Origin of the sequence: Pseudomonas sp. St290 (genome assembly GCF_018325805.1) — a bacterium.
Taxonomy (GTDB): domain Bacteria; phylum Pseudomonadota; class Gammaproteobacteria; order Pseudomonadales; family Pseudomonadaceae; genus Aquipseudomonas; species Aquipseudomonas bijieensis.
In genome coordinates, this window is the sequence record NZ_AP014703.1 from 114,277 (window position 1) to 171,947 (window position 57,671).

Below are 57,671 nucleotides of genomic sequence, written 5' to 3' on the forward strand. Positions count from 1 at the left end.
CGCCATGGCGCGGGGCCCAAGCCTGGTCAACCACCTCAAGAGCGTAAAGCGCAGCCTGCGCAGCTTGCGGTTGTCGCCCAAGTCGGTGAAGGCGCTGGACGACTGAATCCCGAACCCTGAGGTTGAGGGGTTTCTGTGGCGAGGGAGCTTGCTCCCGCTCGGCTGCGCAGCAGTCGCAAACCAACCCATCCGGTGTATCTGGATAAATCGTGGGGGCCGCTTCGCAGCCCAGCGGGAGCAAGCTCCCTCGCCACAGGGATCATTTGCCCGAATTCATCGTTCTGTAACCCTCGCGCCGCCAAACCGTCATCGCGCGCCGTCATCGTAAAGCTCCCGTATACGTCTTGGGAGTCTCGACATGACCCAGTCCTACGAAGAACGCAGCGCCGTCAAAACCCGTCGTCAGCAGGAAGACCAGCGCCGCATGGCGTTCCGTCGTGCAATCGAAGACCGCTATGAGCAGCGCCAACTTCTGGCCGAAATCAGCGAATTTCCTGACGCCACAGAGTTCAATTACTGGCAGGCAACGCCGGCGGCTTCCCGTCGAAACGCTCAACCAGGCCAATGATCTGAGCACGCTCGCCGCGAACGAATGCCAGGAAGGCGTGAGCCACCGGTGACAGGCGCTTGGCCTTGGCCTGCACCAGGCACCAACTGCGGTACAGCGGCAACTCCTCCACCGGCAGCTCGATGAGTGCGCCGGACGACAATTCCCGGCTCGCGGCGTGGCGCGTCAACAGCGCCACGCCCAGTCCGGCCACCACGCACTCGCGCTGAGCCTCCGCCGACGCCACCTCCAGTGTCTGGGTGAAGTGCACCCGTTTCTCCTTGAAGTACTCCTCGCAGGCCAGCCGCGTACCTGAGCCCGGTTCGCGCAATAGCAGTGTATAGGGTTCCAGGTCCTGCAAACGCAGCGGGCCCATGTGGCACAACGGATGATCGGGCGGCGCCACGGCGACGATGGGATTGTTGAGAAATGGCAGGAACTCCAGGCCCATGTCCTGGGGCACCATGGACATGATCACCAGGTCATCACGGTTGTCCGAAAGCCGGCGGATGACTTGGCCGCGATTGACCACGGTGAGGTTGAGATTGACCTCCGGGTGCTGGCGCTTGAACGCGGCGAACAGGTGCGGGACGAAGTACTTGGCGCTGGACTCCACTGCCAGCTTGAGCTGGCCTTGCAGCGAGCCCTGCATGTCCGAGAGCTGCATGTCGAGGTTCTCCAGGCGCCCGAAGATGTCCCGGCTGGCCCGTTGCAACGCTTCGGCGGCTTCGGTCATGTAGAGTTTTTTGCCAACGTACTCAAACAGGGGTTGGCCGATAAGCTCCTCGAGGGATCGAATCTGTAGGCTAACGGCCGGTTGTGTGAGAGACATTTCATCGGCTGCACGGCTGTAGGACCTCAGGTCGCAGACCTCGTTGAAAATCTGCAATTGACGCAATGTCATACGCATCAATGACTTACGCATTTTCTAAGCACTCTGGGCCGGGACGATTAGCACAACTATAAGTCTTTGCTTATGCATGACCCAATAATTATTCATTTTTGTTAATCAACGGCCAGGACTAGTGTGGAGCTGCGACCAATTGTTACATCTGGTCACGCGTCGGCCTGGACCCCAGGCCGTGGTATCACCGGCTCAAGGGAACCTCCAATTGATAACAAAGATCCTGATCGCCAACCGTGGTGAGATTGCCGTCCGCATCGTGCGCGCTTGCGCCGAGATGGGCATTCGCTCGGTCGCGGTCTACTCCGACGCGGACCGCCATGCGTTGCACGTCAAGCGTGCGGACGAGGCCCACAGCATCGGCGCCGATCCGCTGGCCGGCTACCTCAACCCGCGCAAACTGGTGAACCTGGCGGTGGAAACCGGCTGTGATGCCTTGCACCCCGGCTACGGTTTTCTCTCGGAAAACGCCGAACTGGCAGACATCTGCGCCGAGCGCGGAATCAAATTCATTGGCCCGTCGGCCGAAGTCATCCGCCGCATGGGCGACAAGACCGAAGCGCGCCGCAGCATGATCAAGGCCGGTGTGCCGGTCACGCCGGGAACCGAAGGCAACGTGTCGGGCATCGAAGAAGCCCTGACCGAAGGTGATCGGATCGGTTACCCGGTGATGCTCAAGGCCACCTCCGGTGGCGGCGGTCGTGGTATCCGTCGCTGCAACAGCCGCGAAGAGCTCGAACAGGCCTTCCCGCGGGTCATTTCCGAAGCCACCAAGGCGTTCGGTTCGGCGGAAGTGTTCCTGGAAAAATGCATCGTCAACCCCAAGCACATCGAGGCGCAGATCCTGGGTGACAGTTTCGGCAACGTGGTGCACCTGTTCGAACGTGACTGCTCGATCCAGCGCCGCAACCAGAAGCTGATCGAAATCGCCCCGAGCCCGCAGCTGACCCCCGAGCAGCGCGCCTACATCGGCGACCTGTCGGTGCGCGCCGCCAAGGCCGTGGGCTACGAGAATGCCGGCACCGTGGAGTTCCTGCTCGCCGAAGGCGAGGTGTACTTCATGGAGATGAACACCCGGGTGCAGGTGGAACACACCATCACCGAAGAAATCACCGGTATCGACATTGTTCGCGAACAGATCCGCATCGCCTCCGGGCTGCCGCTGTCGGTCAAGCAGGAAGACATCCAGCACCGTGGCTTTGCGTTGCAGTTCCGGATCAACGCCGAGGACCCGAAAAACAACTTCCTGCCCAGCTTCGGCAAGATCACCCGCTACTACGCCCCTGGCGGCCCGGGTGTGCGCACCGACACGGCGATCTACACCGGCTACACCATTCCACCGTTCTACGATTCGATGTGCCTGAAGCTGGTGGTCTGGGCGTTGACCTGGGAAGAAGCGATGGACCGTGGCCTGCGGGCCCTGGATGACATGCGCCTGCAGGGGGTCAAGACCACCGCCGCGTATTACCAGGAGATCCTGCGCAATCCGGAATTCCGCAGCGGCCAGTTCAATACCAGCTTCGTTGAAAGCCACCCTGAACTGACCAACTACTCGATCAAGCGCAAACCCGAAGAGCTGGCCCTGGCCATCGCCGCCGCCATTGCCGCCCACGCAGGCCTGTAAGGAATCATGAACATGTCCAAGAAGATCTTTGTTACCGACACAATCCTGCGCGACGCCCACCAATCGCTGCTCGCCACCCGCATGCGCACCGAAGACATGCTGCCGATCTGCGACAAGCTCGACAAAGTCGGCTATTGGTCGCTGGAAGTCTGGGGCGGCGCGACATTCGACGCCTGCGTGCGCTTCCTGAAGGAAGACCCGTGGGAACGCCTGCGCCAACTGCGCGCAGCACTGCCCAACACTCGCCTGCAAATGCTCCTGCGCGGCCAGAACCTGCTGGGCTACCGCCATTACAGCGATGACGTGGTCAAGGCGTTCGTGGCCAAGGCGGCGGTCAACGGCATCGATGTGTTCCGTATTTTCGATGCGATGAACGATGTGCGTAACCTGAAGGTTGCCATCGAAGCCGTGAAGGCCGCCGGCAAGCACGCCCAGGGCACCATCGCCTACACCACCAGCCCGGTGCACACCATCGGCGCGTTCGTGGCCCAGGCCAAGCAAATGGAAGCCATGGGTTGCGACTCGGTGGCGATCAAGGACATGGCCGGCCTGCTGACGCCGTACGCCACCGGCGAACTGGTCAAGGCGCTGAAAAGCGAACAGTCGCTGCCGGTCTTTATCCACTCCCACGACACCGCCGGCCTGGCCGCGATGTGCCAGCTCAAGGCGGTCGAGAACGGCGCCGATCACATCGACACCGCGATCTCCAGCTTCGCCTGGGGTACTAGCCATCCGGGCACCGAATCGATGGTCGCGGCCCTCAAGGGCAGTGAGTTCGACACAGGGCTGGACCTGGAATTGCTCCAGGAAATCGGTCTGTACTTCTACGCTGTGCGCAAGAAGTACCACCAGTTCGAAAGCGAGTTCACCGCAGTGGACACCCGCGTCCAGGTCAACCAGGTTCCGGGCGGGATGATCTCCAACCTCGCCAACCAGTTGAAAGAGCAAGGCGCACTGAACCGGATGAACGAAGTGCTGGCGGAGATTCCGCGCGTGCGTGAAGACCTCGGCTTCCCGCCGTTGGTCACCCCGACCTCGCAGATCGTCGGTACCCAGGCGTTCTTCAACGTGTTGGCCGGTGAGCGCTACAAGACCATCACCAACGAAGTGAAGCTCTACCTGCAGGGCGGCTACGGCAAGGCGCCAGGCTCGGTGAACGAGAAGCTGCGTCGTCAGGCCATCGGTAGCGAAGAAGTGATCGACGTACGTCCGGCCGACTTGCTCAAGCCGGAAATGACCAAGCTGCGTGGCGAAATCGGCGCACTGGCCAAATCCGAAGAAGACGTACTGACCTACGCCATGTTCCCGGACATCGGCCGCAAGTTCCTCGAAGAGCGCGAAGCCGGCACCCTGACCCCGGAAGTGCTGCTGCCAATCCCCGAGGCGGGCAGCGTGAGCTCGGCGGGCGGCGAAGGTGTGCCGACCGAGTTCGTCATCGACGTTCACGGTGAGACCTATCGCGTCGACATCACGGGTGTGGGCGTCAAGGCCGAAGGCAAGCGTCACTTCTACCTGTCCATCGATGGCATGCCCGAAGAAGTCGTGTTCGAACCGCTCAATGAGTTCGTCAGCGGCGGCAGCAGCAAGCGCAAGCAAGCCACTGCGCCGGGTCACGTCAGCACCACCATGCCGGGCAACATCGTCGATGTCCTGGTCAAGGAAGGCGACGTGGTCAAGGCCGGCCAAGCGGTGCTGATTACCGAAGCCATGAAGATGGAAACCGAAGTGCAGGCGGCCATCGCCGGCAAGGTCACCGCTATTCATGTAGCCAAGGGCGACCGGGTCAACCCGGGTGAGATCCTGATCGAGATCGAAGGCTGATCTAACAGCCTCGATACAACGTTTTAACCTCGGGGGGGCATGTGCTCCCCTTTTTTTTGCCTGTCAGAACGTCATTCGCCACTGGCCCATCAGCGCGCCGTTGCGGTTGTCCTGACCGGTTTCACCGTTATAACTCACCCCCAGGGTATGCCGTGGCGAAACGGTCAGGTCCAGCCCCGTTTCGAAGAGCAGGCTGTCCCGGTCCAGCTCGACGCCTTCGACGGTATAGGTATTGCCTGCGCTGGCCAGGCGCTGGCGGGAAGTGCCCCGGGTCTCGCCGTATAAGTGTTTCCAACCGAGATTCAAGCGGGGCGTCAGTCGCATGCCTTGGTCAAGAGGTAAAGTCCGGGCGAGGCGCAGGCCAAGGTTGCTGTTGTAATTGTCCTGAGACTGGCCACTGAACTGCAGCGCCGCGCTTCCACCTTTCTCGGTATAGCGATCGCGTTGATAGCGTTGGTAGCCCACTTGGACATAGGGCTCGACATCGAAATGCCCTACGTTCAGGTTGTAGCCGAGTTGCCCAAAGACCTGCTGCGTATTGGCATCGTAACGACCTTTGAGGCGATCGCTGAAACCGTTGTAGGCCACGTGGCGTTTGGTGCTGCCGTCATGACTGCCATAAACGGCACCCAGGCGCAGCGCCAGTGGTCCGTCCTGGCGTAAGGCATAGGCACCCACCAGCCAGCTGTCGAGCCGGCCGTCGAATTGACGACTGTCCAACCGGGTGTGCGTTTTGCCGCCGATCAATCCCAGGCGCCAATCGGGGCTGATAGCCCAGTCGGTTCCCAGCATCAAACCCTTGGTCGAGTGCTTCAGGGCATAGCTTCCCAGTTGCCTGCCGATGCTGCCGCTGTTGCCGATCGCCTGGACCCAGACCTGACCGTTGTCGTGTGCACCCGTCGGACTTCGCCGATCCATGGCTGAGAGCATTCCTGTGCTGATGGGGGTGATGCTGCTCAGGGTGGCGCTGCCCAGGTCGGCGGTGTTGTAGTTGCCCAGTTGGTCGATGGCGTCGGCGGCTGTGGCCATATTGGTGCCGAGCAAGGCGTTTACGGCGGCATTGGGTTTGGGGGCTGGCTTGACAGCTTGCACCTGGGCGGCGGGCTTGGGTTGGGTGCTGGCAACAACTTTTGCTGGTTCGGTGGGCTTGGACGCTGAGCGATCGGCTTGTGGCTCGACGGCAGGAGAGGGTGGCGTCGGAGAGGTGATGGAGGGTTCCGCTTGCGTTGGTTGGGTCGATCCTGATCCCAGGATAGCGGCTAAAACAGCTTGGCCATTAGGAGTGGGCGCGACTTCCTTGGGCGGAACATCCTTGAGTGTGAGCGTCAGTCCCACTTGTTTCTCGGTGGCGTAGTCAGGTTTCGCGGTCACGAAGGCGAGCTCGTTGACGACCTTCCCGAACTCCCCATCGACTTTTTTCGCCTCGATCACGATGTGCTTGCCCGCGCCGATGGACTCGCCTGGCAACGATGTAATCTTCAGCGTCGCACCGCCTAGCGTCGCGGTGCCGCCGACCTTGATTGTGGCGCTGCCGCTTTCTGGATGGATGCCGTAGAGCAGCGTTGCGCTTTGCGACAGTTCAAGATTTTTTTTGACCGTAGGCGCCCCGCTCGCAGGGTCTACGTTCAACAGGCCCTTCACGTTCAGCGTGTCGACTGTGCCATGGCCGCTGAAACTGCCTGTCTCGTTCACGAAGACAGACTTGCCCACACTGCCCTCGTTATGAAACTCGCCGGCAACGTGTACCTCGGCCCCCATTTGACCGAGATTGCGAAATCGAGTGCTCGCTTCTACCAAGCCTCTATTGAAACGGATAGTGGGCGGCGTTTCTCCCTCCAGTGTTGTGAACTTGGGTGGCCTGAGGGATGCCTTCGAATGATTGGGTTGGGTTTGCTTCTGGGTCGCTGTTTCAGAGGTTGGGGGCGTAGCGTCGTCGGTCGATTGCAGGGCCATCGAAACATCGGCACAGCCGAGTACCAAGGCTATTGTCAGCGTGAGCTGTTGGGGCAGGAATGAATGTTGGGTTGGCATCGAATGTGACCTCTCATGAAGGAGGTCGCACTTTAAAAATTTCACCTTGGGCGGCGATGCCAGCCGTCTCCTAGCTGCTGGCGAGACATAGCGATGGAGCTTGTAGGCTGCCCACGCTGTGATCACAGAGTCACGGCGCCGGCCTCCGTGGCGGTGAGGCATTGCCCTACAGCATACTCAGGCCTTTCTGTGTGGTCGGAGATCCGAGATCTGTCTGTCAAATATCGACTCTGTAAACCTGCTCCGTGTTTCGCCTAGGATCGACCTGGTTCCTGGTGGGACCGCGTTCCTCCTGTGGAGCGAGCCTGCTCGCGATGGCGGTGGTTCAGTCACATGGATGTTGGGCTTGCTGGCCTCATCGCGAGCAGGCTCGCTCCCACAGGGGAAACGCGATCTCACCAAGAACCAGGTCGGCTATCAGGCCGCCTCGCGGAGGACGTTGATTTCGGCGCCCCGTTAACCACGCTGGCCGAACGCAGGTATTGCGCAGTGGGCACACCGAGCCTAGGCGAGGCACCGAGTGGTGGGGCAGAAGCGCTTTGGTTACCTTCGCCTGGGCCGGCATTCCGGCTTTTCGAAAGTGAGCCGCCGTCAGGGCGGAACCCTAAGTGGCCGTGACCGCAGAAACGGATATACACAGCGACCTTAAAATCCCACCCCAGCTCAGCGATTATTCAGATACGCCTTCCCATAATGCCGTTCCATCCGCGCCTGGACCAACTCCAACGCAATGGACATCAACCAGTAGATAATCGCCGCCGTCGTCAGCATCTCAATATACCGATAGCTGGACCGACCATAAGACTGCGCCAAAAACATCACCTCCCAAACGCCCATCACCGAGATCAGTGAAGAATCCTTGAGCATGGAGATGAATTGGTTGGTGGTCGGCGGGATGATGGTGCGCATGGCCTGGGGCAGCGTGACGCGCCAGAAGATCACGGTTTCGCTCAGGCCCAGGGCGAGGGAAGCTTCGCGTTGGCCGTTGGGGACGCCGAGGATGCCGGCGCGGAAGATCTCGCTCAGGTAGGCGCCGTAGTTCAGCGACAAGGCGATGATCCCGGCGGCGATGGCGCCCGGGACCACGCCCAGTTGTGGCAGGCCCAGGTAGATCAGCAGGATCTGGATCAGCAGCGGCGTGCCGCGAAAGAACGACGCGTAGAAACTGGCGATGCCAAACGCCACCGCGCTGCTGGACAACCGCGCCAGGGCGGTGATGAAGCCCAACAGTGATGACGCGACGATCGAGCACAGGCACAGAAACAGCGTCAACACCGCGCCTTGCAGAAAGCCATTGGGCGCCAGATGCACGCCCAGCAAGTTCGGCAGTTTGTCGAGGATGATGGAGAACTTCAGGTCGAAGCTCAGGAAGAAACTCGCGAACAGCACCAGCATGGCCGCCCAGGTCAGGTAGAGCCGGGTGCGGAAACCGAAGATTTTTTGCAGGCGTGACTCAGCCACCGTTGGCGGTGGCTGAGGCGGTGGAAAAGAAGTCATTGGGTAATGTCGGCGCCGATCCATTTTTGCGAGAGTTTGCTCAAGGTGCCGTCCTGTTTCAACTGGGCAAAGACTTCACGCACCTTGTTGTCCCATTGAGCATCGCCTTTTTCGATGGCGACCGAGTTCGGTTCGGAATAAAGCGACTCGCCGGCCAGTTTGAAGCGCTTGTCTTCGGTCAGGCGCGGTTGTGCGGTCACCAGGTTGGTCAGCACGGCGTCCAATCGCACTCCGGCGCCCAGGCCGAGGTCCTGGAACGCTACGTTGTCAGTGTCGTACGGGGCGATCTGCACGTCCTCGAACGGATAGCTCAGTTGGGTATCCTCGGCGCCTTCGATCACCAGGTTCTTGTTCAGGTAGCTCTCGTAGCTGGACGCGCTGGTGAGGCCGACCTTCTTGCCGCTCAAGTCCTTGGCACCGTGGATACGGTCGTCCTTGGCGTTGACCACGATCACCGCTGGCGAGGCGTAATACTGCACCGGGAAATCGAACACTTCGGCGCGGGCCTTGCTCGGCGTCATGGAGCAGATGCAGATGTCATAGCGCCCGCTCCAGTGTCCGGCAGCGATCACGTCCCAGGAAGGGGTTTCCAGGCGCAGTTTCACGCCCAGTTTCTGCGCCACGGCCTTGGCCACGTCCACGTCAAAACCGTCGAGCTGGTTCTGATCGTTGAGGAACGAGAAGGGCGGGTAGCTTTCCATCAGCACGCCGACCAGTTCTTTTTTCTGTTCGATGCGATCCAGGGTGGCACCGGCGAAGGCTTGCGATGAGGCGGCCAGCAGAGTCAGGCCCAGGGCCAGCAATGGTTGTAGTTTCACGTGAAGTCCCTGGGTAGAAAAATAAGTTGTAGTTAACCGATTGGTGCGTATTAAATAGTTATAAGAACAACTCCGGTAGTGAGTATTTTTCATAAGCTTATGAGTGAATCGCATATGGGCGCAGCAACGACAGTCATTCTCGATGGCGGCATGGGCCGCGAACTGCAACGCCGTGGCGCGCCGTTTCGGCAGCCCGAGTGGTCGGCACTGGCCCTGAGCGAAGCACCTCAGGCGGTGGAGGCCGTGCACGCGGCCTATATCGCCAGCGGCGCGAATGTCATCACCAGCAATAGCTACGCCGTGGTGCCGTTTCACATTGGCGAGGCGCGTTTCGCCGCAGAAGGCCAGGCCCTGGCCGCGTTGGCGGGAGAGTTGGCGCAACGGGCGGTGCAGGCTTCAGGCAAAGCGGTGCGGGTGGCCGGGTCGCTGCCGCCGCTGTTCGGTTCCTATCGGCCGGATTTGTTCGATGCGTCCCGCGCCCACGAGCTGCTGGCGCCACTGGTGACCGGCCTGGCGCCCCATGTCGACCTCTGGCTGGCCGAGACGCAAAGCTCGACCGTCGAAGCGCGGGCGATTCACGCCGGGCTGCCGAAGGATGGCAAGCCGTTCTGGCTGTCGTTCACCTTGAAGGATGAAGACACGGACGAAGTGCCACGCCTGCGCTCCGGCGAACCGGTGGCGGACGCTGCAGCGGTCGCGGCCGAGCTGGGCGTCGAAGTGCTGCTGTTCAACTGCAGCCAACCAGAAGTGATTGGCGGGGCGATCGATGCGGCGCGGGAAACCTTCGAGCGACTGGGGGTGAGCATCCACATCGGCGCCTACGCCAACGCCTTCCCGCCGCAGCCGAAGGAAGCGACGGCCAACGACGGATTGGACCCGCTGCGCGACGACCTCGATCCGCCGGGCTACCTGCAATGGGCGGCCGACTGGCGCAAGCGCGGGGCCAGTCATTTGGGCGGTTGCTGCGGGATAGGGCCGGAGCACATCGCAGTATTGGCGCAAACGCTGGGCTGAGTTGTCCGGCCGTTTTGTTGGACGACATCCACGCTTACGGTTTTCGTCGAATGGGCGGCTACAGCTATACATATGTATGTCATTTGCCGCTCAGTGACGGGATAGGGTCCGGGTTCCTCAATTAAACCGGACTCTTAAATGTCTACTTTTCCTGAAGATGAGCCGGGCGTGCCATCGACCTCTGTCGCTCCCTTTAAACCCATCAACCTGTTACCCGGTGGGGCTCCATTTCAACCGCACACGTTTGCCGATCAATGGCTGCTTGAACGAGGCCTTGCCGGTGACACCTTGGTTCAGGTCACTTATCAAGAGGTCGAGACCGTCGACTCGGCCGCAAAAAGAAAACGCACTTCGGTGCCTTTGCGCGATGCCGTTACCCAGGGTTTTTTAGTGGCCTATCAAAGCCAGGAGACGGGCGGCATTCCTGCCCGGTCCCCCCGCGATGGCTGGGTTTATCCACACAGAAGCCTGATGTCCCTGGATTTCTCGTCCCTTCGCGTCGAGGGGCGAGCGCTCTCGCAAAACCGTTTGAACGAACTGCACGCAGGCATTCCCCGCAACTATCGAAGCACTCCGCAACCTGCCACCCCCACAAGCGCGGTTCAATACGATCTGCTCAGCCCCAAGGGCAAGGAGCAGGCCAGGTTACTGGAGCTTCTGGACACCAACCAGGTGAAACTGGCGCGTTTGTTCGCCGCGCTTCCGACCTTCGATTCGGTGCTCAATCGTTTGCTGGTGGACACGCTCGAGACAAAGATCCCCGAGCGCAAGCTACGCGCTTCACTGCTGGGTAAGATCGACCCTGATTACTGTTATGTGAGCCGCTTCACCAGCGACTCGAACGGTGTGCGCTCGCTGACGGTCTCGGAGAGTTTCAGCGACGTCATGTGGGGGTGTTTGCAGACGGATACGCCTGCGAGTTACACCGGCGGCGGCGTCGGATTCTGCACCCGCCCGGACTCGGTGGCCGAGGCCGACAGCCTGTTTGCCGGCCCGGTGGACGCCCAGGTTCTACAGGCCATGGAGTCGGTACTTTACATCGCCAATCCAACCACGAATGAGCGTGTGAAGCGCCAGTTCCGCGATGAGTTGAGGCGCTTTCGCGATAACCCATGTCACGCGGGCATTCTTGAGACAGCGACCCCGTGCACCACGGCAGAGGCCCTCGCTCATTTGCTTTCCCTGCGATTCCTGCATCTTTTCGATTTGTACAAAGTTGATCGGAGTTCGGCCATCCCACTCACGGCCAGTGAACGAATCCAGCAAAAAGATGAAGATCGTCTGCTGGACCTCATCACGACTCACCCCTCCATGGCGGACCGAAACCGTTTGGCACGGGCGCCCATCCCCCATGTCTACACCGTGATGCTTGATATGGGCACGGCAGCGCCGCAGAAGTGGCCTGCTGCGATGGTGATCAAGTTTACCGATAGCCTGACCTTGTTCCTGTATTCCCTGGAAGGCGGGATCCAGCGATTCCGCTCTGTGCAGGATCTGCTCAGCAACGTCCGTCCGACCCATGGAGGGCAGGAACGTACGATTGTGGATATCACTGCTGAACTGTCCGGGCATGTTTTTGAAGTGGCCGCCGATGACCTGTTGCAGGTACAAAGCGCTGCCCTGGAAACGGTCATGAACGCGCCAGGAAACGAGACGCTTGCGTTGAGTGCCTTTGCTGCAAGTGCCGAACGTGCGCTTGTTTTACCCATGTTGTCGCTGGCCGCGCCCCTGGCTGTGCGTCAGCAGACCCTGGTCGAATACAATCGTCCCGGTTTCTATAAAGCCGCGACGCGTCCTGAGCAAGCCCACTATCGTCGCCTGGAAGCGCAGGTATTCCAGGCCGTCTTCCAATTGGGTGGCGGTATCCAGACGTTGTTGCAGTTCACTCGCCAGAAGATCAAACAATACCTGCAGCAAACCGTGCATCCGGGTATAGAGCCGGATCCGGACAAAACCATGGTCACGCTTTTCTATGGGCAACGTGCTAATCGAAAGCAGTCCCGTATCAGCAGCCTGACCCAGTTGATGCTCGATAATCTGCGCCCGCATCAGTATCCGAATGCGATGAGGGAAGTGCTGACCGTTTACGTTGTCGATCAACACGGCCAACGTGTCAGGCACCCGGCAAGCGGTTTCTTCGTCACGTTGAGTGGGAGTGAACTTGCCAGGATGGCGATCCGCATTGATGCCGGTGGCAGTTATGAAACCCTGCTGCGCAAGGAGATGAACAAACCTGAATACAAGGCCGCGTGGCAGGCGGCGTATCTGGCTAACTTGAAATTCAAAGGTTACGAGGCTTCGCTCAGGGGCGACGAGGTGTTCAAGGCCAGCGTGCTGGATAACGCTTTCACCCCTCCGATGTCGCGCAAACGAGTCGCTTGCTGGCTGGACGCTGTCCTGCGCTCGCCCACCGCGGCGGGGCGTGCCCGGGTAGGTGGGCGCAAGGTATGCGTCCATGGTCTTGTACTGGGGGGCAGCGTGGGCGCGGGCGCGCAGCAGGACATGATGGGCAATGCGGTCAGCGTCGATGGCGTGCTGGTTTTTTCCGATCAGGAGGGGCCGGAAATCGAGGGAACCGTTGGCGTTTATTTCCCGGACAGCCCCGGTGGCGATGATTTTCATGAATTCGCTGACCTGAGCGACGGCATTGCCGGGCTTTTGCCGGAAGAAAAATGGCAGGCGTATTTCCGTTCACGCATTTCTACACTGGACCCCGAGCAGATCAAGCGTTTGTTGGGCAAGCAAGGCGGTCGTCCGCTGATTCGTGGTTCGTTGTTCGCAGGCGATCTTCTCGAAATGCTGCACCAGGCCTACGTCAATTTCCAAAGCGCCTACGCGGATCACCGCTCCAACAGCAACCGGGATGTCAGTCATCAAATTGCGGCGAAGCTGGTGATGATGACGGTCGACATTGTCTTTAACCTGGCCGGGTTCGCGGTGCCCGGTTTTCAGATGCTCAGGCATGCCGTCAAAACCGGTTTGCTGGTGGTCAAGACCGGTGCGGTTCCGATGAACCTGCCAACGCTGGCGTTCGTTGAGGAAGTGGCAAATTATGCGGGGAAGAAGGCACTGTCCGGTGGCGTGACCCTCCCCGTGCGAGGGCAATCCTCTTTCCTGGCGGTGACGGCTCGTCAAGGATCGAGGGAAAAACTGCTCGGGCTGCCATTGGAAGAGGCGCTCTATGACCGTTTTGCCGTGACGGATACGTCGCTGATAAAAGGGATCACACCGGATCGCCAGGGTTTTTACCGTCCCGCGATCACGGACACCGCCACGGGTAGCGTGACGCGCCCCGTGTTCGTGCGGCAACCCGACGGGACCGTGTACCGGGTGCACGACCATACGCGGTTGAAGGCCACCGAGGCCACCATTGTCGAAGCCACTACGGGATTGCCCATCCGCGCCCATGGCGTGATGCGCGATACGGTGCAGCGGATGTCCGACGACGAGTGGCGCGCGGTAGGACGCGGTTTGGGGGGAGGAAAGCGCCCGCGGGACACATCCCCTCAGCCCGGCCCTTCACGGCCCAGGCAACCGGCTACATCGTCTCGCTCCGTTTCCGATCTGGTGCGCACGCCAAACGAGTGGGACGTCGAGATCATGGATCTGGTCCCGAGCCTCGTCACCCGGCTTGCGAGTTGGCCACAAAACCGCAGCTTGCTGATCATTGAGCAAAGGCCTGTACGCCAGGATTGGTCAATACGCTTTACTCCGGGGCAAGAAGAAAGTGCCTTCCCGGCGGTTGATCATCCGCTCAGGTCGGGCTCGGATATCGTCTTGAGACGAATCGGTGAAAACCATTACCTCCTGGTGCTGGGCGAGCAGAATGAAATCGCGTTCGATATCAACGGCGATTGCTTCTTCAATGCCGTCGCCCGAGGATTGAACGAAGGGCAGGCGCAGGCGAGGTTTTCGATGCAGGGGCTGCGTAATGAAGTCGCCGATTACATCGATCGACACCCGCAGGTGACCGATTACCTGGTGACGCAACCTTCCGGGGTACAGCAATTGGTCTTTGATAATGCCCAAGCGTTGGAGAGTCTGCTGGGTAGATCCGCGGCGCGTGACCTGACTCGGATGATCTACGGCGCCCCCAATCCCCATGGCTTGTTTCAGCCGCTGGAGAGGTACTTGAGCTTGCACGCAAGAGACACCGTGCGCAGGGTATTGGATCAAGCCACTGCGGCTGACTTGCCCCCGGAGATGCTGCAGATGATAGGGCGTTTTGTATCACCCCGTACGCAGGGTCGCTTGATGCTGAGCAGAATTCCCTACTACGCGCAAAAAGATCAAGCCTTGCAGAGTTTTTTTGAGGATGTCCTGTTGCAGCCCATCCGCAGTCAGGAAATCGCCGAACTGCTCAATAATCAATTCCTCCTGCTCTCTCAGGATACGCTGCATATCATGCTTGAGTACGGCGTCCGGGCCCGTGATCTGACCGACCATCATCCGCGCAATGAATTGGCTTATGTCAGGTACGATGAGGCCACGCACGGCCACCTCAATGACGATCAGCTCGAAGAACTGCTCGACGGTGCCTACCTGGTCGATCGCGACGACTTGAAGAATGTGGGCAAACGATTCGAGCGCGAAACAGGCAGGGTCATCGACGACGACGTAGACCTGATGGAACAGTTCATGCACTACGACAGGGCCGAGGATTTCACGGACCTGCTTACCGTGGCCCTCCAGCGTTACCCCGTCCTGTTGAGGCGGGCCACAGTCCTCCTGCGATCCCCTGTTATTGCTTCCAACCTGGGCAGTCTGTTCCCCGTGAATGTCCTGGCGCAATGGATACGTAATCCGGCGTTGTCTGACTCACGCCTTCAGCTCATTGCCGAGTATGCCGGCAGCCGTTATCAAGAATTGGTGAGCCGCGGCCGTATCGATATCGATTGGATGCAGCCGTTCGATGACCAAAACCTGCACGACCTTATCCACCATCAGCAGGCATTGATCAGTTTTTGGGATTTCCTCCAGGGCGTGCGGTATCTCGAGCAGCGCGATATGGCGACTGTCACGGGTTTATTCAGCGCTGCGGGACAATCACCTTCGAACAGCAGGGTTGCGATTTTGCTCGGGACCCCGAATCTATTGGGGTCCATTCAAAATATGCCGGGCATTTCACCGCGCAGCGCCCGGCGAATCTGGGAGGATCTGGTGGGACCGCAGTTCAGCGATGAGAATATCCGGCGAACGCTGGCGCAACGGGATTCACTGAGCTCTGAGTCAGCGTTTACCAGCGCATTGATCGACAGCCTGACCCTCGACGAAGCCCAGGCTCATCAGGTGATTCTGGGCGCTTATGGCGTGACCCCAAGACAAGTCATGCATTTTCTGCAGGGTTTCGATTTCCCAGGGATTCATGCCGAACATAGCCGTCTGGCGCTCGCGCTTTATCTGAGTCATCACGGGTCGATACCCACGTGGGCCTGGCAATATGCCCGACCGGGGGTGACGCCCCAATCGCTCAGTTCATTCCTGGCAACACGCAACACATCGACACCGGAGTGATTCGAGCAGCTTCTGTGGCGAGGGGATAAATCCCCTCGCCACAAAATTGTGTACAGCCAGCCACAGGGTAAGTGGCCGGCAGCGGACCTATGACCGACACTCCACCAGGCTGCGCACCTGCCGGCCCTCGCTCTGATTCTCCTCACTCAACCACTGCTCGAACCCCGCGCCGATGGCCGGCCATTCCGAATCCAGCATCGAGTACCACGCGGTGTCGCGGTTCTGGCCCTTGACCACCATGTGCTGGCGGAACACCCCTTCGAAGGTGAAGCCCAGCCGTTCGGCGGCGTATCTGGAGCGGGCGTTGGCGTTGTTGCACTTCCACTCCAGGCGGCGATAACCCAGGGCGAAAGATTCCTTGGCCAGCAGATAAACCGCCTCGGTGCTTTTCGGTGAGCGCTGCATCGGTGCGCCGAAGGTCACGTGGCCGATCTCGATACGGCCCTGGGCCGGCACGATGGACATCAGGCTGAGAATGCCCTGCACATCGCCGCTGGTACGGTCGATCACGCTGAAGAAATACGGGTCGCTGTTGGCGGCATGGTTGTTCAGCCAGGCATCGAACGCGCCGCGATCCTTGAACGGGCCATAGGGCAAGTAATCCCAGAGCTTCGGGTCGGCGCCGGGGCCTTCGAGGGCTTGCCACAGGCCATCGGCATGACGCGCCGGATCGAGTTTTTCCAGGCGGATGAAACGCCCTTCGATCAGTTGCGTAGACGGTGCCGGGGCACCTTTCCAATCGGCGAGTGAAATCGACATGCTGTGCTCCTTAAAGGGCCTTGCGAAATTGAATGAAACCCGGGCGTTCGGCGATGCGCTCGTAGAGCTGGATCGCCGTGGCGTTGGTTTCGTGGGTCAGCCAGTGCACCTTGCAGCAACCGTCGGCCTTGGCGGTGCGGTAGACGAATTCGATGAGCTGGCGACCGACGCCGGTGCCACGGCATTGTTCCGTCACCAGCAAGTCTTGCAGGTAGCAGGAATTCTCGATGCTCCAGTTCGAACGGTGATAGATGAAGTGCACCAGGCCCACCGCCGTGTCGCCGTTCCAGGCCAGGGCCCCGTGGGTTGGCTCGCGGTCATCGAGCAGGCGTTGCCAGGTGCTCTGGCTCACCGCGTCCGGCAGCTCGGTGTTGTAGAACCGCAGGTAGGCTTGCCACAACGGCAGCCAGGCAGCGTGATCGTCGGCGCTGACGAGACGGATTTCGACTTGGCTCATGTTCACTCCTTGGATGATAGGTCTGGCATCAGGCGTGCGAGCGCCTGGTCCTGTGGATCGGGGCTGGCGGCGAGCCCGTTGCGCACGCCGGCGACATCCGCCGGGCTGCGGTTCTGGTTGAGCTTGCGTTTGCCTTCCAGGCGCTGGATGGGCAAGGCGAAACCGACGATCGCCTTGAGCATGCTGTCGATGTACTCAGCCGGCGCATCATCGATTTTCCAGGGCTGGGCGCGGCCGGTTTCGTGGCGATCGGTGAGGGCGCTGACCAGGTTGCGCAGGCGATGAGGATCGCTGAACACCTCGGCGCGGCCATAGGCGTGTACCGCCAGGTAATTCCAGGTCGGCACGACTTTGCCGTGTTCGGCCTTGCTGGGGTAGAAGCCCGGGCTCACGTAGGCATCGACCCCGCTGAAGACCACCAGGGCTTCGGCGCCGGCTTCCAGGTCGCGCCATTGCGGATTGGCCCGGGCCATGTGCCCGTACAGGCTCCCGTTGGGACCTTGTTGCGGGTCCAGCAACAACGGCAAGTGGCTGGCTTGCAAGCCGTGTTCGCCCTGCGTGATCAATACGGCCAGGCGGCAATCCCCCATCATGCCATGCAGTTGGGGCAGGTCTTCGACGACAAAGGCTTTAGGGTTGTACATGACGATTTTCCTTGGCGAATGCGAGCATCCTAGGCAGGCTATTGGTCTGTTGTAAGAGCCACTTTCAGCCAATTTCACAGGTCCATTTTCGGGAGCTGTCATGAACAACGCCGTGCCGCCACTGTCGTTCAACCCCGCGGGCATCGAGCTCGATCGCCGCCAGGGACTCAGCCGCCAGCTTTACCAGGCCTTACGGGCACGGGTGCTGGACGGGCGCCTGGCGAGCGGCACGCGCCTACCGGCCAGTCGTGACCTGGCGGCGGCCCTGTCGATCTCGCGCAACAGTGTGGTGCGCGCCTACGACCAGCTCTACGCCGAGGGTTTCATCGAAGGGCGGGTCGGTGACGGGACTTATGTGGCGAAACTGTCCTCGACGACGCTGCCGCTGAAAAACATATCCACAAAAGTATCCACAGGGTTTTCAACAGGCTTACCCACAGCCTTATCCACAGATTGGCTCGATTTACCTGTGGGTCCATCCAGTAAAGTTATCCACAGCGATGCGCTGGATCGGGTCGAAAAGCACCATTTGCCCCTGCCGCCCAGTGGCCCACCGAGGGCGTTTCGGGTCGGCATTCCAGCGTTCGATCTGTTCCCCTTCGACGTCTGGGCCAAGCTGAATGCGGCTTTCTGGCGCAAACCGGACCTGCAACAGCTCTGTTATGGCGATTCCCAGGGGGATGCGCGCTTGCGTGGGCTGATCGCCGCATACCTGCGCAGTTCGCGAGGCCTGCACTGCACGGCTGAACAAATTGTGATCACCAGCGGCGCGCAGCAGGGCATCAGCCTTTGTGCACAGTTGCTGGTGGACCCGGGTGACATCGTGGCGGTGGAAAACCCAGGCTATCGCGCCGCCGGGCATGCGTTTGCTGTTGCGGGTGCCGAGGTGAGAGGCGTACCGGTTGATGGCGATGGGTTGAATTGCACGGCACTCGGTGCGTTGAGCCACTGTCGGCTGGCCTACGTCACACCGTCCCATCAATACCCGACCGGGGTGGTCATGAGCCTGGCACGGCGGCTGGAGCTGCTAGCCTGGGCCGAACGCAATGACGGCTGGATCGTCGAGGACGACTACGACGGTGAATACCGCTACAGCGGCGCACCGTTGGCGCCATTGGCCGCGCTGGATCGCCAGGGGCGGGTGCTTTACGTTGGCACGTTCGGCAAAGTCGCGTTTCCGGCCTTGCGCATGGGTTATCTCGTATTGCCGCCTGGCCTGGTCGACGCCTTCGCCCGCCGCCGCGCGGTGGATATGCGTCACTCCGAAGTCAGCACCCAAGCGGTGATGGCCGAGTTCATGGCCGCCGGGCATTTCCAGCGGCACATCAGGCGCATGCGCCGGGCCGCCCTGGCCCGGCGTGACGCGCTGCTGAGCGGCTGGCCGAAGGCGGTTGCGGGCATTGGCGTCATGCCCACGGTGGTGGCCGGGCTGCATGTCACCGTGCCGGTGGACAGCGTTGAACGTGAGTGTGAACTGATAGCGCTAGCGACCAGCGTGGGCGTCGAGATCAATGGCTTGAGTGGTTATTGGCTGCCCACTACAACCTCGTCGCAAGTGCATGCCGGGTTGGTGCTGGGGTTCGCGGCCGTCCCGCCAGCGGCGATAGACATTGCGCTGGCGGGCCTGGCGACAGCCTGGAAAACCTGACGGCTGAAACAGGGCATCTGTGGATGCCCCGGGTTTTCGCCGTTATGACGGTTGTTTGGAAAAAAACACTTCCTTGGCCTGATCCACCGCGATTTCGCTGCGGTAATGCTCGATCAGTTGGCGCTGGTTGAATGTCTGGGTGGATTCGACGCCAATCCGTTGATTGACTTGCTCGGGTGTTCTCAAGCGCGCGGAAACGAACGCATGAGGCGGCACCCAGCTCGTTGAGTAATGGAAATCGGCGAACCAGAGGGTCTTATTGGTTTTCAGGTCTTTGATCTCATACCGGTCGAGATAACCGCGCAGAGGGCCTTTGATGCGTTGCCGATTTTTTTGCTTGGTGATGGAAATCTGGTTTCGGTTCTTGAGCCAGAGAAGGCCGCTCATGGTCGGCGGGCGTTGTTTGATGACATTCAGTACGGTGTCGAAGCTTTCGTCGTGAAGGGTTTTCGAGGCTTTCTTGAGTGCCGTGCGTGTGGATTGCGCCAAACGCTGTTGCTCAGCCGAGAGGTCAACCGTTTCGTTTGACGCATTGTCCAGGCCCTTCGTGATCGCGATGGCGACTTTCTCCATCCGGTTGGCGTGTGCGTTCAGAATCAGTCCGATGCCGGTGGGCGACCGCTCTGGCTTTGTCGTGTATTGCTCGACCTGTGCCTTGAACGCAGCCAATCCGTCGAGCAGAGCCTTGCCCTTGGTGATGCTGGTCGCCAACACCGGGACGGCCAACGGCGTCTCAGTATTCACATGGGGCAGCCACTCGCCGGTTTCCTTGCGATGGAAGGTGGCGATGATTCGATCCGTGAGCGGATGTTTGACATCGAGCCAATCGGTTTCTTCCAGGGTCTTGGTTAAACGGAGTTCGCCACTGACCAGCCCCCAGAAGCGCGCCCGGATGAATTTTTTCCTGGGCCTGGGGCGCGCCTGGTAAGGACCGGCTTCGCTTCGCCGGTTGCTTCTTTCGTCGAGGGCGCGTGCTAAATGGCGCAACGCCCGTTCTTTAAGCTGGCCGATCTGCTTGCCCAGTCGAGTGAGTTCCGTCACACGGACGCTGTCCCTGTATTCCTCGCCCACGTATTGGAGGTGCTCCTGGATGGCCGTGAACTGCTCCGTCAGGCTGCCGAATGCATCGATCTGCTCGTCCAGGCGGATCACGCTTCGTTCATTGATGGCGTCATGCAGGCTTTGAAAAGCGACGGTGGTGTTATCGACAAGCTGGTTGATGTCGGCCCAGCCTTCGGGCAGGTCGTTGAGGCTTTCCAGTGACAGGCAGAGGTGACGATACATGTCCAACTGAATGAGCCGAATCGCATCGCTCTTGTAGGCGGGCATTCTCGCCCGGTGTTTGCGCAGCAGTTCAACACCTTCGCGCCCCACCTTCCTCAGTCTGGAAAAGCGCGTTTCCATGTAATCCAGGCGCTCGATCATATCTTCACCGACCTTGATCATGTTTTCGGCGGCATCAACGTGTGCTTGCTCCACTTGTTCGATGCTCGAGGTGGCCATGTCCACCGCTGTTCTCAGGGCCGGGGTGAATCGCTCCTGCAGGGTGCCTATCTCCTCGAACGTGAAGTTGATCTGCGCGTTCAGGTAACCGAGCCTGGCTCGAGGTGCGTCGGGCCTTGATTGGAAGACGGGCCACTGAATCAAAATCTCCAATGCTTCTTCGTAGCTTTCCCGCTGTGTTTTCAAGGTGCTCAAGTAAGCGTTGCGCCTGGCCTCCCTGGAAGAGTCGGAGGCTTGGTTCATCTCCTTGGCGTTCATGGTCAGCAGCTTCTGGTCCTGGGTTTTGCGTTCCTCGAACCGGTTCAGTTCGGCAAGTAGTTGGGTGCTGAGGCGTTTCGCATCCGCGATGACTTTTCGCCTGACGCCCTTTGACCCACTGCCGCGCAAGCGCAGGCGCGTGTCGATACGCCATTCGCCCTCTGCATCATTGATCAGGGGCGGGCCGGTGCGTGCGGGGTCGTTTTCATCAACGATGGATACCTGCTCGCCCTCCACCGTCACGTTGAACCACTGGTTGGCCATTTTTGCGTACCAGTGCCCTCCCTGCTCGTAGAGCCCCTTGAGCGCGCCTTCTGTCATGGGCTGTTCGGCGTTTTCGGGTTTGTTCACGCTGAAGGATTCAAGCAGCTCGGCGCGTTTGGCGGATTGGTCTGTCAAGGCACCGCTGGAGTGGATGGCGTCATAGTGCTCGGGTGACAGTTTTTTGTTCGTTAGAGGGGCAAGCTTCTCGATCACGAGTTCAGGTTTTGTCGGGCTTGCCGGTTCACGCACGACCTCTGGCGCCTCGGGTCGACGGCTGTCGGCGTTTTCCCTGGCGCGGTCGATGGCGTGAGTCGTGATTGCCATGGCCATGTTCAGCAGCAGGTCGACGAAGGCCTCCCACTTGGCCTGGCGGTTGGAGGCTTCGTCGCTCTGGGTCAACGTTTCAAGGTCGTCCAGAATTTGCCAGAGCCAGGCCGCGGTGCCCACGGCGGTGCCCAGGTAAGGCAGCGCCAGGTTGAGAATCAACCAGCCGGCCTGTTTGAAGGTGGCCCAACGATTTTCGCGGTTGGACACCGATTGCCGGTCGGCCAGCTCGACCAGGGCAGCGGCATTGGCTTTGAACAGCCGCGACAGGAAGTCAGCCCCCAGGGTTTTGTCGCTCAAACCGATGGGCGCGCTATTGAGCCATGACGATACAGGGTCGACCGCAAACTCCACGATGGCCCAGGGTGAAGGCAGGGTGTCCGGGAAAACGAATCGGCTGTAACTGGCGCGTACCCCATCGGGTAGCCACGCCAGGACCGATTGGCGCAAGGAGGCCGTTTGCCGGATGGCGTAGATCAGGTTGCTGAACGACGGGTACTGACACAGCGGCGGCTCAAGCAACGGTCGATAAAGCAGGCAGGGGCCGGCATCCGGATCTTTCGGGCCGATCACGAACATGTTGGTCACGACGTCTGCCGAGGTGCTCAGTGCATGCTTGGATTCGAACGCCAGTGGGCGCAGGACGATGGGCTGCCCATCGACCTGGCGATCGGACTCCTTGGGCTCCATCAGCGCAGCGATATAGCGGTAACCCCGTTCATCGATGTCCCCCAGCCCGCGGATTTTGCTCTCCAGCGCCAGCAGGGGTAACTGGATTCGCAACTGTGAGGTGTACAGGTTTTCGCGCCGGGTTGATTCGGCCGGATCGTCGAGTAGTCGGGTTTTGATCAGCTCGGGATAAACGCGACCGATATCGACTTGGGTGATGAGGTTCTCGATGTAATTGGCCGTCATCCACTTGGGCAATGCACGGCCATTGACAGACCTGAGGGTCTTATCGCCCAAGGGAAGCGCAATCAGGTTTTGCAAGGCCAGTTCAACGAGGCTGAACCGAGTGGTTTGGATTTTGCCGGGGACCACGAAAGTCCCCCAGACGACGGGACTGCGTATCTGGATCTCGATGGCTTCCAAGTCGAGGGTCAAGGCATCGGCGTGGTCCGCCAGCATCTGCTGCTTCAGCCTGTTCAAGGCGTACTGCTTGATGGCGGGGATACCGTCCAGATAGGTCTTGCCGGCATGGGCGCTGCCCAGTGCCGAGAGGTTTTTCAGGTGTTGGGCGAACAGGAATTGATCGGATGTCGACGCGGCCTGCAACCAATCGGGCGTCTGTTTCTCGAACCAGTCCTGGGAAGGGGCGTTACCCCTGTCTGGTCCGTCGTGATCGGCCTGTTCGCTCTCGTCGGCTATCAGGCCTTCCAGATAACCGGGATCCCCGATGACTTTGACCTGCATGGCGATCAGTCCGCAGGCCTTGTGGTCGAAAACATTGCCGTCGGGCTCATACAGCCGCCACTGGATTTTTGTGCGGTTGACAGTGTTCAGATGAGTCGGCAGGGATTGACCCAGCGCGTCTTGTGAATCGAACTTCTCATAACCGTTGCGCAGAGAGTACATAAGGATGACTTCTTTGCCGTCGATCTTTGCGATCAATGCCACGATCGAGTTTTCGTTCACGCGACGGACCGTATCGCCGTCAACTTCATCGATATCGATCAAATAGGCGTGCGTGTCATAGCGGTCATGGTGCTTGCGGTCCTGCAGGTCCGGGTAAAGGAACAATTGCCTGGCCATGTCGCATTCAGTCGCGGTCCAGCCCTGGACCTGGCTGACGTTCCAGATCTTGCGCAGGTTGCTGGAGAGCTCATGCCAACGAGGGCCGGAGGCGCCGAGTGAGGCATTCCAGTACGCCAGTTGTTGTTCCTGGAAAGCGGACGTCATGGCGGGCACCAGTTCGTTGATCAGCAGCCCGATCAGACTGATACGCACCGGCAGGTGCACCTCTGGGACGGTGAGGGGCAGTTGAGTCAGGAAGTGCTGCCCTTCGATCAGCAAGGTCGATTCACTCTCGCCCACGCGCTCGGCCAACATGTCGCTGAGGGATTTATAGCGGGTGGGAAGCTGCACGATGTTGCCGTCGACGACGTCCCAATTAGGCTCGCCGACCACTGTGTTGTGCGGATCAAGGTCCAGCGTCGGGTACATTTTTTTGAGGGCTTGGCGCAGCAGTAGGCTGGCCACTTCCGGGGAGGTAGGCCCCGCGAGCATCTGATTGAGCACCGCATCCCGAAGGCGCGCTTCGGGTGCGGAGCTCGTGGTGGTTGTGACGGTTCTTGTCATTTGGGTTTCCCTGTCTTGTGCAATCCCCGAAACGAGTGCTTCGGGGATTGCATGCTAGGGAGGGGCATGACGGGGAAGGTGGTAACTATGTATACGCCGCCCTGCGGCGCCTCGGTTGTCTGTCACGCATTCACGTATGTTTCTTTTGAAAGAACACCTCCCTGGCCTGGTCCGTGGCAATTTCACTGCGGTAATGGTCGATCAGTTGACGCTGGCTAAACAGCTCGGTGGATTCGGTGGTGATTTCTTGAGCGGCTTGCTCGATTGTTTTCAAGCGCGCTGAAACGAACGCATGGGCGGGCACCCAATTGGTCGTGTAGCGGAAATCCGCGAACCAGAGCGTTCTGTTGGTTTTCCGATCCTTGATCTCATACCTGTCCAGGTAGCCATAGGGCGCTTTTTTGATGCGCTGCCGGCTTTTTTGCTTGGTGATGGAAATCTGGTTGCGGCTTTTAAGCCAGATGATGCCACTCATGGTCGGCGGGCGTTGCTTGATGACATTCAATAAGGTCTCGAATCCCAGCTCATAAAGGGCTTTCGATTGCGTCGTGAGTTGAGTGCGCAAGCGCTCGGCCGATTGCCGTTGTGCTTCAGGAAGCTCCGTCGTTTCGTTTGAAGCAACCCCATTGGCCTGATCGAGCGCCTTTTGAATGGCAGCGCTGACTTTCTCCATCCGGCTCGCGTGGGTGTTGAGGATCATCCCGATACCCGCGGGTGTCTGTCCCGGCTGTTTTGTGGCGAGATCGAACTGTGCCTTGAACGTGTCCAATCCGTTGATCAGGTCGGTGCCCTTCGTGACGCTGATAGCCAGCGCAGGCACTGCGGCCGGCTCGGCGTCGGGCCTCATGTGAGGTATCCATTCGCCGGTTTCCTTGCGATGGAACGTGACGATGATCTCCCCCGTGAACGGGTTCTTCACATCGACCCAATCCGTTTCTTCCATCATTTTCGATAGTCGGGGTTCACCACTGACCAGCCCCCAGAAACGCGCCCTGATAAAGGTTTTTCGAGGCCTGGGGCGTTGCTCGTAAGGAGAGCCTGCGGTTCGCTGGTTGCTTCTTTCATCGAGGGCGGATGCCAGATGACGCAAGGCGCGCTTTACGACCGTGCCGATGCCCTTGTGCAGGCGTGCCAGTTGTGGCGCGCGGACGCTGTCTTTGTATTCGCTACCCAGGTAGCTGAGGTGTTCATCGATGGCCATGAACTGTTCGGCCAGGCTGCCAAAGGCATCGATCTGCTCGTCCAGGCGGATTCTGCTTCGCTCATCGATCGCATCGCGCAGGCTTTGGAAAGCCACTGTGGCACTGTCGGCGACATGGTTGAATGCTTCCCAGGCTTCGGGCACTGACTCGACGCTTTCAAGTGAAAGGCAGAGGTGACGGAACATGTCCAGCTTGATCAGGCGAAGGTCGTCGCCTGTGTAGAGCGGCATCTTTTTACGGTGCTGTCGAACAAATTCGAAGCCCTCGCGCCCGATCTCCTTGAGTTGGGAGAAGCGCGTCTCGACGTAGTCCAGGCGTTCAATCATGTCGTCGCCGACGCTGACCATACTTTCGGCCGCCGCAATGTGCTGTTGCTCCAACACCCGGATCCTGGAGGTGATCATGCTTTTGGCTTTGCTCATGGCCGGGCTAAAGCGTTCTTGCAGTGCTTCCATCTCGGCGAAGGTGAAGTCTACCTGCGCGTTCAGATAGCCGAGCCTGGTACGGGGGTAGTCGGGTCTCGACTGGAAGACGGGCCATTCGATCAGCACCTTCAACGCCTCTTCGTAGCGCTCGCGCTGGGTTTTCAACGCACCGACATACGCATCGCGCAGGGTCTCCCTGGCAGGGCCCGAGGCCTCGTCCATCCGTCTCGATTCCATGGTCAGCAGTTTCTGGCTCTGCGGTTTCTTGGCTTCAAACCGGTTCAGTTCAGTCAGCAGTTCAACCCGGCGATGTTGCGCATCAGCAATGACTTTTTGCCTGACAGTCTTGGAGCTGGGGCCACTCTTACGCAGGCGAGTATCGATGTGCCATTCGCCATTGCGGTCACCCATGAGGAGGGGGCCGGTACGTGTGGGATCTTTCCCATCGACGATAGAGACCTGCTCTTCCTTCAGGCTCACCTTGAACCATTTGCCTGAGATTTTTGCGTACCGCTCCCCATGGTGCTCGTAGAGCCCTTTGAGCGGGCCGTCGGCGAGGGGATTTCCTGCCGCTTCGGGCTCTTTGACGCTGAATGGGTCAAGGAGCGTCATACTTTCTCTCGACCGGCTCATCAAGGCGCCACTGGAGCGAATGTTCTCGTAATGCTCGGCCGGCAGGGCTTTGCTCGTGAGCGTTGCGAGCTCTTGTATAGCCAGTTCATGTTGGGGTTTGAGCAGGCTCTCCAGTTCGCTTATCACCTCCTGTGCTTCCACGCGGCGGCCACGCTTGGTTTCCCTGGCATGGTCCAGGGTGTGGGTAATGAGCGCCAGTGAGAGATTCAGCAGCAGGTCCGCGAACACTTCCCACTTGGCCGGGCGATCGAGCATTTCGTTGTTTTGCGTCAACTTGTCGATATCGTCCAGCATTTGCCAGAGCCAGACCGCGGTGCCCGCGGTGACCCCCAAATAAGGCAATGCCAGGTTGAAAATCAGCCAACCGGCCTGTTTAAAAGTCTCCCAGCGATTTTCGCTGTTGGAGACCGATTGACGGTTGGCCAACTCGACCAGGGCATCGGCATTGGCCTTGAACAACTGTGGCAGGAAATCCACTCCCAGGGTCTTGTCGCTCAAACTGACGGGGCCGCTATTGGCCAATGACGTCAAAGGGGCCGCCACGAACGCTACGATGCTCCAGGGGGATGGCAGGAGGTCCGGGAAAACAAATCGGCCGTAATCGTCACGGACCCCATCGGGCAGCCACGCCAGCACCGATTGGCGTAAGGAAGGTGTTTGCTTGATCGTATACAAAAGGTTGCTGAACGACGGGTATTGGCTCAATTGCGGTTCCAGCATCGGTCGATAGAGCAGGCAAGGGCCGGCGTCCGAGTCCTGGGGGCCGATGATGAACATATTGGTCACGACGTCTTCCGAGTTGCCCACCTGCAGCTCGGGTACGAAGGCCAGTTTGCGCAGGACGATGGTTTTGCCGTCCACCTTGCGATCGGCTTCTTCGGGCTCCATCAGTGCCGCGATGTAGCGGTAGCCCCTTTCGTCCAGATTGCCTTGCCCACGGATCTTGCATTCCAGCGCCAGCATCGGCAGCTGAATGCGTAACTGGGCGGTGTACAAACCTTCGCGCAGCGATGATTCTTCGGGATCGTCGAGCAGCTTTTGCCTGATCAGCTCAGGGTAAACCCGACCGATATCGACGGTGGTGATGAGATCTTCGACGTACTCGACAGTCAGCCACTTGGGTAACGTGTCGTCACCGAGCGATGTGACGGTTTTGTTGCCCACGGGCATTGCAATCAGGTTTTGCAGCGCCAGCTCAACCAGGCTGAACCGGGTGGTGTCGATCCTGCCGGGAACGACGAAACTCCCCCAGACAACGGGACTCCTTATCTCGATCTGGATGTGTTCCAGGTCGAGGCTCGACGCGTCGGTGTGTTCCGATTGCATCTGCTTTTTCAGAGCATCCAACGCATAGTCCTTGATGGAGGGAATGCCGTCCAGGTAGGTTCTGCCGGAGTGGATACTGGTCAATATCGACAGGTTCTTCATGTGCTGGGCGAACAGGATCTGGTCGGATGTCGAGGCAGCCTGCAACCAGTGGGGCACCTGCTTCTTGAACCAGGCCTCGATCGGGTCGTTGTCCTGGTCCTGGCCGCTGGCAGGCGGTTGTCCGGGCTCGTAGGGTGCCCTGATTTTCGCGCCGGAGGCGCCGATGATCTTGATTTGCTCGGCGATCAACCCGCAGGCCTTATGGTCGAAGATGTTGCCGTCGGGCTCATAGAGCCGCCATCGGATGGTCCTGTATCCGCGCGAATCCAGATGAGCTGGGAGCGACTGCCCCAGTGCGTGTTGCGAGCCGAACTTCTCGTAGCCGTTGAGCGTCGAGTACTTGAGGATGACCTCCTGGCTGTCGATTTTGCCGATCAGCACCACGATCGAGTTTTCATTCAAACGTGTCACTTCATCGTCGTTAACGCCGTCGACGTCGATCAGATAAGCGTGGGTGTCAAAACGGTTGTTGTCCTTGCGGCCCTGGCGATCGGGGTAGCGGAACAGGTGCATGGCCATTTCGCATTCAGTCGCGGTCCAGCCCCTGATCTGCCTGACGTCCCAGGCTCTGCGCAATGTACTGGAGAGATCATGCCAGCGTGGGCCGGATTCGCCGACTGAAGCATTCCAGTACGCCAGTTGTTGTTCCTGGCAGGCCGTCAACATGGTGGGTACCAGCTCGTTGATCAGGTTGCCAATCTGGTCGATGCGCACCGGCAAATGCACGTCGGGGGTTGTGAGCGGCAGTTGGGTCAGAAAGTGCAGCCCTTCGATCAGCAGAATGGGTTCTCCTTCGTTCGCGAGCCCCGCCAGCATGTCGCTGAGGGTTTCATAGCGGGTCTGACGCTCCACGATTTCGCCGTCGACAATGTCCCAGTTCGGCTCGCCGACCACGGTGGTATGGGGGTCGAGGTTCAGCGCGGGGTACAGCTTCTTGAGGGCATCGCGCAGGAGTATGGCGGCGACCTCTGGATAGGTGGGGCCCGCAAACAACTGGTTGAGTACCGCGTCCCTGGGGTTGGCATAGGACGTGGCGTTTGTGATCGTTGGGGGTTGTGTCATCTCAGTCTTCCGTCTCGCGATACTTGGAATTCCCGAAGCGAGCGCTTCGGGTTTTCCATGCTAGGAGGGCGTATGACTGGGAAGGTGGTAACTATGTATATGCCGCCTTACATCCCTGCACTTACTGTCCAGACTTGATCCGGGTCCAGGCTCGTGTCCGCGCGCGCTCGGCGTCCCTTGGCAACGGTTGCAAGGTGTAGAGCGTGGCCATCGCCGCCTCTGTCGGGTACAGGTTGGGGTTGTTGCGGATCGCCGGGTCGACCATGTCCGTGGCGTCCTTGTTCGGGTTCGGATAACCGACGAAATCGCTGACTGGCGCGATCACCTTCGGTTGCAGCAGATAGTTGATGAAGGTGTAGGCATCGCCCGGGTTTTTCGCACCTTTGGGGATGGCGAGCATGTCGAACCAGATCGGTGCGCCTTCCTTGGGCAGGCGCATGTCCACCGTCACGCCGTTCTTGGCTTCCTTGGCGCGGTTGGCCGCCTGGGAGAAGCTGCCGGAGTAACCGACGGCCACGCAGATGTCGCCATTGGCGATGTCGGCCATGTACTTGGACGAGTGGAAATAAGTGATGTACGGACGGATCTTCATCAACAGCGCTTCGGCCTTGGCGTAGTCCGCCGGTTTCTTGCTGTTGGGGTCCAGGCCCAAGTGCTGCAGGGCCAGGGGCAGGATCTCGGACGGCGAATCGAGCAATGCCACGCCGCACTGCTTGAGCTTGCTGATGTTCTCTTCCTTGAAGATCAGATCCCAGCTGTCCACCGGTGCGTTGTCACCCAGGGCGGCCTTGATCTTGTCCGGGTTGAAGCCGATCAGGATGGTGCCGTACATGTAGGGCACGGCGAACTTGTTACCCGGGTCGTTGGCTTCGATCAGCTTCATCAGCTTGGGATCGAGGTGGTTCCAGTTCGGTAGCTTGCTGCGGTCCAGGGGCTGGAACACCCCGGCTTCGATCTGCTTGGCCAGGAACACGTTGGACGGCACCACCACGTCATAGCCGGAATTGCCCGTCAGCAGCTTGGCCTCCAGGGCCTCGTTGGTGTCGAAGATGTCGTAGACCAGCTTGACCTGGCTGTTCTGCGCCTTGAAATCGTCCAGGGCCTTGGGCGTGATGTAGTCGAACCAGTTGTAGACGCGCAAGGTGCGCTCCTCGGCCTGGACCGCGCCGCAAAGCAGCGCGGCGCACAGGGCCGGGGCCATTAAACGCTTGAGTCTGTTCATGCTGTTATTCCTCATTGGGCGTTTTGGAAACCTTCAAGAACGTTCACGGCATTGATGCCGATTTCTGCCACCGCATAACCGCCTTCCATCACGAACAGCGTCGGTTTGCCGAGCGCCGCGATGCGCTTGCCCATCGCCAGGTAGTCCGGGCTGTCGAGCTTGAATTGCGAGATCGGGTCGTCCTTGAAAGTGTCCACGCCCAGGGACACGACGATGACATCGGCGTCGTAGCCCTGGATTTGCCCGCAGGCCTGTTCCAGCGCCGCGCTCCAGGTGTCCCAGCCTGAGCCGGCCGGCAAAGGGTAGTTGAAATTGAAGCCCTCACCTTGGCCCTCACCATGCTCATCCGCATAGCCCAGGAAAAACGGAAACTCGGCTTCCGGATGGCCGTGGATCGACGCGAATAACACGTCGCTGCGTTCGTAGAAAATCGATTGGGTGCCGTTGCCGTGGTGGTAATCCACGTCGAGGATCGCGACCTTCTTATGGCCTTGGTCGAGAAAGGCCTGGGCGGCGATGGCGGCGTTGTTCAAGTAGCAATAACCGCCCATCAAATCGCCAGCGGCGTGGTGCCCTGGCGGCCGGCACAACGCAAAGGCACTGCGCGCACCGCGCTGGATATCCGCCTGGGCGGTGAGGGCCACTTGCGCGGCGCTGTAGGCGGCCTGCCACGTGCCGGCGGAAATCGGCGCACCGCCGTCGAAGCTGTAATAGCCGAGCTGGCCGTGCAGGCTTGTCGGGATGACCGTGCGCAGGGTCCGTGCCGGCCAAGTGAAAGGCAGCAAATCGCCGTCGCGCCCATACTCAGCCCAGCGATCCCACGCACCTTTGAAAAACTCCAGGTAGGCCGGGCTGTGGATACGCTGGATCGGTCCCAGGCCAAAATCCTGCGGCGCCTCCACCGGCCCGAGTGCCCGCGCCTTGACCCGCTCCAGCACATGATCGGCCCGGGACGGCATCTCGAAACAGGGCATCAACTGCCCATCCATCAATTCGCAGCGCCCGTGGTGCAGGTGGTGATCGTCCGAGTAAATCGTCAGCATTTTTTGTTCTCCGCAAGGCTGATCCGTTTGAACACAGTCTTGCGGCGCGCGGCGTTTCAGAGAACGGCAGGAGAGGCCAAAAGGGGATCGAAATGGCCAAAAGATTTGACCGTAAATCGCCCCTTGTTGGCGCAGGTGTGCGCGGGGTTGGGGCAGAAGGGCGGCTTTATGCGGCGATTTGTGGAGAGGGAAACTTGCTTCCGCTCGGCGGCGTAGCTGTCGTGGTGTGGTTGATGCGGTGTGTCTGGAAAAGGGAAGGAGAAGAATAAATGAATGGCCGGCCCCCCTGAGAGACCGGCCATTGCGTGCATCTTTTGAATCATTGGGGCTTGATGGCGGGAAGCGAAAGGGCTGCCCGAATTTCGTTCAAGGACTCGTAGAAATCCTTAGTGATTCCAAACAACCCTTTGCGAATCTCGTGAATCAGAGCCTCGTCATCTTGTTTGGCGATCTCAATGAACAAGGCGAACGTCAAGGAAATGCCTCGTGGCAGTCGCATGTAGCCCTTTTGGACTAGCTGCTTGGCACGCAGCTCGAGCAGTGGAAGGTTCCCTTTAAACACGGCATCCACTTTATCGATGCTATCGAGCTTCAGTTTGGTGCTGAGGTAGCGGTCATATTGGATGGTGTGCTCACTTTCATACCATTCCGAAAGAATCTCGATTCCGAATTTTTTCCCCAGCTCGGTATCCATCGCCGAAACCAGCAAATTCGACCGCGCGTAAGTGGAGATGTAGTTGTAAAACTCCCGCTCCAGCGTCTCAAGGATCAAGGTGTTTTTCGATTTGCCAAGCGTATTGGCAACGGCAGCGATGGTCTTGTCCAAGCTGCTGCTCAAATTACGCAGCGTGTAGGAGACCGTTTCGGCCTTTTCAGCATCAGTCATGGGAATGATTCCGGTAAAGCCCCTCGGAAGTAGAGGAGACGTAACCATCCTATTCTCTGGGAACCAATTTATCAATAGTGGTTCAAATTATTTTAAATGGTTCTTTTTGCACAAAATGAATCTCTTCGGATTCGGAACACATTTTATTTCAAGGCGACCATTGCCAGTCCCCTGTGGGAGCGAGCCTGCTCGCGATAGCGATGTCACAGGCAACATCCATGTTGGATTGATGCCCTTATCGCGAGCAGGCGCGCTCCCCCATTTTGGACTTGAAGGGTCAGGCAGAGGCTGCGCCAACCCCCACGGTGGTCCGCAACCGCCCTTCCAACCGGCGCTTGAGCCCGCGGGATTCGATCAGCAGTTTCGAGCCCTTGCTGGCGTTTGCCCGGCCCCATTCTTCCAGCAGCTCCAGGCACGAGTGGTCGATGTAGCTCAGGTTATTGAGCGGCACATGCACGGTGGCGCCTGTCGGTATGGTGCCCAGCACTTGGGTCAACGCCGGGACCTTGAGGAAGGTTGCCGCCCCGACCAACCGCAGTTCCATCTCACCGTCACTGGGCAGGTCGATCAGGCTGATTTTCAGGCGCGAGGCTTTCCAGGCTAGTTTCGCCAGGGTCAGGCCGAAACCGATCAGTACACCGGTCAACAGGTCGGTGAAGATGATCGCCAGCGCCGTGGCGGCGTAGGTGAACATCGGCATCCGGCCATAGCGGCCCAGGCTGCGAAACGCCTTGAGGTCCACCAGTTTGAAACCGGTGTACACCAGCACACCCGCCAGGCTCGCCACCGGAATGCTTTGCAGCACGCTGGACAGCAACAGCACGAAGAGCAACAGCCACAGGCCGTGGAAAATCGTCGACATTCGTGTAGTGGCTCCGGCCTGGACGTTGGCCGAGCTGCGCACGATCACGCCGGTCATTGGCAAGGCGCCGAGCAGGCCGCAGAGCATGTTGCCGATGCCTTGCGCCGACAGTTCCCGGTCGAAGTCCGCACGTTCACCGCTGTGCATGCGATCCACGGCGGCTGCTGACAGCAGGGTTTCGGCGCTGGCGATGAAGGCCACGGCGAACGCGGCGATCAGCAGCGTAGGGTCGGCCAGGTTCAGCAGGTCGGCCGGACGCAGCCAATCAATGGCTTCGGCGAGGTTCTCGGGGACTTCCACGCGTTTGACCTGCAAGGCCAGCAGCAGGCTGGCGACGGTCGCCAGGCCTACGCCAAGCAAGGCGCCAGGAATGAAGCGCAGGCTGTGGGGGCGAAATTTTTCCCACAGCCACATCACCGCAATCGTCGACAACCCGAGCAGGCCGGCCTGCCAGCCAAAGGATGGCAAAGCCTGGGCCACCGCTGCCGGGAACGCCGCCAGGTTATCCAGCCCTGACGGCTTGGGCGCGGCGTCAAGCATCACGTGGACCTGGGACAACACGATCAGCACGCCGATACCGGCGAGCATCCCGTACACCACCGCAGGTGCGGTGACCCGAAACCAGCAGCCCAGGCGAAAGCGCCCGGCCAACAATTGCAGCAGACCGGCCAGCAGCAGGATCGGTCCGAGCATTGCCACGCCATGCTGGCGCACCAACTCGAAGACCAGCACCGCCAACCCGGCGGCCGGGCCACTGACTTGCAGCTTGGAACCTGCCAGGAAACCCACCACCAAACCACCGATGATCCCGGTGATCAGGCCTTTGGCCGGTGGCAGGCCGGAGGCGATGGCAATACCCATGCACAAGGGTAGCGCCACCAGGAACACAACCACCGAAGCCAGCAGCTCCCGTGGCAGAACAGCTTTTAATTGAGCAGCACGCATGGCGACTCTCCCGCAGTTTTCTTCAGGCATGGCGAGGCCCTACCGCGCAAACAGCGGTAAGGCTTGAACCACACGAGGATGTTTAGGAGTGGTTAGAAGCGCGCTTTGGGCGTCGCCACCGGTATCGGATGGCTGCCATCGAGCGGCAGGAAACGTCCCTGGTCCGCGTCGTAGGCTTTGATCTCGCTGGTCTCGATGTTGTACACCCAACCGTGGATGAACAACTGACCGCTGGCCATGCGCGAGGCCACCGAAGGGTGCGTTCGCAAATGCTGCAACTGCGCGATCACGTTCTCTTCGGTGAGGATGGGCATGGTTTGCTTTTCGTCACCGCACGGACAGTTGTCGTGGACCATGGTCTTGGCCACTTCGGCGTGGCGCAGCCAGGCTTTTACCGTGGGCATTTTTTCCAGGGTGTCGGGGTTGAGCACCGCACGCATGGCGCCGCAATCGGAATGGCCGCAGACAATGATGTGCTGCACGCCGAGGGCCAGCACGGCGTACTCGATGGCCGTGGAGACGCCGCCGTTCATCTGCCCGTAAGGCGGAACGACGTTGCCGACGTTGCGGGTCACGAACAGGTCGCCGGGGGAGCTATGGGTGATCAACTCGGGCACGATGCGCGAATCGGCGCAGGTGATGAACATCGCCCGGGGTTTCTGGGCGGTGGCGAGTTTCTTGAAGAGTTCTTCCTGCTGCGGAAAGATCTCGTGATGGAAATGCAAAAAGCCGTCAACAATATGCTGCAGCGCTGCATCGGCGGTTTCCGCCTCGGGTTGGGCTGAAGCCGACGCAGCCAACGGCTGTTTATCCTTGTCACTCATGATTCATCCTCTTTTTGACGGTCTGACGCCAGTGGCTGGTTAAAAAACATCCAGGTCGAGATGTTCGACCCGTCAGTCACTCGCTGAACAAGGTAGCGGCCGAAACTTAACTCAAACTGAAATCGAAGGCTCTAGGACAACGATTCCAGGGGTGGCGAAACACTGGCGCAGTTCATGTCCAGTGGCCTTTCCAAGGTCAACTTTAATCAAATCAAAGACATCTGTCGGCCGGGCGGACAGAAGGCATCGCAATCAAGAGTGTATCCCTCGCGGCGCTCAAGCCCCAAGCGCTTGAGTGCCTTGGCGAAACGCTGGGCCAGCAGGTCGGCGAACGGGCCCTCGCCGCGCATCCGCGCACCGAAGCGGCTGTCATACAGTTCACCGCCGCGACTCTGGCGAACCAGGCTCAGCACGTGGGCGGCGCGTTGCGGGTAGTGCGCCTGCAACCACTCCTCGAACAGCGGCGCGACTTCCAGCGGCAGGCGTAGCATGACGTAGGCGGCATTCTGGGCGCCGGCGGCGTGGGCTTCGGCCAGCAGGCTTTCGATCTCGCTGTCATTGATCATCGGGATCATCGGTGCACACAGCACCCCCACGGCAATACCCGCCTCGCGCATGACCTTGATCGCCCGCAGCCGTGCCTTGGGTGCCGCCGCGCGGGGTTCGAGAATGCGCTTGAGTTCATCGTCCAGGGTGGTGAGGCTGATCATCACGTGCACCAGGCGTTGTTGCGCCAGCTCGGTCAGCAGGTCCAGGTCGCGCAGGATCAACGACCCCTTGGTGACGATGGTCACCGGATGCCGATAACGCAGCAGCACTTCGAGAATCCGCCGGGTGATCCGTTGTTCGCGCTCGATAGGCTGATAGGGATCGGTGTTGGAACCCAGTGCGATCGGCGCGCATTGATAGCCGCGCCGGGACAATTGCTCTTCCAGCACGTCGGCGGCATTGGTCTTGGCGATCAGCTTGGTTTCGAAATCCAGCCCCGGCGACATGTCCCAATAGGCGTGGCTGGGCCGCGCATAGCAGTAGATGCAGCCGTGTTCGCAGCCGCGGTACGGGTTGATCGAGCGGTCGAAGGGAATATCGGACGAGGTGTTGCGGGTAATGATGGTCTTCGCCATTTCGATGCGCACTTCGGTGCCCTGGGTTGGCGGGACTTCCTGGTGCCAACCGTCATCTTCAGCCACCGAGCGACTCGGGGCGAAGCGGTTGTGCGGGTTGGTCGCGGTGCCGCGGCCGCGAGGTGGAAGGGAGGCTGGCATGGGAATGCTCCGATAGCTGTATGTGCATACAGTATTCGCTGTATGCGATTAAGGCCAGTGCCATTCAGCAGTCCAAATACCGGATCATCGTTCACAACACTTTGACGTTCTCCTCACAGGCTTTTAACCGCAGCGAGCCGAAACTGATCATCTCGTATTCCTTCGTTTTCGGTCGTTCGTGCATGCTCAAGCTCTGTTCCCGTTCACTGCTCTGCCTGGCCTTGCTCATCGGGTTGGCCGAAACTTCCGCCCAAGCGGCTGATTCCACTGAGGCGAGGCCCGCGGAATGGGCGCAACCGGTGGAAAAGGACTACAACCTCTACCAGATGTCACCGACGCTCTACCGCAGCTCCCTGCCGGACGGCGGAGCGCTGCCTTTGCTGACGAAGCTCAGGATCGGCACGGTCATCACTTTCCTGCCGGAGTCGGACAAGCGCTGGCTGTCCACCCCCGGCATCGAGCAAGTGCAATTGCCCTATCGCACCAATCACGTCGATGACAGCGACATACTCAGGGCCTTGCGCGCCGTCCAGGCGGCCGAAGCCAAGGGGCCGGTGCTGATGCACTGCAAGCACGGCTCGGACCGCACCGGGCTGGTGGCCGCCATGTACCGGGTGGTGGTGCAGGGCTGGAGTAAAGAGGATGCCTTGAACGAAATGACCGAAGGTGGCTTCGGTGACAGCCATCATTTCAAGGACGGAGTGCGCTACATGATGCAGGCCGATGTCGACAAACTCCGCACGGCGTTGGCAAACGGCGATTGCAGCACCAGCGTCTTTGCCCTTTGCTCCCTGGAAAGTTGGGTCAACTCGACCACCACGACCCATCACCCTGACCCTCAGGCTGCGCTTCCCGAGCGCTGATCGGTCACGTGTCCAAGAACGCCTGGATCGATTCTGACAACGGTCGCGAATCGCCCGGCCCGAAAATCGTTTCGCGCAACGCCCGCCCGGTTTGCGGATTGAACAGCCCAGCGCGCTTGAATCTCTGGAACACGATCTTGGCCATTGCCCTGGACCAGGCATAGGCGTAGATCCCGGCTGCATAGCCGGTCACTAAATAGTCCAGGCCATTGGGCCAGCGTTCGTTCATGAACACGGGCAAATGCCCTACCTGTGTATTGATTCGATCGAATATTTGTTGGGCACTTTGTCCATCGCCATGGCTGCAGTGCAGTTCCATGTCGAATAACGCATCGCGCAAGAACCCGGCAATCTCCCAACTGGTCTGGGTATTGAGATAAAGCAGCAACTGGTCGGCGACTTTGTCCGGCAGGGGCGCCCCGGTTTGGTGATGCTTCGATATACGGATCAGGCATTGCTTGGTAAAGCACCATTGCTCGAACAATACCCCGGCAAATTCGGCCGTATCCCGGGAAAGCTCCGAGATACCCGAAACGTCGCGATATTCAGCCCGGGTCAATACATGGTGCAGGCAATGGCCGAACTCATGAAAAAGGATTCGCAGTTGCCGATGATCCAGCAATACAGCGCTTGCACCTGAACCACGCGGCAGCCAGCCATGCAAAACGGCGATAGGGTGCCGAGGCCGGCCCTCGGCGGTGATGCGGCGGTTTCGCATGGCGGTGGTGTGGGGGAAACCCTCCTGATTCGCATCCTCGAACGGATCGAAATACACATAGCCGATGGTCTCGTCCCGCTCGCGGACTTCGAAAAGACGCACCTGCGCATGCCAGGTAGCCACCTCCCGACGCTCGACGATGTCCACGCCGAACAGCTCCTTTGCGATCAGTAACAGCTGCGAAAACGTGGACTCCAGCGTAAACCAGGCGCTGACGGTCTGCTCTGAAACGCCGGCCGTTTGCTGACGAAGCTTTTGCGCCAGGTACTGATAATTCCAAGGCTGCAACTCGCTGAAACCTTGCTGCGCGGCAAAGGTCTCCAGCTGCTCGGCGTCCCGGATAAACACGCTTTGCTGGTGTTCGAGCTGCCCTTGCAGGAACGTCAGAACCTGTTCAGGCGACTCGGCTTGTTCCGCCTCGAGCACCATTTGAGCGTAATTTGAATAACCCAGTAAGGTCGCGTACTGGTGACAGTCCCTAAGCAACTGCGAAAGTACTTCGCCGTTATCGAACTGACCGGCATGGGGCCCTTGATCCGACGCCCGTGTGCTGTAGGCAACATACATTTGCTTGCGCAAAAGTTGATTGTCAGCGTAACGGCTGACGACGCGAAACGAGTGCTCATTGAGCGTCAGTAACCATCCCTTGCGCCCAGCCTTGCGTGCCCGCTCGGCCATGTCTTGTTTGAAAGACGACGGGAGGCCGCTCAGTTGAGCTTCATCGTCAAACGTTTTGCTCCAGGCTCTATTGGCCTCGTGCAAGTGCTCCAGGAACAGGCTCCGGGCGCCTCGGATACGCAATTTCAGGTCGTTCAAGTCCGCCTGTGAGGTAGATGCCAACCCCTCCAGGCGAAATTGCCGGAGGATTTTTTTCAGCGTTCTTTTTCTCGCTACAGTGAAATGCTGGGCTATCGGGCTGTCTGCCAGGCGTTGGTAGAGTTGAAACAGTTGAGAATTTTGCTTCAACGATCTCTGGAAATCCTGCAACCGCTCGCTGCAGTCGAGCGAAGCCTGTGTCCAAGTATCACCGGTCCTGGTTGAGGTCAGACGGTTCAGTAGGTAGTCGAACCCTTTCAATCGGGCATGGATTTCATCCATGGCCAACACCAGATCGTCCCACGTGGGAAACGGTGTTTGAGTCTCGATGATGGCGGCCACTTGATCGCGGCTCTCAGTGAGGATCCGATCGAGGGCCGGGGAAAAGTGTTCGGCTTGAATCCGCGAAAAAGGGGGCAGGTCATAGGCCTGCAACAGCGGATTATTGTCATTGGGCATAAGGCGCCTTCCGTGGTCTGGACTGGATGAACAGTCTGCTCAGGAAGGTGTGGCGCAGGGCGATATATATGTACCGCTTCCGGGCCCGTGGGCCCGGAAGTGCTGCCGGATAATTCAGTCGGTTTTTTTCTTCAACTTGGGGTTGGGGAAAAACTGCACCGCCTGGATCTTGGCATCCGGCACTTTAAGCGCCGAGGTGTTGACCCGGGTGCCCAATTCCTTGGGCACCGACAGGCCTTGCTCGTTGAGTGTGTCGGAGTAACCGCAGGCCACGCATTCACGGTGCGGTACGCCGTCTTCGTTCCACATCATCAGCTTGTCCGGCTCGCTGCAGGCCGGGCAGACCGCCCCGGCGATAAAGCGTCTCTTGGTAATCACAGGCCCCTCGCTCATGCTGCCGCGTCCTCGGTCAGGCCGCTATGGCGCAAGAGTGCGTCAATCGACGGCTCACGGCCACGGAAGTCGACGAACAGCACCATGGGCTCCTGGGAACCGCCACGGGCCAGGATGGCTTCGCGGAAGGCACGACCGGTGGCAGCGTTGAGCACGCCGTCCTCTTCGAACTTGGAGAACGCGTCCGCTGACAGTACTTCCGCCCATTTGTAGCTGTAGTAGCCCGCCGCATACCCGCCGGCGAAAATGTGCGCAAAGCTGTTGGGGAAGCGGTTATAGGCCGGCGGACGCATGACCGACACCTCGTCGCGCACGCCTTCGAGCACTTGCAGCACGCTGCGTCCGTCGCCGTGGGTGGCGTGCAGCTCGAAGTCGAACAGCGAGAACTCCAGTTGGCGGACCATCATCAGGCCGGACTGGAAGTTTTTCGCCGCGAGCATTTTTTCCAGCAGGTCCTGGGGCAGCGGTTCGCCGGTTTCGTAGTGGCCGGAAATCAGCGCCAGGCCTTCAGGCTCCCAGCACCAGTTCTCCATGAACTGGCTTGGCAGTTCCACGGCATCCCAGGCCACGCCGTTGATGCCGGACACGCCAGCGTGCTCGACGCGAGTCAGCAGGTGGTGCAGGCCATGGCCGAACTCGTGGAACAGGGTGGTGACTTCGTCGTGGGTCAGCAGCGCCGGCTTGCCGCTGTCGGCCGGGGTGAAGTTGCACACCAGGTTCGCCACAGGGCTTTGCAGTACACCCTCGATCGTACGGCGACGGTCGCGGGCGCCGTCCATCCAGGCGCCGCCACGCTTGTTGGCGCGGGCGTAGAGGTCGAAGAAGAAGCGGCCGACATGCTGGCCGTTCTCCTTGATTTCGAACAGGCGCACATCCGGATGCCAAGTGTCGAAACCTTTCAGTTCGGCGATTTCGATGCCGTACAGGCGTTGCACGATGGCAAACAGGCCGCTCAGCACTTTGTCGATCGGGAAGTAGGCGCGCAGGGCTTCCTGGGCCACGCTGTAACGCTGCTGGCGCAGTTTTTCACCGTAGAAACCGCTGTCCCAGCTTTGCAGGTCGGGGCAGCCCTGTTCGGCGGCGAAGGCTTTGAGCTGCTCCAGGTCCAGGGCGGCGAACGGCTTGCTGCGCTTGGCCAGGTCACGCAGGAAGCTGAGGACCTGATCGCTGGATTCGGCCATCTTGGTCGCCAGGCTCAACTCGGCGAAGTTGGCGAAACCGAGCAGTTGGGCCAGTTCCTGACGCAGGTCGAGGATCTGTTCCATCACCGGGCCGTTATCGTTCTGACCGGCATTCGGGCCCTGGTCGGAAGCGCGGGTGCAGTACGCCGCGTAGACTTCTTCACGCAGGGCGCGGTCTTCGGCGTAGGTCATCACCGCGTAATAGCTGGGGAATTCCAGGTTGATCAGCCAGCCGTCCAGTTCCTTGGCCTGGGCAGCCGCGGCCATTTGCGCCTTGGCCGAATCGGTCAGGCCGGCGAGGGCGACTTCATCGGTGACGTGCTTGGTCCAGGCCTGGGTCGCGTCCAGCAGTTGGTTGGAGAAGCGGCTGCCCAGCTCGGAGAGTTTGCTTTGCACTTCGGCGTAACGCTTCTGCTGCTCGGGCGGCAGGTCGATGCCCGACAGGCGGAAGTCGCGCAGGGAGTGTTCCAGGATGGTTTTCTGCGCCACGTCGAAACCAGCGGCTTCGGGGCTGTTGGCCAAGGCTTCGAAAGCCTGGAACAGTTCGCGGTTCTGGCCCAGTTCCGTGGAGTAGGCACTCAGCGCCGGCAGGCAGGCCTCGTAGGCCTCGCGCAGTTCAGGGCTGTTGCGCACGGCGTTCAAATGACTGACCGGGCTCCAGGCGGCGCCCAGGCGATCATTGAGCTCGTCCATCGCCAATACCAGGCCGGCCCAGGTAGGCTGCTGGACTTGGGTCCTGAGGAGTTCGGCGATGGCGGCACGGTTGTCAGCCAGGATCTGCTCGATGGCCGGTTGCACGTGCTCGGCACGGATCGCCGAGAATGGCGGCAGGTCATAGGGCTGTAAAAGAGGGTTGTTCACGCTCACGGTCGACACCTTGGCTGGAAGAAACATGGGCCCATCTTAATTACAATCGACGTTCACCGCAGCTAGCAGCGCCTATCACTGGATAAGAGAGAGCCTATCGTGACCCTTCGTACGTACCAGAACCACAGCCCGCGGCTAGCCCGTGGCGCTTTTGTCGACAGCACCGCGGTGGTGATCGGCGACGTCGAAATCGGCGAAGACAGCTCCGTCTGGCCGCTGACGGTGATTCGCGGTGACATGCACCGCATCCGTATCGGTGCGCGTACCAGCGTCCAGGATGGTTGCGTGCTGCACATCACCCATGCCGGTCCCTTCAATCCCGATGGCTTCCCGCTGTTGATCGGCGACGACGTGACCATCGCCCACAAAGTCATGCTCCATGGCTGCACCGTAGGCAGTCGGATCCTGATCGGCATGGGCAGCATCGTCATGGACGGCGCGGTGGTCGAAGATGATGTGATCATCGGTGCCGGCAGCCTCGTACCGCCGGGCAAGCACCTGGAAAGCGGCTTCTTGTATGTGGGCAGCCCGGTGAAACAGGCCCGGCCACTGACTGACAAGGAGCGCGCTTTTTTCACTTACAGCGCGGCGAACTACGTGAAGCTCAAGGATCTGCACTTGGCCGAAGGCTACGACCAGGTCTGAATCGCCCGCCACTCCCAGGAATGTTCATGCATTACCAAACCGTACTCTTCGACCTCGATGGCACCCTTACCGATCCCCGCGAGGGCATCACCCGTTCGATCCAGTTCGCCTTGAGCAAACTGGGCATCGACGAACCCGACCTGACCCGCCTCGAGCACTTCATCGGCCCGCCGCTGTTGCAGGCCTTCATGCAGTTCTATGACTTCGACGAAGCGAAGGCCTGGGAGGCGGTGAATTTCTATCGTGAGCGATTCAAGGTCACCGGCCTTTATGAGAACCGTGTCTTCGACGGTGTGATGCCCCTGCTGGAAACCCTGGGCGGCCAGGGTCGGCAACTGTACATCGCCACTTCCAAGCCCTGGGTCTTCGCCCGGGAAATCGCCCGTCATTTCGACTTCGCCCGGCACTTCAAGGTGATCTACGGCAGCGAACTGGACGGCACCCGCACAAACAAGGTCGAACTGATTGCCCACCTGCTGGCCGAAGAAAGCCTCGACCCGGCCAGCACCCTGATGATCGGCGACCGCAAACACGACCTGATCGGCGCCCACAGCAATGGGCTGGATGCGGCAGCGGTGGGGTATGGGTTTGGTAGCCATGAAGAACTCAGCGCCGAGCGCCCGGCGTATCACTTCCAGACGGTGGACGAGCTGCATCAGGCGTTTTTGCGGGGTTAGTCATATTGCAATCGCGGGCAAGCCTTGCTCCCACAGAGCAGTACCTGGAATGCCTGAGGGCGGCATGCACCCTGCCTGTGGGAGCAAGGCTTGCCCGCGATGGGCCGTCATGGACACAGCTTGAATCGAGTCAAACCCATATCGCGTCCCACAATGGATAGTCCCCGATTTTCGTAACCAAACCGGCCCGCAACGGGTTCGCCACGATGTATCGAGCGACCGTTTGCAAATCCTCCTCCTTGCGAATGGCCCGGTCATGGAACCCATCCTGCCAAAGCGATCCTTCCCGCTGCATCAATCGATTGAAGGTAACTGTGGCCCGAGATTTTGTTCGCGCAATCAGTTTGGAGAGTCCTATCTCCTGCAATTCGATCAGCCAGTGAAAATGGTCCGGCATCACCACCCAGGCCAACGAATGGGCAAATTGCTCTTCCTGAGCCTTCCGAAAGGCATCAACCACCAAGCGTCCTGTCTCGAAGCGACCAAAAAACGGCTCGCGGTCGCGCGTATTCACTGTCAATAAATAGATTTGCCCAGACTGCGAATAACGTCCGGAACGTAACTGTTGGGAATGAGGCCGTGTGGTCACAAGTGATCATCCTTAATCTGTCCTTTAGTTCAAGGCTAGGACAGCAGGAGTAGATCCGGCTTGGAATGTTGGAGCAGGATGTGTCTGGTTTGACGCCATCGCGGGCAAGCCTTGCTCCCACATCAGGACCGGAACTGGCTTGGCGCTACCCCGCTCCAGCGCACGAAGGCATGGCGAAAACTGGCGGTTTCGCTGAAGCCCAGGCGTTCGGCGATGCGATGGATCGGCAACTGGTCCTCGCAGAGCATCTGCTTGGCCCGTTCGAAGCGCAGTTCGTCCAGCAGTTCCTGGTAGCTGCAACCCAGATCCTTGAGGTGCCGGCGTAAGGTGCGCGCCGAGCAGTTCATTTGTTCGGCCAGGCCTTCCAGTCCGGGAGCGGCGTCCAGTTGGGCGGCGAGCAGCTGGCGAATCCGCCCCAGCCAGGCCTGGCGGCCGGTGAACTCGGTGTTCTGCCGGCGGCAGCGTTCGGCCATGGCGTGATGGGTGATGGGGTCGGCCAGGGGCAAGGGTTGGTCGAGCCAGTGTCGCTCGAAAGCGAAAGCATTATCGACGCTGTCAAAGCGCACTGGGCAATCGAATAGCGCTGCGTAACGCGCCTGGTAATCGGGTGCCGGATGTTCGAAGCGTGCTGCGCGCAATGGCAGCGTGTGGCCGAGCAGGTCGTTGCAGATGATATTCAGCGAAACCATGCAGAACTCGGCATTGAACACCGCCAGGGCCGGGTTTTCCCGATAATCGCTGGCGCTGAACCATATGCAGTCGCCGTCATCGTCCAGGTTCAGGTCGAAGAGTGTTCCCAATAGCGCCGGATAGCGCAGCGCCAGGCGCAAGGCGTCACCTAAGGTGGCACTGGTGAGCAGGGCGTAGCCGAGCATGCCGTAGGACGAAACGTGCATGCGCAGGCCCAGTTCCAGGCCGATGTCGCGCTTGAGGGCCACGGCGTTGGCGCAGACCTGCATCTCCTGGTTGGTGGTGATGCGCGTGTCGGCCCGGCTCAGGTCCGCCGCGCTGATGCCGCTGCCGGCCAGCAACGCATCACTGGACAGCCCTTCGCTTTTAAAGGTGCTGAGTACCAGTGAGACGGCGTTCAGGGTGGTGAGGTGAGAATGAAGCATGTCCGTTTCCAGCCTGGGGAAGCTGGAAACGGAGCAAGTTATATGCCGGGCGAAGATTGCAAGGCTTGAGCGGGCCCTGTGGGTGTCAGCTCAGCTCGCCACACAGGTCCAGCTCCACCAGCCGCCGAACTTCGTCTACCGGCAAGCCCGCGCCAATCAACGCCTGCAACTTGCCAAGCGCAGCCTCGCGAGTCATGCCGCCGCCGGAGAGTACGCCAACGCCACGCAAGCGACTGCCAGCCTCGTACACGTCCAGCTCGACGCCACCTTCATGGCATTGGGTCACCGCCACCACCACCACGCCGTTGTCCCGCGCTCGCTCGAGGCTGGCGAGGAAGGCCGGGTTGTCGCTCGGCCCGGTACCGCTGCCATAGCACTCCAGCACCAGACCCTGGATGCCACTACCCAGCAGGCCATCGAGGATCTGCGCGCTGATGCCGGGAAACAGTGGCAGCGCCGCGATGTTCGCCAATTGCTTGGGCTGGTCGTAATTCAACTGCACCGGCAGGGAGGATGCCTTGGCGCCGCCGCCCTGGCGCTCCAGGCGCTTGAACGGGTGACGACCGAAGCTGCGCACTTTCGCGCAACGGGTCGGTGCCAGCAGTTCGCCGTGGAAGTACAGGTGCACGCCCGGCGCCAGGCCATGGCCGAGCGCGACCAGTGCGCCGCTGAGGTTTTCCCAGGCGTCGCTGTCGGTCACGCCGGCGGGCAACATGGAACCGGTGAAGCAGACCCGCGCATGCAGGCCCAGCAGTTGGAAGCTCATCGCCGCTGCGCTGTAGGCCAGGGTGTCGGTGCCATGCAGGATCAGTACGCTGTCGCAGCCCTGCACGTCCACGGCATCGACCACTGCTTCGCGCAGTTGCTGCCAGTAGGCCGGGGTCATGTTGGCGCTGTCGATCAGCGGCGACATTTCCCGGAAGCGCCATTGCGGCACGACGAGTTCGGGTTGGCTGTGCAGGTAATCACGCATCCGCGCTTCGAAACCGGATGCCGGGGCCAGGCCGTGGGCGCTGGCCTGCATGCCTATGGTACCGCCGGTGTAGAGCACCATGACGTGCTGGGCGGCGGGGTAGGTGGTGGAATTCATGGTTGTTCTCCGAGGACGAAAACGGCAGCTTGGGTTAGCCGCCACAACATAAGGTCGAGCATGACGCCGACCTTATGCTGTGTCACGCCGGGCGCAGGGGATGCGCCCGGTTTTTTCCAAACAGCTTGTTACCGATCAGCGTTGCGCTGCGGTCACGCCAGCAACAGCGGCGTCAGGCTTGGTAACCGGCGTCGAGGGGGTCGCAGGCCAAGCCTTGCGGTCCAGGTCCAGATCCGGGAACTTGCTGGAGTCGAAGACTGGCGTCTTGATACCGGCCGAACGCTGGTCATCGTAGTCGCGCAGGATGCGCATGCCGACCTTGAACAGCAGGAACAGCGCGATCAGGTTCACGAACGCCAGCAGGGTCATGGTGATGTCGGCGAAGGCGAACACGGTGCTGAGGTTTTCGATGGCGCCCCAGAAAATCAGGACCAGGACCAGCGCGCGGTAGACGATCAGGGCCTTGCGGTTTTCACCCAGCATGAAGCGCAGGTTGTTTTCGCCCAGGTAGTAGTTGTAGAGGATCGAGGTGAAGACGAACAGCGCCAGGGCCACGGAGATGAACATCCGGCCCCAGTCACCGACTACGGCTGCCAGGGAGTTCTGGGTCAGGGCAATGCCGTCGCCTTCGAAGCCTGGGGTGTAGAAGCCCGACAGCAGGATCAGCAGCGCGGTGCAGGTGCAGATCACGAAGGTGTCGAGGAACACGCTGAACGCCTGTACCACGCCCTGGGCAACCGGGTGCTCGACGGAGGCTACGGCGGCCACGTTAGGCGCACTGCCCAGGCCGGCTTCGTTGGCGAACACGCCACGCTTGACGCCCATGACGATGGCACTGCCGATCAGGCCGCCAAAGGCCTGGTCGAGGCCGAAGGCGCTCTTGACGATGGTCGCCAGCATGGCCGGTACGTGGTCGAACTGCAGCACGATCACGTAAATGGTCACGGCGATGTATGCCAGGGTCTTGACCGGTACCAGCAGGTCGGCAACCTTGGCGATACGCTTGATCCCACCGATGAACACCAGGCCCAGCAGCACCGCCAGGCCCAGGCCGGTGTAGGTGGTGTCGAAGCCGAAGGCGTTGTTCAGCGAGTGGGTGACCGCGTGGGCTTGCAGGCCGTTGAAAGCGAAGCCGAAGGTGACCAGCAGCAGGAACGCCATGATCATGCCCAGCCAGCGCTTCTGCAGGCCGTGCTGGATGTAGTAGGACGGGCCGCCACGGTACTGGCCTTCGGAGTCGCAGCGCTTGTAGAGCTGGCCGAGGGAGCATTCGAAGAAGCTGCTGGACATGCCGACCAGAGCGGTCACCCACATCCAGAAGACTGCGCCCGGACCGCCAAGGGTCACGGCGATGCCGACACCGGCAATGTTGCCCGCGCCGACACGGCCAGCGAGGCTGAGCATCAGGGCCTGGAAGGAGCTGAGCTGGTCGGTGCTGCTTTTCAGACTGTCACGGAAGACCGTGAACATGTGAAAGAAATGACGGAACTGTACGAAACGCGAGCGGATCGTGAAGTAGCCACCGAGCCCGACAATGAGCACGATCAGCACTTTCCCTGAAAGGAAGTCGTTGATGACTTCGAGCATGAGTATTCCTCGCTGTTTTTTGTTTAAGCAAATGCTGGCCATTTGGAAACATTGCGTTACATCGGTCGGCGCGCGGCACGACAGGTGAGGGCGATGTTGCGTCCCGGTCCATTTTTTGCGGGTTTGTTATTAGTTCGGTTTTCGCATGTTTAAGGGTCTCGCTGCCGACGACCGCTCATGCGAAGAGGGGCGGCACTATACCTATCAGTGCGGTGCCCGTCTGCACAGTTGTGGTGCGTCCGACGAAACGGATCCTTTGAAACACCTGGCCTTTCGGTCAGGTTCTTGTGGGGGCGAGCTTGCTCGTGTTGGCTGGCGACGCGGTTTACAACGGGCAGCGCGTCGTCGTTTATCACGAGCAGGTTCCTTCCCACAGGTTCGGTCATCCTTGGCTGCTATCAATTAAAAAAAGGGCTTGGGGAATATTCCCCAAGCCCTCAAAAGGTGAGAGGTGTCTAGTCCCTCGACCTGGTGAGCGGTGCTCGTGTCGATCACGCTTTGAGCGGGACCAGACGCGGAGCGATCATGTTTTCCGGGCGCAGGATGTCGTCGAGCATGGCGTCGTCGAGCAAGCCTTCTTCGCGCACCAGTTCCAGCACGCCGCGGCCACTTTCCAGGGCAACGCGGGCGATGCGGGTGGCGTTTTCATAGCCAATGTATGGGTTCAGGGCGGTGACCAGGCCGATCGAGTGCTCGACCAGTTCGCGGCAGCGCGCTTCGTTGGCGGTGATGCCGACGATGCAGTGCTCGCGCAACATGTCCATGGCCCGTTGCAGCAGGCGGATCGAGTCGAAGATCTTGAAGGCGATCAGCGGTTCCATCACGTTCAGTTGCAGTTGGCCGCCTTCGGCCGCGATGGTCAGGGCCAGGTCGTTGCCGATGATCTGGAACGCCACCTGGTTGACCGCTTCCGGGATCACCGGGTTGACCTTGCCGGGCATGATCGAGCTGCCTGGCTGACGGGCCGGCAGGTTGATTTCGTTGATGCCGGTGCGTGGGCCGCTGGACAGCAGGCGCAGGTCGTTGCAGATCTTCGACAGCTTGACCGCGGTGCGCTTGAGCATGCCGGAGAACAGCACGAAGGCGCCCATGTCGGAGGTGGCTTCGATCAGGTCGGCGGCCGGGACCAGCGGTTGGCCGCTGATGGTTGCCAGGCGCTGCACGGCCAGGGCCTGGTAGCGCGGGTCGGCGTTGATGCCGGTGCCGATGGCGGTGCCGCCCAGGTTCACTTCGGTGAGCAACTCAGGCGCCAGGGTTTTCAGGCGTGCCAGGTCTTCGCTCAGGGTGGTGGCGAAGGCGCGGAATTCCTGGCCGAGGGTCATCGGCACAGCGTCTTGCAGCTGGGTGCGGCCCATTTTCAGGACATGGCTGAATTCTTCACCCTTGGCCGCGAACGCCTGGATCAGGCTGTCGAGGCTGGCCAGCAAGGCGTCGTGGCCCAGCAGCAGACCCAGGCGGATCGCAGTCGGGTAGGCGTCGTTGGTGGACTGCGCCATGTTCACGTCGTTGTTGGGGTGCAGGTATTGGTACTCGCCTTTCTGGTGGCCCATGGCCTCCAGCGCGATGTTGGCGATGACTTCGTTGGCATTCATGTTGGTCGACGTGCCGGCGCCGCCCTGAATCATGTCCACCACGAATTCTTCGTGGAAATCGCCGCGGATCAATCGTGCACAGGCTTCACTGATGGCTGCGTGCTTGGCTTCGCTGAGCTGGCCCAGTTCACGGTTGGCGTCAGCGGCGGCCTGTTTGACCATGGCCAGGCCGACCACCAGCTTGGGGTAATGCGAGATCGGGACACCGGAGAGACGGAAGTTGTTTACCGCTCGCAGGGTCTGGATGCCGTAATACGCTTGCGCCGGTACTTCGAGTACGCCAAGCAGGTCTTTTTCTGTGCGGAATGATGCAGCGGAGGACATGATAGAAATCATCTCGATAAGGACCCGGTCTGAGCCGGAACGCTGCGAATCCTAGGCTCTGGGAAAAATTAGGGCCAATGCTGTTAAACACTGGGCTATGCATATTCGGCATAATGCCGGTGTGACGCCGGCGGCGCGGCGAACGTGTGACCTGTTTTGGTGCGTTTAAGGGAGGGTGGTGGGATGAATCTTGAAAGCAAATGGCTTGAGGACTTCAGTGCCCTGGCCGCTACCCGTAGTTTTTCCCAGGCGGCCGAGCGGCGCTTCGTGACGCAGCCGGCGTTCAGTCGGCGAATCCGTAGCCTGGAGGCGGCGCTGGGACTGACCCTGGTCAACCGTTCGCGTACGCCCGTCGAGCTGACGGCGGCGGGGCAGTTGTTCCTGGTGACGGCGCGCACGGTGGTCGAGCAACTGGGTGAAGTGCTGCGCCATTTGCATCATCTGGAAGGCGGACAGGGCGAAGTCATTCAAGTGGCCGCCGCCCACTCCCTGGCGCTGGGATTTTTCCCGCGCTGGATCGCGCAATTGCGCAACGAGGGGATGAACATTGCCACGCGGCTGGTGGCGACCAACGTGGGCGACGCCGTCCACGCCCTGCGTGAGGGGGGCTGCGACCTGATGCTGGCCTTCTACGATCCGGATTCGGCCATGCAGATGGACCCGGAGATCTTCCCGTCGCTGCATCTGGGTCAGACCGAGATGCTCCCGGTGTGCGCCGCCGATGCCAACGGCAACCCGCTGTTCGACCTTGAAGGTGAGGCCAGTGTGCCGTTGCTGGCCTACAGTGCCGGGGCGTTCCTCGGGCGTTCGGTCAACCAGTTGCTGCGCCAGCGAGCCCTGCGTTTTACCACGGTCTACGAGACGGCCATGGCCGACAGCCTGAAAAGCATGGCTCTGGAAGGCTTGGGCATCGCCTGGGTGCCGCACCTGAGCGTACGCGCCGAACTGGCCCGGGGGGAGCTGGTGATCTGCGGCGGCCCGCAATGGCACGTGCCGTTGGAGATCCGCCTGTACCGCTGCGCCCTGGTGCGCAAGGCCAATGTGCGGTTGTTGTGGCGCAAGCTTGAGGGTGGTGTGGCGCAGAACGCCATCGGATCCTGAAAACAACGCAGAACCCCTTGTGGGAGCGGGCTTGCTCGCGAAGGCGGTGTGTCAGTCGCCACCTTCTGAACTGACACACCGCCTTCGCGAGCAAGCCCGCTCCCACAGTGGATTTGCGCTGATGGTTCGCTGACCTGCAGGTCAATAAATCCGCCGTTTCACCGCAAATGACAGATGGTCGGCGAAAGTGCGTTTAACGCACCATTTTCGGTATACTGCCCGGCCTTCGGTCGGTTCACCCGGCCATAATTCGTACAACAAGCCACGCCGGTTTCCTGCGTGGCTTGTTGTTTTTTGACGCGCCTGCGGGCGCCCAGAGAGAAGAGGCACGACGATGAGTGCACTGGTTGGCGTGATCATGGGCTCCAAGTCCGATTGGTCCACCCTTAGCCACACCGCCGATATGCTGGAAAAGCTCGGCATCCCTTACGAGGTGAAAGTGGTCTCCGCCCACCGTACCCCGGACCTGCTGTTCCAGTACGCCGAAGAGGCCGAGGCGCGTGGCATCGAGGTGATCATCGCCGGTGCCGGTGGCGCCGCCCATTTGCCTGGCATGTGTGCGGCCAAGACCCACCTGCCGGTGCTGGGCGTGCCGGTCCAGTCTTCGATGCTCTCGGGCGTCGATTCGCTGCTGTCGATCGTGCAGATGCCGGCCGGCATCCCGGTCGCTACCCTGGCCATCGGCAAGGCCGGTGCGATCAACGCGGCCCTGCTGTCGGCAAGCATCCTGGGCGCCAAGCATCCAGAATTTCATACCGTGCTGAAAAAATTCCGCGCTGAACAGACAGACAGTGTCCTGGACAATCCAGACCCACGTATTGCCTGAGGTTGTTGACGAATGAAGATCGGTGTAATCGGTGGCGGCCAGTTGGGTCGCATGTTGGCCCTGGCGGGTACGCCGCTGGGGATGAACTTCGCTTTCCTGGATCCGGCGCCGGACGCCTGCGCCGCGGCACTGGGTGAACACCTGCGGGCCGACTACGGCGATCAGGATCACCTGCGCCAATTGGCCGATGAGGTCGACCTGGTGACCTTCGAGTTCGAAAGCGTCCCGGCCGAAACCGTGGCCTTCCTGTCCCAGTTCGTCCCGGTCTACCCGAGTGCCGAAGCCTTGCGCATCGCCCGCGACCGCTGGTTCGAAAAAAACATGTTCAAGGACCTGGGCATCCCCACGCCGGCCTTCGCCGACATTCAATCCCAGGCCGACCTGGACGCCGCCGTTGCCGCCATCGGCCTGCCGGCCGTGCTCAAGACCCGCACTTTGGGTTACGACGGCAAGGGCCAGAAAGTCCTGCGCACCCCTGAAGACGTGGCCGGTACCTTTGCCGAGCTCGGTAGTGTGGGCTGCCTGCTGGAAGGCTTCGTGCCGTTCACCGGCGAAGTCTCGCTGATCGCCGTGCGGGCCCGTGACGGTGAAATCCGCTTCTACCCGCTGGTGCACAACACCCACAAGGACGGCATCCTCAAGCTGTCCGTCGCCAGCACCGACCATCCGTTGCAGGCCCTGGCCGAGGACTACTCCAGCCGGGTGCTCAAGCAGCTCGATTATGTCGGCGTGATGGCGTTCGAGTTCTTTGAAGTGGACGGCGGCCTCAAGGCCAACGAAATCGCGCCTCGGGTACACAATTCCGGGCACTGGACCACCGAAGGCGCCGAGTGCAGCCAGTTCGAAAACCACCTGCGGGCGGTGGCCGGGCTGCCGCTGGGGTCGACCGCCAAGGTCGGTGAGAGCGCAATGCTCAACTTCATCGGCAAGGTCCCGGATAGCGAGAAAGTCCTGGCGATCGCTGACTGCCATTTGCACCACTATGGCAAGGCGTTCAAGGCCGGACGCAAGGTCGGTCACGCCAACCTGCGCTGCGCTGACCGGGCCACGCTGGCTCAGCAGATCATCAAGGTCGAGACGCTGATCGCCGAACAATAATCTGGAACGACGGTGGAACCATTCGTCGGCTAATCTCTCTCATGGCTAAGTGCCAAAGTCTGACTAGGCTTTGGCCATAGCTATCCAACCAGAGGGAAATGCCATGGGAATCATCGGAACCATTTTTATCGGCTTGATCGTTGGCCTGCTGGCACGCTTCCTGAAACCAGGCGATGACAGCATGGGCTGGATCATGACCATCCTGCTCGGTATCGGCGGTTCGTTGGCAGCCACTTACGGTGGCCAGGCCCTGGGCATCTACCAGGCCGGTCAAGGCGCGGGCTTCATCGGTGCCCTGGTGGGCGCGATTGTGTTGCTGGTGATCTACGGCCTGATCAAAAGAAACTGATTCAAATGCGACAAAGCCCTCTCTGCGTGGCGCGCAGAGGGGGCTAGAATGCCCGGCGATGCACTTCCTACTCATTGCCGAGCCCTTTCATGCGCCGTCTAGTGTTGACCCTTCTTTTGCTGGGCAGTGGCCTGGCCCATGCTGCCGAACTGCCGGAAACCGACTGGCTCGAACTGATGCCCAAGTCGGACCAGAAAGCCCTCGAGGCCATGCCCGAGATCGACCACAACTCCCCGGAAGCCAACGGCACCTTCACCGAAAAAGGCGGCCTGAAGCAGAGCAAGGGCTTGCCGGCGGTGATGTATTCGACCAAGACCGTGGCGTCGATGAATGACAAGCACATTCGTATCGGCGGTTACCCGGTGCCCCTGGAAAGTGATGCCAAGGGCCGTAGCACGCTGTTCTTCCTGGTGCCTTACCCTGGCGCCTGCATCCACGTCCCGCCACCGCCGCCTAATCAATTGGTGTTGGTGCGCTATCCCAAGGGCTTGAAGCTGGACGACATCTATACGCCGCTCTGGGTAACGGGCACGTTGAAGATCGAAAAGGTCGACAACGATCTGGCGAGTGCGGCGTATGCGCTGGATGCGGAGAAGGTGAGGGTGGTGCAGGAGGCGGATCTGTAGCGCCAGTGTAGTTCCACTGTGGGAGCGAGCCTGCTCGCGATAGCGGGCTGACAGTCGACATCTGCATTGACTGGTGCAGCGCTATCGCGAGCAGGCTCGCTCCCACAAGGGATTTGTGGTGTGGCTTAGAGCGGCTTGCTACCGATGCTCACGCCCAGGGTATGACTGGCCTGTGGCAACAACGTCACCACATCGTCCATTACATTCGCTGTCTCGATGCACAACATGCGCTGCCAGCCATCGTCGGCCATGTCGCTGAAGGCCTTGGCGCGTTCGGTCCAGGGGTTCCAGATCACCGCCGAGCGCGAACCGCTGCTGGTCAGTTCGATCCGCCGTTCCCAGTGCGGGTCAAGGATGCTCAGCGTCGGCGGGGTATCGAGGTAGATGCGGTCGGTTTCGCCGGCAAAGTGCAGGTTGCCGGCCTGGGTATGGGTGTTCCAGTCGTCCAGGGTCTCGATGTAGCTCAAGCCATCCACCCCTTCGACCTGCACGTTGCGCACGTCGCTCACGGCGAAATAGCTGTGCAGCGCCTGGCTAAGGCTGACGGTTTCGCTGCCACGGTTATGGCTGGTGAGGTGGATGTGCAACTGCTCGTCCATCACGATAGTCAGCGTCAGGTCCACCTGGTGCGGCCAGCCCGAGAGACCGTTCTCGGGATAGGGCAGCACAAATTCCACCTTCAGGCTCTCGCCTTCGGTTTCGATGCCCTTCAACTCCCAGTCCATCGCCCGCACCAGGCCATGGGCGGTGGCTGGATCGTTGCTCACGCGCATGGCTTGTACGCTGTCGGGGTTGCGCGTCAGGTTGCCGAACCATGGCCAGCACACCGGCACGCCCGCACGGATGCTCTTGCCGGTCTTGAACGTGGCCTGGTCGTTGAGCCAGATCAGCGGCGGCTGGCCGTCCACTTGATAGCTGAGGATATGCGCGCCTTGTTGGGCCACCAGCAACTCGGCCTGACCGTGGCGGATGCGCCAGGCATTGAGTTCATCCAGTTTGACGGCTTCGACGTTGGGCGTAGGCATGTTGCAAATCTCGCTCGAGAACAGGGACTGCAATGGACCGCAAAACGGCCGTGGTGTTTAACGAGCGCGCGGCGGAACCGAGCGGGTGCGACCGCTGCCGTCGATGGCGACGAAGACAAATACCGCCTCGGTCACCTTGCGCCACTCACTGGACAGCGGGTCGTCGCTCCAGACCTCGACCATCATCTGGATCGAGCTGCGGCCGATTTCCAGCGCCTGGGTATAAAAGGACAGCTGCGCACCCACCGCCACCGGTACCAGGAACGCCATGCGATCGATCGCCACGGTGGCCACGCGTCCGCCAGCCACTTTGCTGGCCATGGCGGTGCCGGCCAGGTCCATCTGGGACACCAGCCAGCCGCCGAAAATATCGCCAAAGCCGTTGGTCTCGCGAGGGAGCGCGGTGATTTGCAGGGCCAGGTCGCCTTGCGGGATTGGATCTTCTTGTTCGAGTTCTATCATGCCGGGGGTGCCTCTGACCCGTAACGCTGTCTTGTGCTTCAGGTGAATAGCCGTCTTTGTAAAAAACGATTCAGCCCGAACATGCTGCGTTCGTCACGTTTTTCGTAAAGGCGTGCCAAAGGGAAACTCTGCGAAACCGGCTGGTTCTGGTACTACTCCCCCAACGACGTTTTCGCACAGCAACCCCTTACAGAGTACTGCAAGGTTGCGAGTATATCGGGCGATAGACGTCGAGACGACCACTCGGTTCTGATTTCGACTGTCAAATACGCGCCTCTATGTGCTTTTTTGAACAATTTGCTATCGTGCCGGACCTGCCCAGGCCCCCAACCCGTGTCTTCAGGGTTGCAGAACCGACTATAAGAGAAGCCCTTGCCATGACCACTGCGCCTTCGAGCACGGCGACGCCCGCACAACCGGCACGTCCACTGACCCGCAATGATTACAAGACCCTGTCGCTTTCTGCCTTGGGCGGTGCGCTGGAATTCTACGATTTCATCATTTTCGTGTTCTTTGCCACCGTAGTCGGCAAATTATTCTTCCCTGCCGAAATGCCCGAGTGGCTGCGTTTGATGCAGACATTCGGCATTTTCGCCGCCGGTTACCTGGCCCGGCCGCTGGGCGGGATCATCATGGCCCACTTCGGCGACCTGCTGGGGCGCAAGAAAATGTTCACCCTGAGCATTTTCATGATGGCCGTGCCGACCCTGATCATGGGCCTGTTGCCCACTTATGCGCAGATCGGCATGTGGGCACCCATCCTGCTCTTGCTGATGCGGGTGATCCAGGGTGCGGCCATCGGCGGAGAAGTGCCGGGCGCCTGGGTATTCGTTTCCGAACACGTTCCGGCGCGTCACATCGGCTATGCCTGTGGCACGCTGACCTGCGGCCTGACGGCGGGGATTTTGCTGGGTTCGCTGGTCGCCACCGCAATCAACAGCCTCTATACGCCGGTGGAAGTGGCCGATTACGCCTGGCGCATTCCGTTCCTGCTCGGCGGTGTGTTCGGGCTGTTTTCGGTGTACCTGCGTCGCTGGCTGCACGAAACCCCGGTGTTCGCCGAGCTGCAACTGCGCAAGGCCCTGGCCGAGGAAGTGCCGCTGCGGGCGGTACTGCGTGATCATCGTGGCGCCATTGCCATTTCGATGCTGCTGACCTGGTTGCTGTCGGCCGGCATCATCGTGATCATCCTGATGACCCCGACCGTGCTGCAGACGGTGTACCACTTCAGCCCGACCACCGCGTTGCAGGCCAACAGCCTGGCGATCGTGTTCCTGAGCTTTGGCTGCATCGGCTCCGGCGTACTGGCCGACCGCTTTGGCGCCGGTCGGGTCTTTGTGTTCGGCAGCACCTTGCTGCTGATTACCTCGTGGACGTTCTACCACAGCCTGTTCGACCACCCCGAATGGCTGTTCCCGCTCTATGCCCTGAGCGGGTTGCTGGTAGGCACCATCGGCGCGGTGCCTTATGTCATGGTCAAGGCATTCCCGGCGGTGGTGCGCTTCAGTGGCCTGTCGTTCTCCTACAACCTGGCGTATGCGATCTTCGGCGGCCTGACCCCGATGATCGTTACCCTGCTGCTCAAGGAAAGCCCGCTGGGGCCGGCGTATTACGTGGCGGTCATCTGCGGGATCGGGATTGTGGTGGGTGGTTATCTCTGGAAGAAGGGGCGCTAGGTCCGAATCTTTTACTGACTGCACTGGCTTCATCGCGAGCAGGCTCGCTCCCACATGGATGCTGCGTTCACCGCGAATCCCCTGTGGGAGCGAGCTTGCTCGCGATTGGGTCCGCATGAATCATCTTGCAAAACTCAATGCTGGCCTTTCATCCAATTGTCATATTTCAGCCATAGAGTGTTCACACGGCTTATCGATACTTTGCCGACTTAACACACCCTATCTGCTAGGAGTAAGGCATGAAACTGAAGCGTTTGATGGCGGCAATGACTTTTGTCGCTGCTGGCGTTGCGACTGCCAACGCGGTTGCCGCTGTTGACCCTGCGATCCCGAGCTACACCAAGACCACTGGTGTATCGGGCAACCTGTCCAGCGTCGGCTCCGATACCCTGGCGAACCTGATGACCTTGTGGGCCGAGAACTACAAGAAAGAATACCCGAACGTAAATATCCAGATTCAAGCCGCCGGTTCCTCCACCGCGCCGCCCGCACTCACCGAAGGCACCGCCAACCTGGGCCCGATGAGCCGCAAGATGAAGGACAACGAACTGCAGGCCTTCGAAACCAAATACGGCTACAAGCCAACCGCTATCCCGGTTGCCGTGGACGCCCTGGCGGTATTCGTGCACAAGGACAACCCGATCCAGCACCTGACCATGGAACAGGTCGACGCGATCTTCTCGTCCACTCGTCTGTGCGGCGCCAAAGCCGATGTGAAAACCTGGGGTGACCTGGGTGTGACCGGCGACCTGGCCAACAAGCCAGTGCAACTGTTCGGTCGTAACTCGGTATCCGGCACCTACGGCTACTTCAAGGAAGAAGCCCTGTGCAAAGGCGACTACAAGCCAAACGTCAACGAACAACCAGGCTCGGCTTCGGTCGTGCAGTCGATCAGCTCTTCGCTGAACGGCATCGGTTATTCGGGCATCGGCTACAAGACCGCCAGCGTGAAGACTGTGGCCCTGGCCAAGAAAGGCAGCACTGACTTCATCGAAGACACTGAAGAAAACGCCCTGAACGGCAAGTACCCGCTGTCGCGTTTCCTCTACGTCTACGTCAACAAGGCACCGAACAAGCCTCTGGCCCCGCTGGAAGCCGAGTTCGTGAAGCTGATCCTGTCCAAGCAAGGCCAGGAAGTCGTGGTCAAGGACGGCTACATCCCGGTACCTGCCAAAGTCGCCGCCAAGGCACTGGCTGACCTGGGGCTGCAAGAAGGCGGCAACGTCGCCAAGAAGTAATAATCCGGCCTAGCCCGGACCTTGTGGGAGCGAGCCTGCTCGCGATAGCCGGTTCACTCCCACAGACAAATTTCCTGTCCGCTGCCGGTTCCCTCCGGCGGCGGATTTGTTGCGTCACTGCACTGTCATCTTTCTGTCATACAGGATCGCTAGGGTGTGCGCATGAATGATCTGGCCAACTCCACAATGACTACGACTTCCCCTCCCAAGCGCATTGACTTCAATACGCCTGAGCTTCAACGCAAGCGCCGTATTCGTGCGCTCAAGGATCGCCTGACCCGCTGGTACGTCCTGGTTGGCGGCCTGGCCGTCCTGGCCGCCATTACGTTGATCTTCTTCTTCCTGGCCTACGTGGTGCTGCCTCTGTTCCAGGGTGCGGACCTGACCGCCAAGGATTCGATCACTCCGGCCTGGATGCAAGACGCCGGCAAACCCCTGATGATCTCCATCGAAGAACAGAACCAAGTCGCCATGCGGGTTTCCGACAAGGGCCAGGCACTGTTTTTCGATATCAGCAGCGGTGCCGAACTGCGCCGTGTCGACCTGCCGATCCCGGCCGGTGCCAGCGTGACCTCCATTGGCGAAGACCAGCCCGGCAGCCCATTGGTGGCAATCGGTCTGTCCAACGGCCA

Annotated in this window: 43 protein-coding genes (2 of these 43 only partly in view); 18 read left to right on the top strand and 25 right to left on the bottom strand. The window is 60.2% G+C overall.

Annotated features, from left to right (window positions below; genetic code table 11):
* On the top strand, nt 1-106 hold the 3' portion of the coding sequence (hexR, locus tag PBDP_RS00515; RefSeq protein WP_003187110.1) for a transcriptional regulator HexR. Its footprint begins 761 nt before the window's first position; only the last 106 of its 867 coding nucleotides appear in the window; its start codon lies off the left edge, out of view; the stop codon is at nt 104-106.
* A 252-nt stretch (nt 107-358) separates the two neighbouring features.
* A complete protein-coding gene (locus tag PBDP_RS00520) occupies nt 359-568 on the top strand; it encodes a PA3496 family putative envelope integrity protein (protein WP_109752921.1) in 210 nt (69 codons plus the stop codon).
* Here the strand turns inward: PBDP_RS00520 and PBDP_RS00525 are convergent.
* Nucleotides 510-1,472: a LysR family transcriptional regulator gene (locus PBDP_RS00525; RefSeq protein ID WP_283246422.1), complete on the bottom strand. Its 963-nt coding sequence runs from the start codon at nt 1,470-1,472 to the stop codon at nt 510-512. The genes PBDP_RS00520 and PBDP_RS00525 overlap by 59 nt on opposite strands.
* A gap of 187 nt (nt 1,473-1,659) precedes the next feature.
* Here PBDP_RS00525 and PBDP_RS00530 point away from each other — a divergent pair, with 187 nt between their 5' ends.
* Nucleotides 1,660-3,075 carry an acetyl-CoA carboxylase biotin carboxylase subunit gene (locus PBDP_RS00530; RefSeq protein WP_003206982.1) on the top strand — a complete coding sequence of 472 codons (1,416 nt, stop codon included), beginning with the start codon at nt 1,660-1,662 and terminating at the stop codon, nt 3,073-3,075.
* A 12-nt stretch (nt 3,076-3,087) separates the two neighbouring features.
* Nucleotides 3,088-4,896 (top strand): sodium-extruding oxaloacetate decarboxylase subunit alpha, encoded by a 1,809-nt coding sequence (gene oadA / locus PBDP_RS00535; protein WP_109752923.1) that lies wholly within the window; start codon nt 3,088-3,090, stop codon nt 4,894-4,896.
* 63 nt (nt 4,897-4,959) lie between these two features.
* On the opposite strand, the gene PBDP_RS00540 is transcribed toward oadA, so the two are convergent.
* The 3 genes from PBDP_RS00540 to PBDP_RS00550 form a co-directional block, all read right to left on the bottom strand.
* Entirely contained in the window at nt 4,960-6,849 is a 1,890-nt protein-coding gene (locus PBDP_RS00540) for an autotransporter outer membrane beta-barrel domain-containing protein (protein ID WP_249411830.1), read from the bottom strand.
* Between the two features lie 741 nt (nt 6,850-7,590).
* The gene (locus PBDP_RS00545; protein ID WP_116833851.1) at nt 7,591-8,424 is read right to left on the bottom strand and encodes an amino acid ABC transporter permease; all 834 of its coding nucleotides are present in this window, start codon (nt 8,422-8,424) and stop codon (nt 7,591-7,593) included.
* Nucleotides 8,421-9,242, bottom strand: a complete 822-nt coding sequence (locus PBDP_RS00550; RefSeq protein ID WP_109752926.1) for an ABC transporter substrate-binding protein — start codon at nt 9,240-9,242, stop codon at nt 8,421-8,423. Before PBDP_RS00550 ends, PBDP_RS00545 begins: the two co-directional genes overlap by 4 nt.
* 114 nt (nt 9,243-9,356) lie before the next feature.
* On the opposite strand from PBDP_RS00550, the gene PBDP_RS00555 reads away from it, so the two are divergent.
* Both PBDP_RS00555 and PBDP_RS00560 read left to right on the top strand, forming a co-directional pair.
* The gene (locus PBDP_RS00555; RefSeq protein WP_109752927.1) at nt 9,357-10,256 is read left to right on the top strand and encodes a homocysteine S-methyltransferase family protein; all 900 of its coding nucleotides are present in this window, start codon (nt 9,357-9,359) and stop codon (nt 10,254-10,256) included.
* A gap of 138 nt (nt 10,257-10,394) precedes the next feature.
* A complete protein-coding gene (locus PBDP_RS00560) occupies nt 10,395-15,770 on the top strand; it encodes an OTU domain-containing protein (protein WP_212801684.1) in 5,376 nt (1,791 codons plus the stop codon).
* A gap of 87 nt (nt 15,771-15,857) precedes the next feature.
* Here the strand turns inward: PBDP_RS00560 and PBDP_RS00565 are convergent, their stop codons facing one another.
* The 3 genes from PBDP_RS00565 to PBDP_RS00575 are packed head-to-tail and all read right to left on the bottom strand — an operon-like array spanning nt 15,858 to nt 17,630.
* Complete coding sequence (locus tag PBDP_RS00565; RefSeq protein WP_212801685.1) at nt 15,858-16,529, bottom strand: GNAT family N-acetyltransferase; 672 nt, start codon at nt 16,527-16,529, stop codon at nt 15,858-15,860.
* 10 nt (nt 16,530-16,539) lie between these two features.
* Nucleotides 16,540-16,986, bottom strand: coding sequence for a GNAT family N-acetyltransferase (locus PBDP_RS00570; RefSeq protein ID WP_109752930.1), 447 nt, complete (start codon nt 16,984-16,986; stop codon nt 16,540-16,542).
* A gap of 2 nt (nt 16,987-16,988) precedes the next feature.
* Entirely contained in the window at nt 16,989-17,630 is a 642-nt protein-coding gene (locus tag PBDP_RS00575; protein ID WP_109752931.1) for an FMN-binding negative transcriptional regulator, read from the bottom strand.
* Nucleotides 17,631-17,730: 100 nt separating this feature from the next.
* Between PBDP_RS00575 and pdxR the strand changes: the two genes are divergently transcribed.
* Entirely contained in the window at nt 17,731-19,278 is a 1,548-nt protein-coding gene (pdxR, locus tag PBDP_RS00580) for a MocR-like pyridoxine biosynthesis transcription factor PdxR (protein ID WP_109752932.1), read from the top strand.
* Nucleotides 19,279-19,320: 42 nt separating this feature from the next.
* Here the strand turns inward: pdxR and PBDP_RS00585 are convergent, their stop codons facing one another.
* The 8 genes from PBDP_RS00585 to PBDP_RS00620 form a co-directional block, all read right to left on the bottom strand.
* Nucleotides 19,321-23,925, bottom strand: coding sequence for a dermonecrotic toxin domain-containing protein (locus tag PBDP_RS00585; protein ID WP_212801686.1), 4,605 nt, complete (start codon nt 23,923-23,925; stop codon nt 19,321-19,323).
* Between the two features lie 130 nt (nt 23,926-24,055).
* Entirely contained in the window at nt 24,056-28,675 is a 4,620-nt protein-coding gene (locus PBDP_RS00590; RefSeq protein ID WP_116833858.1) for a dermonecrotic toxin domain-containing protein, read from the bottom strand.
* Between the two features lie 121 nt (nt 28,676-28,796).
* Nucleotides 28,797-29,897 (bottom strand): polyamine ABC transporter substrate-binding protein, encoded by a 1,101-nt coding sequence (locus PBDP_RS00595; RefSeq protein ID WP_212801687.1) that lies wholly within the window; start codon nt 29,895-29,897, stop codon nt 28,797-28,799.
* A gap of 11 nt (nt 29,898-29,908) precedes the next feature.
* Nucleotides 29,909-30,940 (bottom strand): histone deacetylase family protein, encoded by a 1,032-nt coding sequence (locus PBDP_RS00600; RefSeq protein ID WP_212801688.1) that lies wholly within the window; start codon nt 30,938-30,940, stop codon nt 29,909-29,911.
* A gap of 319 nt (nt 30,941-31,259) precedes the next feature.
* Nucleotides 31,260-31,826: a hypothetical protein gene (locus PBDP_RS00605; RefSeq protein ID WP_109752937.1), complete on the bottom strand. Its 567-nt coding sequence runs from the start codon at nt 31,824-31,826 to the stop codon at nt 31,260-31,262.
* A gap of 277 nt (nt 31,827-32,103) precedes the next feature.
* Nucleotides 32,104-33,633: a SulP family inorganic anion transporter gene (locus PBDP_RS00610; RefSeq protein ID WP_109752938.1), complete on the bottom strand. Its 1,530-nt coding sequence runs from the start codon at nt 33,631-33,633 to the stop codon at nt 32,104-32,106.
* A 92-nt stretch (nt 33,634-33,725) separates the two neighbouring features.
* Nucleotides 33,726-34,457, bottom strand: a complete 732-nt coding sequence (locus PBDP_RS00615) for a carbonic anhydrase (RefSeq protein ID WP_109752939.1) — start codon at nt 34,455-34,457, stop codon at nt 33,726-33,728.
* A gap of 206 nt (nt 34,458-34,663) precedes the next feature.
* Nucleotides 34,664-35,722 (bottom strand): PA0069 family radical SAM protein, encoded by a 1,059-nt coding sequence (locus PBDP_RS00620; protein WP_163855908.1) that lies wholly within the window; start codon nt 35,720-35,722, stop codon nt 34,664-34,666.
* Between the two features lie 182 nt (nt 35,723-35,904).
* Between PBDP_RS00620 and PBDP_RS00625 the strand changes: the two genes are divergently transcribed.
* Nucleotides 35,905-36,585 carry a phosphatase domain-containing protein gene (locus PBDP_RS00625; protein ID WP_212801689.1) on the top strand — a complete coding sequence of 227 codons (681 nt, stop codon included), beginning with the start codon at nt 35,905-35,907 and terminating at the stop codon, nt 36,583-36,585.
* A gap of 4 nt (nt 36,586-36,589) precedes the next feature.
* Here PBDP_RS00625 and PBDP_RS00630 read toward each other — a convergent pair whose 3' ends face one another.
* The 3 genes from PBDP_RS00630 to prlC all read right to left on the bottom strand — a co-directional run bounded on the left by PBDP_RS00630 (nt 36,590) and on the right by prlC (nt 41,046).
* Entirely contained in the window at nt 36,590-38,554 is a 1,965-nt protein-coding gene (locus PBDP_RS00630) for a M3 family metallopeptidase (protein WP_249411831.1), read from the bottom strand.
* Between the two features lie 138 nt (nt 38,555-38,692).
* Nucleotides 38,693-38,971 carry a YheV family putative zinc ribbon protein gene (locus PBDP_RS00635; protein WP_212801690.1) on the bottom strand — a complete coding sequence of 93 codons (279 nt, stop codon included), beginning with the start codon at nt 38,969-38,971 and terminating at the stop codon, nt 38,693-38,695.
* The gene (gene prlC, locus PBDP_RS00640) at nt 38,968-41,046 is read right to left on the bottom strand and encodes an oligopeptidase A (protein WP_212801691.1); all 2,079 of its coding nucleotides are present in this window, start codon (nt 41,044-41,046) and stop codon (nt 38,968-38,970) included. The genes PBDP_RS00635 and prlC overlap by 4 nt, the downstream gene beginning before the upstream one ends.
* A gap of 72 nt (nt 41,047-41,118) precedes the next feature.
* Here prlC and PBDP_RS00645 point away from each other — a divergent pair, with 72 nt between their 5' ends.
* Together PBDP_RS00645 and PBDP_RS00650 are read left to right on the top strand one after the other, a co-directional pair.
* Nucleotides 41,119-41,664 carry a gamma carbonic anhydrase family protein gene (locus tag PBDP_RS00645; protein ID WP_109752942.1) on the top strand — a complete coding sequence of 182 codons (546 nt, stop codon included), beginning with the start codon at nt 41,119-41,121 and terminating at the stop codon, nt 41,662-41,664.
* Between the two features lie 26 nt (nt 41,665-41,690).
* Nucleotides 41,691-42,341 (top strand): HAD family hydrolase, encoded by a 651-nt coding sequence (locus PBDP_RS00650; protein ID WP_109752943.1) that lies wholly within the window; start codon nt 41,691-41,693, stop codon nt 42,339-42,341.
* Nucleotides 42,342-42,471: 130 nt separating this feature from the next.
* Here PBDP_RS00650 and PBDP_RS00655 read toward each other — a convergent pair whose 3' ends face one another.
* The 5 genes from PBDP_RS00655 to aspA all read right to left on the bottom strand — a co-directional run bounded on the left by PBDP_RS00655 (nt 42,472) and on the right by aspA (nt 48,638).
* A complete protein-coding gene (locus PBDP_RS00655; protein WP_163855895.1) occupies nt 42,472-42,930 on the bottom strand; it encodes an REP-associated tyrosine transposase in 459 nt (152 codons plus the stop codon).
* A 122-nt stretch (nt 42,931-43,052) separates the two neighbouring features.
* Nucleotides 43,053-44,045: an AraC family transcriptional regulator gene (locus PBDP_RS00660; protein WP_109752944.1), complete on the bottom strand. Its 993-nt coding sequence runs from the start codon at nt 44,043-44,045 to the stop codon at nt 43,053-43,055.
* Nucleotides 44,046-44,130: 85 nt separating this feature from the next.
* A complete protein-coding gene (locus PBDP_RS00665) occupies nt 44,131-45,135 on the bottom strand; it encodes an asparaginase (RefSeq protein WP_109752945.1) in 1,005 nt (334 codons plus the stop codon).
* A gap of 135 nt (nt 45,136-45,270) precedes the next feature.
* Nucleotides 45,271-46,722: an alanine/glycine:cation symporter family protein gene (locus PBDP_RS00670; RefSeq protein ID WP_109752946.1), complete on the bottom strand. Its 1,452-nt coding sequence runs from the start codon at nt 46,720-46,722 to the stop codon at nt 45,271-45,273.
* A gap of 491 nt (nt 46,723-47,213) precedes the next feature.
* Nucleotides 47,214-48,638 (bottom strand): aspartate ammonia-lyase, encoded by a 1,425-nt coding sequence (gene aspA, locus PBDP_RS00675; protein WP_003196363.1) that lies wholly within the window; start codon nt 48,636-48,638, stop codon nt 47,214-47,216.
* Nucleotides 48,639-48,821: 183 nt separating this feature from the next.
* Here aspA and PBDP_RS00680 point away from each other — a divergent pair, with 183 nt between their 5' ends.
* The 5 genes from PBDP_RS00680 (at nt 48,822) to PBDP_RS00700 (ending at nt 52,638) form a co-directional block, all read left to right on the top strand.
* The gene (locus PBDP_RS00680; protein WP_212801692.1) at nt 48,822-49,739 is read left to right on the top strand and encodes a LysR substrate-binding domain-containing protein; all 918 of its coding nucleotides are present in this window, start codon (nt 48,822-48,824) and stop codon (nt 49,737-49,739) included.
* A 334-nt stretch (nt 49,740-50,073) separates the two neighbouring features.
* Nucleotides 50,074-50,565, top strand: a complete 492-nt coding sequence (gene purE / locus PBDP_RS00685; RefSeq protein ID WP_109756519.1) for a 5-(carboxyamino)imidazole ribonucleotide mutase — start codon at nt 50,074-50,076, stop codon at nt 50,563-50,565.
* Nucleotides 50,566-50,577: 12 nt separating this feature from the next.
* Entirely contained in the window at nt 50,578-51,663 is a 1,086-nt protein-coding gene (locus tag PBDP_RS00690; RefSeq protein ID WP_109756520.1) for a 5-(carboxyamino)imidazole ribonucleotide synthase, read from the top strand.
* A 103-nt stretch (nt 51,664-51,766) separates the two neighbouring features.
* Nucleotides 51,767-52,012, top strand: a complete 246-nt coding sequence (locus PBDP_RS00695) for a GlsB/YeaQ/YmgE family stress response membrane protein (RefSeq protein ID WP_003187057.1) — start codon at nt 51,767-51,769, stop codon at nt 52,010-52,012.
* An 89-nt stretch (nt 52,013-52,101) separates the two neighbouring features.
* On the top strand, nt 52,102-52,638 hold the full coding sequence (locus tag PBDP_RS00700; RefSeq protein WP_109756521.1) for a DUF3299 domain-containing protein: 537 nt from the start codon (nt 52,102-52,104) through the stop codon (nt 52,636-52,638).
* 125 nt (nt 52,639-52,763) lie between these two features.
* Here the strand turns inward: PBDP_RS00700 and PBDP_RS00705 are convergent, their stop codons facing one another.
* On the bottom strand, nt 52,764-53,663 hold the full coding sequence (locus PBDP_RS00705) for a D-hexose-6-phosphate mutarotase (protein WP_109756522.1): 900 nt from the start codon (nt 53,661-53,663) through the stop codon (nt 52,764-52,766).
* Nucleotides 53,664-53,720: 57 nt separating this feature from the next.
* On the bottom strand, nt 53,721-54,125 hold the full coding sequence (locus PBDP_RS00710; protein ID WP_003177184.1) for an acyl-CoA thioesterase: 405 nt from the start codon (nt 54,123-54,125) through the stop codon (nt 53,721-53,723).
* A gap of 377 nt (nt 54,126-54,502) precedes the next feature.
* Between PBDP_RS00710 and PBDP_RS00715 the strand changes: the two genes are divergently transcribed.
* From PBDP_RS00715 to PBDP_RS00725, 3 genes are all read left to right on the top strand, one after another.
* A complete protein-coding gene (locus tag PBDP_RS00715; protein ID WP_212801693.1) occupies nt 54,503-55,801 on the top strand; it encodes an MFS transporter in 1,299 nt (432 codons plus the stop codon).
* Nucleotides 55,802-56,040: 239 nt separating this feature from the next.
* Nucleotides 56,041-57,039 carry a phosphate ABC transporter substrate-binding protein PstS gene (locus PBDP_RS00720; protein WP_116833870.1) on the top strand — a complete coding sequence of 333 codons (999 nt, stop codon included), beginning with the start codon at nt 56,041-56,043 and terminating at the stop codon, nt 57,037-57,039.
* A gap of 414 nt (nt 57,040-57,453) precedes the next feature.
* Nucleotides 57,454-57,671, top strand: partial view of an ABC transporter permease subunit gene (locus PBDP_RS00725; protein ID WP_176689601.1) — the beginning only. It continues 1,816 nt past the right edge of the window; the window shows 218 of its 2,034 coding nt (coding positions 1-218); it begins with the start codon at nt 57,454-57,456; the stop codon falls past the right edge of the window.

Excerpts from the sequence above, each read along its gene's own strand:
- PBDP_RS00660 (WP_109752944.1), bottom strand. The coding sequence starts at position 44,045 with ATGCTTCATTCTCACCTCACCACCCTGAACGCCGTCTCACTGGTACTC.
- PBDP_RS00610 (WP_109752938.1), bottom strand. The coding sequence starts at position 33,633 with ATGCGTGCTGCTCAATTAAAAGCTGTTCTGCCACGGGAGCTGCTGGCT.
- PBDP_RS00585 (WP_212801686.1), bottom strand. The coding sequence starts at position 23,925 with ATGACAAGAACCGTCACAACCACCACGAGCTCCGCACCCGAAGCGCGC.
- PBDP_RS00600 (WP_212801688.1), bottom strand. The coding sequence starts at position 30,940 with ATGCTGACGATTTACTCGGACGATCACCACCTGCACCACGGGCGCTGC.
- PBDP_RS00700 (WP_109756521.1), top strand. The coding sequence starts at position 52,102 with ATGCGCCGTCTAGTGTTGACCCTTCTTTTGCTGGGCAGTGGCCTGGCC.
- oadA (WP_109752923.1), top strand. The coding sequence starts at position 3,088 with ATGTCCAAGAAGATCTTTGTTACCGACACAATCCTGCGCGACGCCCAC.
- aspA (WP_003196363.1), bottom strand. The coding sequence starts at position 48,638 with ATGTCCTCCGCTGCATCATTCCGCACAGAAAAAGACCTGCTTGGCGTA.
- PBDP_RS00680 (WP_212801692.1), top strand. The coding sequence starts at position 48,822 with ATGAATCTTGAAAGCAAATGGCTTGAGGACTTCAGTGCCCTGGCCGCT.
- PBDP_RS00605 (WP_109752937.1), bottom strand. The coding sequence starts at position 31,826 with ATGACTGATGCTGAAAAGGCCGAAACGGTCTCCTACACGCTGCGTAAT.
- PBDP_RS00545 (WP_116833851.1), bottom strand. The coding sequence starts at position 8,424 with ATGACTTCTTTTCCACCGCCTCAGCCACCGCCAACGGTGGCTGAGTCA.
- PBDP_RS00695 (WP_003187057.1), top strand. The coding sequence starts at position 51,767 with ATGGGAATCATCGGAACCATTTTTATCGGCTTGATCGTTGGCCTGCTG.
- PBDP_RS00575 (WP_109752931.1), bottom strand. The coding sequence starts at position 17,630 with ATGTACAACCCTAAAGCCTTTGTCGTCGAAGACCTGCCCCAACTGCAT.
- PBDP_RS00555 (WP_109752927.1), top strand. The coding sequence starts at position 9,357 with ATGGGCGCAGCAACGACAGTCATTCTCGATGGCGGCATGGGCCGCGAA.
- PBDP_RS00710 (WP_003177184.1), bottom strand. The coding sequence starts at position 54,125 with ATGATAGAACTCGAACAAGAAGATCCAATCCCGCAAGGCGACCTGGCC.
- PBDP_RS00650 (WP_109752943.1), top strand. The coding sequence starts at position 41,691 with ATGCATTACCAAACCGTACTCTTCGACCTCGATGGCACCCTTACCGAT.
- purE (WP_109756519.1), top strand. The coding sequence starts at position 50,074 with ATGAGTGCACTGGTTGGCGTGATCATGGGCTCCAAGTCCGATTGGTCC.
- PBDP_RS00690 (WP_109756520.1), top strand. The coding sequence starts at position 50,578 with ATGAAGATCGGTGTAATCGGTGGCGGCCAGTTGGGTCGCATGTTGGCC.
- PBDP_RS00705 (WP_109756522.1), bottom strand. The coding sequence starts at position 53,663 with ATGCCTACGCCCAACGTCGAAGCCGTCAAACTGGATGAACTCAATGCC.
- PBDP_RS00670 (WP_109752946.1), bottom strand. The coding sequence starts at position 46,722 with ATGCTCGAAGTCATCAACGACTTCCTTTCAGGGAAAGTGCTGATCGTG.
- PBDP_RS00560 (WP_212801684.1), top strand. The coding sequence starts at position 10,395 with ATGTCTACTTTTCCTGAAGATGAGCCGGGCGTGCCATCGACCTCTGTC.
- PBDP_RS00625 (WP_212801689.1), top strand. The coding sequence starts at position 35,905 with ATGCTCAAGCTCTGTTCCCGTTCACTGCTCTGCCTGGCCTTGCTCATC.
- PBDP_RS00635 (WP_212801690.1), bottom strand. The coding sequence starts at position 38,971 with ATGAGCGAGGGGCCTGTGATTACCAAGAGACGCTTTATCGCCGGGGCG.
- PBDP_RS00715 (WP_212801693.1), top strand. The coding sequence starts at position 54,503 with ATGACCACTGCGCCTTCGAGCACGGCGACGCCCGCACAACCGGCACGT.
- PBDP_RS00540 (WP_249411830.1), bottom strand. The coding sequence starts at position 6,849 with ATGGCCCTGCAATCGACCGACGACGCTACGCCCCCAACCTCTGAAACA.
- PBDP_RS00590 (WP_116833858.1), bottom strand. The coding sequence starts at position 28,675 with ATGACACAACCCCCAACGATCACAAACGCCACGTCCTATGCCAACCCC.
- PBDP_RS00615 (WP_109752939.1), bottom strand. The coding sequence starts at position 34,457 with ATGAGTGACAAGGATAAACAGCCGTTGGCTGCGTCGGCTTCAGCCCAA.
- PBDP_RS00595 (WP_212801687.1), bottom strand. The coding sequence starts at position 29,897 with ATGAACAGACTCAAGCGTTTAATGGCCCCGGCCCTGTGCGCCGCGCTG.
- PBDP_RS00620 (WP_163855908.1), bottom strand. The coding sequence starts at position 35,722 with ATGCCAGCCTCCCTTCCACCTCGCGGCCGCGGCACCGCGACCAACCCG.
- PBDP_RS00565 (WP_212801685.1), bottom strand. The coding sequence starts at position 16,529 with ATGTCGATTTCACTCGCCGATTGGAAAGGTGCCCCGGCACCGTCTACG.
- PBDP_RS00525 (WP_283246422.1), bottom strand. The coding sequence starts at position 1,472 with ATGCGTAAGTCATTGATGCGTATGACATTGCGTCAATTGCAGATTTTC.
- PBDP_RS00665 (WP_109752945.1), bottom strand. The coding sequence starts at position 45,135 with ATGAATTCCACCACCTACCCCGCCGCCCAGCACGTCATGGTGCTCTAC.
- PBDP_RS00720 (WP_116833870.1), top strand. The coding sequence starts at position 56,041 with ATGAAACTGAAGCGTTTGATGGCGGCAATGACTTTTGTCGCTGCTGGC.
- PBDP_RS00520 (WP_109752921.1), top strand. The coding sequence starts at position 359 with ATGACCCAGTCCTACGAAGAACGCAGCGCCGTCAAAACCCGTCGTCAG.
- prlC (WP_212801691.1), bottom strand. The coding sequence starts at position 41,046 with ATGTTTCTTCCAGCCAAGGTGTCGACCGTGAGCGTGAACAACCCTCTT.
- PBDP_RS00570 (WP_109752930.1), bottom strand. The coding sequence starts at position 16,986 with ATGAGCCAAGTCGAAATCCGTCTCGTCAGCGCCGACGATCACGCTGCC.
- pdxR (WP_109752932.1), top strand. The coding sequence starts at position 17,731 with ATGAACAACGCCGTGCCGCCACTGTCGTTCAACCCCGCGGGCATCGAG.